This window comes from Gudongella ferriphila, from assembly GCF_046224405.1.
Classification (GTDB): domain Bacteria; phylum Bacillota; class Clostridia; order Tissierellales; family Tissierellaceae; genus Gudongella.
On sequence record NZ_JBJXRK010000012.1, the window covers coordinates 1 to 57671 of the forward strand.

Sequence of the window (57671 nt, forward strand, 5' to 3'; positions counted from 1 at the left end):
AACAAAATCACCTGAAATGCACTTATTTCTATATGACAGGTGATCATATAGTTATCCTTTCCCTCTCAATGACTTTTCATATAGGTCAACGTACTCTCCGACACTTATTTTCATAAACAGTTCTTCCAAAAGTTCATAGGGTATCTTCTTGGGATTTTTGAATCTGATGCAGCTTTTCCCGATATCAAGCTTGGTGCTGACCCGCTTTGAATACTCCTCCCTGAACCATTTCTCCAATTCAGGAATCATGTATATACCCGAGTGATAAATAGCAATGTGGTTTTTTTGGGAGGCAAGTGACATAAAAGGCAATGGCTCCTTAGGATTTACATGGTATCCTTTAGGATAGATTGAATGTGGAACCACATAGCTTATCATTCCATAGCTAATGGTTTCCACAAATCCTTCAGGCAGATTGGAGAGAATTAGCTCTCTAAGCATTTCCATTATTTCCCTCCTATCCTCGGGAAGTTTTTCAAGATATTCCTCAACTGTTTTAAATTCGTAATCCATGGCACCCTCCTTATAACCTTCAACAGTATCAGCATAGCATGTCTAGTTAACTCCAGCCAACTCCTTAAACAGTTCAACCCCTGTTTCGATTATTTCATCTGGAAAATCATACTCATGGGTATGAACTGCAGGATAGTCAATTCCATTACCGATGTAACAGATTGCCCCCTTGGTTTTCTTCAAGTAATGCCCGAAATCCTCGGAACCCCTGAATCCGCTTTTCATTTCCACCACCTGGAAGCCCTTTTTCTTGGCTGCCTTCCTAATCTTATTAGCGCTTTCAGGAAAATTGGAGGTCACGGGAAAAATATCTTCATAAATGAACTCCACCTTTATCCCATCCTTTGCTGCTTGATTCTTGGAAATCATTTCAAGATTTTCCTGCAGTCTGTCCAGCTCATCCTCAAGCTCAGCCCTTATTGTCAGAAGAAGCTCCCCCTTGCCTGCTGAAATGCCAAAGGCTCTGTCCCCCACATTGACCTGGATTACGGTAGCCAATACCAAACCCCTGTTTTCCTTGGAATTTACAAGCTCAGGTATGCTATCAATGACCCTGGCTATTGCATAGGCAGGGTTCCTACCCATCTCAGGTTCACTGGCATGAGATTGCTTCCCAACCATCCTTATTGTCATTCCTCTTGATGCAAAATTCGTTGTACCATCTATTATATTGATTGAATTCTTTTCCATTCCACTCATATTATGGTATGCGAATATCTCATCAATTTCATTCTCATCGATAATGGAGGAGGCCTCCGCCGCACCATCCCCTGTCTCTTCAGCATGCTGGAATATGAAAAAGATATTTTCACCTGCTCCTATCTGGTCCACTTCAAGTGCAAATCCGGCAAGGGTTGCTGAGTGACCATCGTGTCCACACTTATGTGATACACCAGGATTCTTTGATCCATGAGCCAGACTTATTCCCTCATCCATAGGTACAGCGTCAAAATCTGCCCTGAAGGCAATGTTTCTTCTACCTTCACCTGCATGGTAAATCCCATAGAAGAACTTCCCCCTGTCTACAATCTCCAGCCTTGTGTTTTCTTTTAGAAATTGCATCAACCTGTTCTTGGTCCATACCTCCTGATTTGATGGCTCAGGATTCTGATGAAGCTCCCTTCTCAATGCAATTGTTTTTTCTAGATTCTTACTATCCATGACATCATCTCCATCAATCGTATTTAAAAATTTCTACCCTATTATCCATTATCAAAACCCTTTCCATCAGAAGAACCTTTCTGATATATCTTCACTCAAGAGCAGTCGACGTCAATCATGAAATTGTTATGAAAAATTAACTATTTTATATTGACAACACTGTGTGTCATACACTATAATGGAATCAAAGGAGGTGTCCTATGGGTAATCATGAAGAATTATTTAACAACCTACACCAGGAAATGAAGCGCGGGACCCTTGTTCTTGCAGTTCTGGCGCAGCTTGACAAACCACAATACGGATACTCTCTGATGAGCATACTGGAGGAAAAGGGATTGCAGATTGATCAGAACACCCTGTATCCTCTACTCAGAAGACTTGAAAAGCAGGGTATGCTGGAATCAATCTGGGATGTTGAAGGAAGCCGTCCCAGAAGATACTACAAAATCAGCTCCCTGGGAATATCTGTAAGACATGACCTCATATCTGAATGGAAGAGCTTGAACAAGGTTATTGGTAATTTGATAGGAGGAAATCAAAATGATTAAAAACTACCTTTATACAGTCGGCAAATATCTTCCAACCTCACAGAGAGATGACATATTAAAGGACCTTGAAGCCAACATCTATGAGCTCCTTGAGGAGGCTCATGGAGACAGGGAGTATTCTCAGGAGGAGGTGGAGGATGTACTCTACAAAATGGGCAATCCAAAGAAGGTTGCTGAAAGTTACCTTGAAAGACCCAGATATCTTATTGGACCTCAATACATTGATATGTACCTGCTTGTCATCAAGGTTGCACTTTTGGGAATCTCCATTGGAATTTTAGTTGTATCCATAATAAAATTCATAGTTGATGGAGATATACTTCAATCACTATTGTCACTGGTAGGCGGAATCTGGAATGCGGGCCTTGTTATGGTTGGTATTGTAACAATTATTTTTTCCCTTGTGGAGCATTATGGCGAAAAGGATAATCTGCCATTTGACCAGGCGGATGAGAAATGGAGTCTTGAATCACTGGAGTCACCCCCTGAGGATGTTGACAAGATAAAGATATCTGATCTGGTATTTGAATCAATCTTTATACTGGCGTTTCTAGCATTTATAAACCATGGACTTCCCCTTCCAATAATATATGAGAACCAGTCCTTTGTTTTGCTAAACCATGAAGTATTGTCACCCTATCTACTATGGATAAATCTGGCGCTTGGTTCGAGTCTTCTTTTGAATGTTTATCTGCTGATGAGAAGAAGCTGGAGCATTCTTACAAGGCTCCTTTCAATCGCACTTGATATGGTAGGAATTGCAATATTTTCAGTCCTTGCATTGACTCCGGACCTATGGGATTTTTCAAGAATACCAGGAGTTACGCAAGAGGAATTAACCGGTATTGAAACCGGAGTTGGTTTAGGGCTTAAGATAGGTTTGGCGGCAATAATAGTTATTACCTTGATTGAGGTCTTCAACCACATAAGAGCTCTTTTCAGAAAAAGATAATATTTGTAATTTGGGATACCTTTATCTGGGTATCCCTTTAATATGCATATGTATGTTGCTGACCATAAGTGGTATAATAATCACAAATAAATCGAAGGAGTGATATCATGGGTTTTCTGGTAACTGGCGGTATAGTACTTTTAATTGGAGTTTATGTGTTTAGCACCTACAATGGGTTCATCGCAATTCGAAATGCCGTGGAAGAGGCGTTTTCCACAATGGATGTCTACCTTAAGAAGCGCTACGACCTTATCCCCAATCTTGTTGAAACTGTTAAGGGATATGCTAAGCACGAGCAGGAAACGTTCCAAAAGATTGTGGAAGCAAGAGCACAGGCAATGAATGCAACTACCATAGAAGAGAAACAGGCCTCAGAAAATATGTTAACCGGAACACTAAAGTCCCTGTTTGCATTGAGTGAGAATTATCCTGAGCTAAAGGCAGACAGTCAGTTTCTTGATCTTCAAAAGCAATTGCAGAAGGTTGAGGAGGATATCGCTCAATCAAGAAAATATTACAACGCTGTGGTCAAGACATTGAATACCAAGGTGGAGTCCTTCCCATCCAACATAGTAGCCATGATGTTCGGCTTCAAGAGAGGAACCTACTTCACAGCAGATGAAACGGAGAGAGAAAATGTTCAGGTACAATTTTAACAGACAACTACCTCTGCTGATATTCTTTATACTGGCTTTATTTCTCGTGTCCTCCCAAGCTGATGCTACTGGATACAACCTGGAAATATCGGAGCTTGATATAACTATGGATATCATGGAGGATAACTCCTACAAAATTGTTGAAAGACTTACTGTTCAGTTTAACCGTTCGGATATGCATGGAATCTTCAGGGATATTCCAGCAAGAACCTACTTTGGCAAGCCAGTAAAAATTGAAGATGTGGATGTTGAGGGACACAAATTCCAATCCTCCAGAGAAGGTGACTACCTTTCACTTAGGATAGGTGATCCAGATAAATATGCAAACCCCATAGAATACTATACAATCAACTATGTCTACAATATCGGGGATGACCTCAATGAGGAAATGGACGAGCTTTACTTCAATCTGGTAGGAGATCAGTGGGAGATTCCAATACACAGAACCATTTTCACTATCAACATGCCTAAGGAATTCAACAGTGCGAGCATCAATTTCACATCAGGCTATGCCGGCTCCACTGATAGAGCACAGGTCGATTACACCGTCAATGGTACAACAATCAGCGGAGAGTATAGGGAGACAATTTCGCCTGGACAGGCTCTAACCATAGCACTTCCCCTTGAAGAAGGTTATTTTAGTGAAGTTGAGCCCGATGGGGACGGCATAAGGACCTTTACAAAATCCTATATCGCATTGTTTCCAATTCTATTGATTGGAGCATTGGGTTTGCTGTTCAAGTATGGGAGAGATGATCCCATCTATCCTACCGTTGAGTTCTATCCACCGGAGGACCTTACTCCAGCAGAAATAGGTTATGTCTATGATAACCGAATAGACCCCTATGACCTGACGTCCATGCTGATATACTGGGCGGACAAAGGCTATCTGAGGATTATTGAAGAAGAGAACGAGGAAGGTCTCATATTCAAGAAAAATAAGACCACTCTGAAGCTGGAGAAGCTAAAACCTCTACCTGCTGGAACTAAAAGATTTGAAAGCGTCTACTTCAACGACCTTTTTGACACTTATTCAATTGACAATGTTGTTGATGTTGATCAGCTTAAGGAGAGCTTCTATATAACCCTTGGAGCAGTAAAAAGCGAGCTAATAAACTCCTTTGACAATCGAAGATTCCTTTCCAGATCTGGATTCTTCGCAGCTCTGGGAATGTCAGCCCTTGGAATCATTGCCTTTATACTGGTTTTTCTTGGGTTATTCAACGAAATAAACCCATATAGTCCAGGCCTTGTAGCAGTATTTGCAATAATTGGTGGCATTGTTCTTGGAGCCTTTCTTTCAGCTTCAGCAACCCTCTTTGCAAGTGTAAAGACAAAGCTTCCCTATGAAAGGTTCAAGACAATAATGACGGGAATATTCACCGCTCTTGTACCTCTTGCAATATCAGTGCTGATTCTTTATATTACAGAAGCCAGAGCTTTATACGTTATGGGCTTTGTATTTGGTATAGCAATAATATACCTCTCTCCACTGGCACATAAAAGGACCCCACAGGGTATCAAGTGGATGCAGCATCTGCTTGGTCTCAAGAACTTCATTGAGAAGGCTGAAAGGGATAGAATCAAGCAGCTTGTGGATGATGACCCCGAATACTTCTACCATATTCTACCCTATGCAATGGTTCTTGGAGTGACCGATCATTGGGCAAAGAATTTTGAAGGTATTGCCATGAGCAGTCCGGATTGGTACCAGACCAATTCCAGTAGAGCATTCCATGCTCCCTACTTTGTAAGCAGGATGGATGCCAATACCAAAGCCGTTGGTAAAACCATGGCATCAAGCCCCGCCAAATCAGGTGGAGGTAGCTTTGGTGGAGGTAGCTCTGGTGGTGGATCCGGCGGCGGCGGTGGTGGCGGCTGGTAAACTGATATATTAAAGCCTCTGGAATAATCCAGAGGCTTTTTCATACCTATTTGATCTCTTCAAAACCATCCATGTTAAATGCCCTAATATTATCATCCATCACATAATAGAGGATGTCGTCAATATATAGCGGCCTTTTTACGTTTTGTCCATATATACCTTCATTTGAAATTTCCTTGATCAGCTCCAGGTCTCCTGTTTCACTTGCCTTTATTACCACCAATCCGTTGAATGCCTCCCTGGTAAGTTTACCTGAATATATGTTGAGAGTGGCATCAAATGCTATAAGGTCGTCCTGTGGCTTAAGCATCAAGGCCTTGTGATTGTGTAGAACTTCTGCATAGCTTCCTGTTTCACCCAGGATGAGGTTCTTGATTTCCTTCGGCTTTCCTGAATCTGATACATCAAACAATGAAAGCTTTATCCCCTGCTGTACACCTGTATTTTCATCCACATCCTGACCTATTCCAAGTAGAACATCCTTGCTTATGGGGTGAAGATAGTTGGAAAAACCAGGAACCTTCAACTCCCCTGTCACCTGTGGATTCTCAGGGTCTGAAAGATCCAATACAAATAGAGGATCTATCTGCCTAAAGGTTACAATATAACCCATATCTCCCATAAACCTTGCAGAAAAGATTCGCTCACCAGGAGCTAGGTTCTCAATGGAACCGATCAGATTCATGTTCCTGTCAAGTATATATACTGAATTTAGGCTCTCGCCACTCCATTCTGTTGTTGCAACCCTAAGGTTGCCGTCAAACTCATCCATTGAAAACTGATTCAGCAATGATCCCTGGACCATTCCTCCTCCAGAGTAACCAATTGTAGTATCATCCACTGTGAATCTTGCTATGTTTGTAACCGAACCCCAAAATGAGTTGTAGTCATTTCCTGATACATAGAGAGCATTTTCACTCATGTATACCTCGCTGCCACTACCAAGATAAGCCTCAATGCTGGCCGGTTCCTTCCCATCCATAATATCAACCGCAGCTATCAGAAGATAATTGGGCATCCTTCTTCCTGGATGGTATAGGATACTGTCAACAGGGAGCTCTTTGTATTCTGAACCCAGGGTAGAATCCTTGAAAAGTGGTATGGGTCTTTCAGGATATGCCCAGTAATAGTTTAGATACTTGTTCACAACAAGGTAAACATGGTCATCCTTCTTCCTGCTGGAAAGTAGACCTCCCTCCACCTCAAGCTCCTTGACAAGATTCATTTTACCTTCCCCGTTGATATCATACACACCAAGGTAGACGTATTCCTCACCGCCGTATGGCATTATGGAATCCATCATTTCCTTTTCCATTGGCATAGGTTCAGGCATAGGTCTGATCCAGTTGCCCATAGCTCCTTTCCTTCCAAGTACAACAAGCTTTCCATCATCAACATAGAGCTGGGAATACTCAACATATTCACCGGTCTCCTTGTCCAACACAACCTCCATCTGGTCTGTCAGGACAGGACGTCCATCATTGGCCCGATATATTTTTATTGAGTCCCTAGTTGCCACATAAATATAGGTCCCATCTGTTTTTACGATATCTGCCTCATTTATTCCTTCAACCTGCTCGTTTGTGTTTGAAAAATCCTTGGCTCCATCCTGCCCCGCTGAACTATCCCCCATTGCTGGTGCCTGACTATCCAATACAGGCTCTCTTACGGCTTCCTCCATGGGAATCTCTTCCATGTCTTCAATTAGTGCAAGAAGCTCCCCTCTGCTGCTTACCTTCAGCGCTTGACCGATCTTGTTCTTTACACCCAAGACCATTTCGTCGTCAATATCTTCCTGCCCTTTTCCTATAAATATAACCCTCTTGTCATAAGCAACCTCCATGCCCAAAATGTTCTCTGCTATTATTCTCAGAGGCACCATTGTCCTGTCCTGGATTATTAAGGCTTCTGTATCAAATTCAATCCTTTCCACAGACTCTTCATTCTGCACCACATCATAATAATTCTTTCCAATCGGGAAAAGGTATTCTGCGCCATTTAACAAAATTGAAGCCTCTCTCTTAACTGCATCGTAATCAACTTCAGCTCCAAAATGCTCGCTGATTGCCCGCAGTGGAACAAGAGTCCTATCGTTGTGGATAACCGGAACAACTCCCGGATTTTCCGAGTCAAGGGGTATCATGTCCTTTCCAGACAAGATCAAAGGACTGCCCAGATGAAGTGCTATATCACCCTCAGCCTCTACACCATAGGAAAATACGCCTCCCATGGTCATGGCTATAATCAATAGAATGCTCACTATTTTCTTCATACAATATACCTCCCTTGGTTCTATTATTCTACCTATTGCATATTATACCCATGTATTGCTGTGAAGTGTTTACTAATTGGTTACGATTACCCCTCTACCACATATTCATAGTAATAACATCAAAAGCTTTCCCTTTGCATGTGTACAGTATCGGTTTTTTGGTATAAATATCATGAAGACACTTATTGGGAGGAAAACATGGATAATTCTAAAGCACTGGCTGTTCTGGAAAATTTAAGGAAGGCGATCAAGGGCAAGGACGATACACTCGAACTGGTTGTGATGGCACTTCTTGCTCAGGGTCACCTACTAATAGAGGATGTTCCTGGAGTGGGAAAAACCACATTGGTAAAGGCTTTGGCAAAGAGTATGAATCTTGAGTATAGAAGGGTTCAATTCACGCCAGATCTTATGCCCTCTGATATAATCGGTGTCAACGTTTTTCAAAAGGAGACCTCCTCCTTTGTTTTTAGGAAAGGTCCCATTTTCACACAGATACTTCTGGCAGACGAAATAAACAGAACCTCACCCAAGACACAATCCAGTTTATTGCAGGCAATGGAGGAAGGCGAGGTATCCACAGAAGACATGGATTATGTACTGGAAAAGCCATTTATGGTCCTTGCTACACAGAATCCCCTGGAATACCAGGGAACTTTCCCACTTCCAGAAGCTCAGCTTGACAGATTCCTTATGCGTATATCTCTTGGATATCCTTCAAAGGAAAATGAAATCCAGATCCTTCAGAACTATCAAGGAATCCGAAATCTTGTAGATGTGCATCCTGTGGTTTCTGGGGATGAAATTCTGGAAATGCAAAAAAGCGTAGCTTCTCTTAAGGTCCACGACGATATTCTTTCCTATATCGTTAAGATTTCTGAGGTAAGCAGATCTTATGAGGACCTAAGACTTGGTGCAAGTCCAAGAGCATCAATCGATCTTCTTAAGGCATCTAAGGCTTGCGCATTTGTAAAGGGAAGGGATTACGTTATACCTGATGATGTTAAGGAAATGGCTATACCGGTTCTTGGACATCGTTTGATACTGTCTTCCCAGGCAAGAATTGAAAGGAAGAGTATAGAATCAGTACTGAAGGGAGTCTTGAAGCGGGTGACAGTTCCGGTGTTAAGCAATGAATAGAAATCTCATAGTCGCACTTATACTCTTGCTATTTTCACTTGTTTTCGTTCTATTGGTAGGAGGAAAAATCCCCTACCTTATTTTTCATGCCCTCAGCCTTTATCTGCTTTTACCTCTTATACACAGCCTCTTGGGGCTTTATGTCCTATCAGGATCAGTAAGTATTCCATCAGGCGAGTTCTATGCTGGTGATACTGTGGAAATAAAGTATCTTGTAAAAAACAATTCCTACCTGCTATTCCCTTTCCTAATCTTCACACCTGACCTTTCATATGAAATCGGGAGAAGGAAGGCGGAAGATCTCCTCTTCTCATTGAAAAGCCATGAGAGTTACACAAAAACTGAAAAACCCACCCTGAAAAGAAGGGGATACTATGATATGGGTGGTTTTCACCTTACAATAAACGACGTTTTTGGTTTGTATAGTCTTAAAAAACACATTAAATCTGACATATCAATCCTAATTTTACCTGAAATCTCAAAAATTAACTCTTTTCAGATTCCTGCAGGCTTGCAGTCAGGGGAACTGCTGGTTTCCCAGAGCGCCTACAGGGATAAGAGCCGTATATCAGCCCTTCGGGAATACAGGGATGGAGATTCCATCAGGGCAATCCACTGGAAGGCAACTTCAAAAAAAGAGGTTCCTGTCATAAAAGAGTTTGAAGCCCGTAGTGACACATATGTCGAAGTCTTTCTGGATAGCTTTTCTCCCCACTACAGAAATGATATAAATCGAAGAATTGAGGATAAGGCTGTGGAAGTTGCTGTCAGTATTATCCATTATTGTCTTTCCAACAATATTTCAATTGCAGTCAATTATGAAAATGATAATAAGCACTATCGACTGGAGGGCAGAGACTACGAAGACCTCAAAACATACCTTGAAAGTCTTGCCAGATATTCAGCCGCTGGTAGTCTCAACCTTGAAGAGTTGATCCATAATCAATCCCCTAAAATACAAAAAGGCTCAAGTACAATACTCATTACTCCTTCACTTGATTCCACAAACGGTTCAACAGCTATGAACCTGGCCTACAGGGGAATGAACCCTATAGTTGTGGCCATTTCAGATAAACGTTGGAACACAGGAACCATTGATGGATACCTCACAGGCAAGCTTCAAGAGGATAACATCCCTGTTTTTAGGATTGATTGCAGTCAAGGCATCAGTGATATCCTGGAGGTGTCCCATGGCTGGCTATGATGTAAAACCAAACAAGTTCGCTGTTTTTTTTGCATATCTGATTATGATCTTCTCACTTGGGAGAATGTTTGCAGTGGGAATGAGTCTGGATATGAATATCTGGCTTGAAATTGGCCTTGTTGTCCTGATTGGTGGAATAATGAGCTTTCTTGTTCTTAAGCCTCTGTATCTGATAGCACTTATGATTGCATCAGTTGTTGGCGCCATTCTTCTGGATAGTGTCTGGTCTGGATTCTATCCATTGGCTAGAAATGCGATATTTGACTTGGTCAACAATGTCATCAACAACCTTTCCGGTGTTGAAAACATAAGCGTGGACAATCGGCTTCCCCTATGGATAATTATCATTACCATCATTGCACTCTATACTTCCCTGGTCATTTTTAAAGACAGAAGGAGACTATTTCTTCCAGCATTGTATATGCCAGTTTTCCTTATATACTGGTACAGCTTCTACGACAGCGCATTTGTCCTAATGGTCCTTTTCATTTTTTCATATCTTGTAATTATAGGCTATGACTCACTGTTGAGGTCTGATTCCGAAAGAGGCGATGTAAACAACGGGATTTTTTTCAACCTTTATCCCAGCTGGATGAATGTTGTCTTGATTTACAGCATCGTCATTGCACTTCTGGCATCAACTTTACCAGGAACTACTGACTATATAAGATGGAATTGGCTTAATGAAAGAGTAACCTCAGCCTTCCCTGCCATAGAGGAGCTTCGTTCAAGCGAAGGGGTCAGAAGGGTATCAGGTGATGCCCAATCCTTTGAGTTTTCAACCACCGGATTCCAGGGCGACTCTTCCCGCCTTGGCGGTCCTGTGGAAATCGACGATACTGTTGTAATAACTCTCCGAGGAGATAGGGTAAACTACCTGAGGGGAAATGTAAACCATAGCTATACTGGATCTGGTTGGTTGGATGTTCCCAAATTCTATGCCCAAGCACAGGAAGGAGCTGATTTTTCAAGACTTTCACCTGAGGAAAAATCACTTTATTACAGAGATATTGGCTTTTCAATAACCTATGAAAAAATCTCTTCCACTACTGTATTCAGCACGTTCCTGCCATATTCCTTCACGTTTGATGGCTCTTCAAGTGTGTTGGTTAACGAAGATTACTCAATTGTATACCCAGATGGGATTTACGCTGGTGAAACATATTTCTTAAGGGCCTATACTCCCCGATCCTACGGTATTCAGGTAGAAAGGGGCATTGACAGAAGTATTGATGATGTTATGCTTTCAGAGATATACTTGAATCTGCCGGATACTATTACAGACAGAACAATACAGCTAGCCGATGAAATCACTGCAGGTTTTGATTCACCTATGGAAAAGGCACTGGCAATTGAAAGCTATCTAAGATCAAACTATGAATATAGTCTTGAAGTTCCCCACGTTCCTGAAAACATGGACTTTGTGGATTATTTCCTCTTTGAGGAAGAGCAGGGCTATTGCACCTACTATGCATCTGCAATGGCAATTCTTCTACGAATCCAGGGTATTCCCACAAGGTATGTGGAAGGTTTCATAGTTCCATCAGCATCTGATAATGAACTTTATGAGGTCAAAAACAGCAATGCGCATGCTTGGGTTGAAGCCTTTATTGAACCCGTCGGTTGGACAGTATTCGAGGCAACTCCCGCATACTCTCCACCTGCAAGACTCTTGGACTATGACCCGCAGCTTGATGAAGACATTGAAGCTGATGAAAACATGGGCAGAAGCAGGGATCGGGAATCTGTTGATGGTAGAGAAGAAAATGTTAGCAACGACATTGGTGTCGATTCTGATTTGGACAATACAGGCAACCAGGATTCCTCTTTGAAAACTGACTCATTTGCATTGTTGGCTCTTGTTGTGATAACCTTAGTAATAGTATGGAGATTTTTTAGGGGAATATTCTTTGAAAGAAATAAAAAACTGTCATATGCAGGCCTTGATAATAAAGAAAAGGCAATTTACCAGTATTACCTTATGACACAGCTCATTGAAAAGCTGGGATATGCGCCTAATCCAGGAGAAACACATTTTGAGTATTCAAATAGGATAGCCCACAAGTTCCATGAATTCGGAAAGTTTGGATTTAAGCAGGCTACCCAGCTGTTTGTCAAGTCAAAGTATGGAGACTATTGTCCGAGCTCCGACGAGGTAGACACATTGGAAATCTACCGCAAAAGGCTGGACCTACAGCTAAAAAGGCATTTGGGTCCTATGCAGTACAACCTGGAAAAGTTGACCCTGTTATTGAAATCTCCAAAGTCAGCTAAGCGATCATCAAGGTAGCATTACTGGATATCCAAAAACGGAAAGTTCCCACTGAAATAAAGGAAAGCTTTCAAGTTTGTAAAAAATTGATGTACAGATGAAAGGAAGTGATAGGTTGACAGAAAGTAACTTCGACCCAAGAAAATATTTTACTGAGGCAGAGTTGATTGACCTAACTCAGGAGCTGATTAGAATACCCAGTCACAAGGATGCTCCAGGATTTGAAAAAAATGTTGCAGAGTATATACACGGCTATCTGCTTCAGCAAGGAATTCATTCTGAGCTTCACCCTGTTGTTGACGGAAGACCCAATGTAGTTGCAAAAATCGAAGGCAAGGGCAGTGGAAAATCACTCATGTTCAATGGGCACACAGATACCGTGCTACCATACAATATGACGATTGATCCCTTCGCGGCTACCATTTCAGACGGAAGAATATATGGAAGGGGATCTGTGGATATGAAGGGATCCCTTGCAGCATTTATGATTTCCATGGTTGCTATGAAAAGAAGTGGCTATATACCTGAAGGTGATGTAATATTTACAGCCGTAATAGGCGAAGAGGGTAAAAGTGAAGGAACAGAATATATCGTCAAATCAGAAATAACTGCTGATGGAGCCATAGTAGGGGAACCCTCAGATTATGAATATGCCATAGGGCATAGAGGTTTGGAATGGTTTGATGTAACCTTCTACGGAAAGGCTTCACACAGCGGAAGACCTGAAAATGGAGTCAACGCAATAGAACATGCCATGACCTTTATCAGCAGGGTAAAAGAAGAACTGTATCCCGTGCTAAGGGAAAAATACGATGAATATATGGGTGGCTCCGTAATGAACTTTGGAACAATTACCGGAGGAACCGAGCAAAGCACCGTAGCCGATAAATGTATCCTCAGGATAGACAGAAGGTACATCCCAGGAGAGGATAAGGATACAGTTATGGCAGAATACCAGGAAATCATTGACAAGCTAAAGGAGGAGGACCCTAAGTTCAATGCGAAAATTGAAATCACTCCGGAAAGTCTTCTTGAACTGTACCACCCTCCTTTGATAACTTCCTTCAACGAATCCATTGTAACCTCGGTAAGGGAAGGTATCAAGGATGTAATTGGCTATGAGCCCAATATAACAAGAGGTATAGGTTGGTCTGATGCAGCATTGCTGAAGACCTATGCAAATATCCCAACAGTGGTTTTTGGCCCTGGCGACCTGTCCCTTGCACACACTGAGGAGGAGCATGTTAAGGTTGAGGACCTTGTCAATGCAGTGGATATATATTCAAGAATCACTCAAAACTTCACATCCCTTCCTAAGGAAGATGAACTTCAGTAGAGATAGACAATCGACCAGCTTTTAAAAAGCTGGTCGATTCAATGTTTAAACGTTTTCAACAAACTGGACCTTAAAGCCGTCTGGATCCTTTACATACAGAAATCTTATGTGAGGATTAGGTTGAAAGGGTCCACTATGTACTGGGATTCCTTTCTGTTCCAAAACTCCTTCAATTTTCTCCAGTGATTCCACCTGGAAGCCCATGGACATACCCTCTCCCAAACAATCGGGTCTGATGTCTGTATCGCATATTAGTTCAAGCTTGGTTTCTCCATCCCCCAAAAAGCAAATTTCAGTATCCGGTCCTGCGTTGAACCTCCTGTCCACTTTAAGCCCCACAATTTCTGTGTAAAATTCTATTGACTTGTCCATATCGTTGACAGTCAGTGTAGTCCAGCAAAATTTCATTGCATATCCTCCCTGTTCATTCAAAGATAAATAGTCTTCCATATCTATCTTACCCAGCAGATTGTTTTTATCACATCATTGACAAAAAAACAGAGCCTGGTTTCCCAGACTCCATTATTTAATATCTAATTATCTAGCCATCTCGTAAGCTTCCTCAACAACAGCAATGTAACCTTCAACAGTTATTGTAACAGAAGATGTTAGCTCTGGAACATCAGGTACATTTTGATGTGAGTCGTCAACAACCTTTACTTGAAGTCCTTTTATCTCTTCGATATCTTTACCTGCCATCCACTCTTGGAAAGCTTCCATTTGCTCATACCATTCTTTGCCGATTCCGGATGCTCTAATCATACCGTAATCTTCTGCAAGTTCGTGCTTGGTCTTTCCTTCAACTGAAGTATCAGTTGCAAGAGCTCCGTCAATCTCATATGCCACTCTAACCTGAGCGTTGTCAATTATTGTAGCAACTACTTTTCCGTCTGCATCAAATGCTGTTGCAGTCATGTAAGTGTCCACCTGCGCCTGTGCGCCCTGCTCAGCTGACCCGTCTCTTGACTTGTTTATATGAGTCTCGATCCCTAAACCTACCGTTTCTGCTCCGGTTGCATCTACAGATTTGTTCCAAGCTTCCTCTACTGCAGCAATATATGATTCTACAGTTATGGTTACTGATGAAGTAAGCTCAGGTGCATCAGGTACATTTTGATGTGCATCATCAACAACTTTTACCGGTAATGCTTTTATCTCATCCACTGTCTTGCCAATCATCCACTCTTCGAATGCTTCCATCTGCTCAAACCACTCTTTGCCAATTCCGGAAGCTTTAATCATTCCGTAATCTTCTGCAAGATCTTTCTTGCTTGGAACCTCAGCATCTTTATCTGAAGTAACTGCCATGTTCTCGTCAAATGCCACTCTTGTTTGAGCAACATCAATTGTTACGCTTGCAACCTTGCCATCTGCATCAAATCCAACTGCAGCGATAGTTACATCTGCCTGCGCCTGTGCATTTGCATCATCAGCTTTTGCCTTTGACTTTGCAGTTGAAATAACTTGTCCAAGTCCAAGCTTAGCTATGCTACCCGCTTCTGCTGGCTCTTCCGCTGGCTCTTCTGCTGGCTCCTCTGCTGGTTCTTCTACTGCTGGTTCTTCTGCTGGCTCTTCCGCTGGTTCCTCAGCAGGTGTACATCCGGCCAACATGCTGAAACTTAGTGCAAATACAAGTAGTAACATTAATAGTTTCTTCATTTTCTAAACCCTCCATTTTATGTATTGTTTGATATATATTTAACATCTATGATTATAGCAGATACATTTATTTTCCACAAGTGTTTTTTCATTCAAACATTTGTATATATGTATATTTGTGCTTTTTTTCGACTAAAGTCCCTTTGTTGTGGCATTGATTCACAGAATCCAGATACACCTATTTATCAAATTGATGATTTTCTATGTTAAAGCGATTATATGATTTTGATATGATTGAATCAATTGATTTTATCGCAGTAATGCACATGAAGGCCCGGATATTTGTCCTACAAATATCCGGGCCTTTTGCCACTGATCAATAACCACTGGTTGAATCTGGAAATCTCCCGTATGCGTGCTGCATCAGCCTGCTCTTATTTACAATATGTCTCTCATACTTCCCTTTCAGAAATCTACCTTGGCTGTCATAGCCTTCGATTTCAATAAAGACCTTATTGTTTTCAACCTCAGCAACCTTAAGTCTAATATTGATTGGTTCCCCTACCAAGGTAGGATTTTCATGTGAAAGCTCTATGTGCGTTCCCACCGTCGTGTAATCTGAGGGGAGAAGATCTTCCAACATCTCCGTAGATGCTTCAATAACCATGTTTACAACAGCTGGAGTTGAAACAAGGTAAGAAAGTTCCAATGATCCTGGAAGGTCTGTACCGTCTGCGGGTCCTGTTATCTTTCTGTAATCCTTAACTAAGCCTGGTTCAATTCTATGTTCCATTGATACTCCCCCTTTAAAACCTTAAGTAGACTCAACATTTGGCTAACTTATCTGTTATCTATTATATACCTGTTTTTATTGGTCATAAACACGACCATTCATGTATCTCTCTACCACTACCAAGGCAAGGATTGTCCAGCCTGGAATATAGGTCAGCCAAACCAGGTTAACCGCCAGGGCAGACCTAATAGCCCCAATGCCCGGATAAAACAGATCAAGTGCCACTCCATAATCGCATATTATCATCAACAGGCCTGAAAAGGCCATCATAAGTGCTGTCCTACTCCCATAGTATCCATTCCATATTGCAGAAGCTCCAGCCCATGCCATCATGGTCAATGACAGGGCTACCATTGAGCCCAGTAATCTCTGTACTCCATTTAAGTATGGGATTATAATTATACCAATGACAACAAGTAGCCGCCCATAGACTATTGTCGGTAGAAGCAGCCATTTCTTCCACCTGAATCCCCTTATATATATTCTGGCAATCAGAAGATACGCAGCTGAAAATGGAATAAATCCAATATATCTAAGCTCTCCAGGAAAGCCATTGATGGAGTAGGACAACACTAGAAAAAAATCTCCCAGAATCATTAGTGGAAATGCCAGAAAAAGAATTTTTTGCTCATGTGATCTCCCTCTCTTGGAATAAGTGGCGATGCTCAGCATAATGACAACCAGATACCTGCTATGGGTCAATATATCCTTATCTATTCCCATCTCCTCCATCACCAGAAGAACCATGGTAAGGGATAGAAATACTATTAGAAGGTTTCGTTGATCTAGGCTCATCTGAACACCCCTTTAGAATCCTCTTCTCTGACCTTCCCAAGGCGGAGCTTTCCCTTCCCTGAATTCTTCAATTCCTGGACCTTTTAGATTCCTCAACCTCCAGGTTCCGTATAGATAGCTCAGTACAAGAACTGACATGGTGGCTGGAAATCCAAGCAATGTGTTTGCCCATGCAATTAGAAAAAGGTTTCCGCCCCTATAAAGGTTTACCTGCAGATACATCCTTAGCAAGAACAGCATTGCCCATACGATGGATACCTCCCTGTAAGCGGGCTTAACATCTTTTCTCATGAACCACTCCATCTCCCAGCCTCTGGACAGATGGCTTGCAAAGGCAGCTATTGGCCTCCCAATTATTATGGATAGGACAGATACAAGAAATAGTGAACCGCTTGATATGATACGAGGTAGAAAATAATCCGCAGCATTACCTGCAAAGTAGGCAAACGCAGAAGCTACCATGACACCTCCCAATCCTCCAAGAGCATACTTAACCGTTTCTCCTTTAAGATATCTTTGGACCCCTATGGCCAAAGCACACAATGTCGCAGCAAGTATCCCAGAGAAAACACCGAAAATATTATTCACTATTACAAAGACAATTGGAGGTACAATGGCCCCTATTGTCTTTCCCCCAATAACACTTTTTACTTCATCTATAATTTCATCCAGAATTTTTATCATTTCTACCTCTCTATTTCAATGTCTAATTTAAAGGTCATGGCTTCTCCATCCCATAAAAAATTTTCCCCAGTCACCTTCACTTTTTCCTAAATTTATGGCAACATAAAGACTGCCCGTCAAAAATCCGAATATCATCATTGCAGTTATCCAGGCTATTGAAATGACAATGCTCCTTTCTCTAAAATATATCCACATTGAAAACAAAATGAATCCAACATACAAATCCACCATGGATACAATTCCCCATGGATTGTCTAGTATCATCCCTCCGTCTGCAAAAAAATCTCCTGCTGTGAAGCCGTGGAACAGTGCCAAGGACATTGCTCCAACACCCATCCATGATATGATCTTCGCCAACTTCATATGCACTCCCCCTATCGGTATAGCATTAATTTACCCTAAGAGAGCATCTTTAACTCTGCTGTTGATATTATCTTTCATATTGGGTATATAGCATCTAGCATTCATTAATCAAAGGAGGATAATGATGAAAATTCACGATCTTGATACACCGTCCCTGCTTATTGAACAGGACGTCATGCTTCAGAACATTATTCAAATGCAAAGGTATGCCCATGAAAACAATGTTTCACTAAGACCGCACACAAAGACCCATAAGTCATCCTATATTGCACTCCTACAGTCGGATCAGGGTGCTGCCGGCATTACGGTTGCCAAGGTTGGCGAGGCAGAAGTAATGGCCAAGGCTGGACTGAAGGATATTTTCATAGCAAATGAGATAGTGGGAACAAAGAAGCTGGAGAGGATTAAAGCCCTTCAGAAGTCCATAGATATTTCCTTTGGATTGGATTCAATTGCTCAGGCCAAGATGATAGAAGAGGTGTTTGACAGGGATGAGAAGGCCAATGTACTGATAGAGATAGAGGTTGGCGAGAACAGGTCCGGTATAATTGAGGAGCAGGATTTCATTGATCTTTTAAATTACATCAAGTCTACTGAGAGTATACTCTTCAAAGGAATTTTTTCCCATGATGGACATTCCTATGGAGCCAACAATATTGATGAACTGAGGGAAATTCACCTTGAAAGTCAGAGGAGAACATTGAGATTTGCCACTATTGCCAGGGATGCTGGACTTCCTCCGGCAACTGTAAGCATCGGATCTACTCCATCACTTGTTCATAATTTCCCGATTCTGGATGGGGTAACTGAAATAAGACCAGGAACCTATATTTACATGGATGCATCACAGGCAAACGTTGTTGGAAGTCTCAGAATGAATGCAGCCTCTGTACTTGCGACTGTAATGAGCAGACCCACAGCTGAAAGGGTCGTGCTGGATGTTGGTGCCAAGGGTTTGACAATGCAAAAAAGGTCCAAGGGAATAACTGCAACAAATGGAATGGGAATAATTGTAGGCTTTGAAGGTGTAGAAATAGATTCAATGTATGATGAACATTCCCTAATCTACAATAGGAATTTCAGAGACCAAGTGCAGGTGGGCGATCAGGTCCGGATCATTCCAAACCATATCTGTCCGGTTGTGAATCTTTACGATTATTTTTACCTTGTTTCAGGAGAAGATGTCCTTCATGAGATTCCGATTGACTGCAGAGGAAAACTGCAATGAAAAACGGCTTGAAAAAGCCGTTTTACTCCTTTAAAATCCACACACTCACACCTGCTTTTGAAGTGTAGAAATTCCCGAATCCATCATTGTCAACTATTACAGCATCATCGCTTCCACCCATTTCATCCAAATATTCCCTTCCAATGAATTCATGCCCAATATGCATTCTGATTGTACCACCTTCCTTGTTGGAAACAACCACAGCAGTCCTCTGTGGATTCTCTACTGTACCTTTTCTCACCCACCCTATCAGGTTAGGATCCTGGAAGTAGTCATCCTCTTCACCAAAGCAATAATTCTTCCTTAAGTGGATGAGCTTATTGATATCCTCCCTTATCCCTCCATAGGGATGTTCTCCACCTACACCGTAGTAATCCCCATAGAATACACAGGGATAGCCCTTGCTTCTAAGCAATATCAGAGCATATGCAATTTCCTTGAACCAGGGTTCTACCCACGACTGAAGGGATTGGCCTTGCTGGGAATCGTGATTATCAACAAATGTAACTGCTTCTGTTGGATACCTTGACACGAGGGTATTCTCAAAAATATTCCTTAAATCGTACAGGTCTCCCTCTAATGATGCCCTGTGAAGATTAAAATGCAGTGGTACGTCAAAAACGTCAACTCCGAAGGATGTTCCCTCAAGGAACTCCTCAATCCAATCCATATTATCCACCCAGTACTCTCCCAGGATGTAGAAATCCTGACCTGCATACTCCCTAACATCCTGGATGAACTCCCTTAGGAAGGCTACATCAATATGCTTGACCGCATCAAGTCTAAAACCATCAACTCCAGTCTCATTTATAAACCATTTTGCCCAGCTCATAAATTCCGCTTTGACTTCAGGATGTGCATGATCAATATCAGTAAACATCAAATAGTCATAATTTCCCCTTTCAACTGAAACACCGAGATTCCAGCCCTTGTTCTCTCCAATTATCCTAAATATGCCCTTTTTCCCCGTAAGGTCATCGTAGTCGACACCATTGAAATGATTGTAATTCCACTTGAATTTTGAATATTCATCTCTTCTACCAGTGAAATCAAAGCCTGTCCACGCACTTATTTCAACAGGCTTACCTATCTCCTTGTTTCGATCCTCATTATCCACCTGTATGGCAAGAAACTTCTCCTTTCTGTCTCCTCCAGCCTTGTGGTTCATGACCAAATCTGCATAAATGTGGATGCCCTTATCATGAAAGCTTTGGATCATATCCAGCAATTCATCTTTTGTGCCATATTTAGTCCTTATTGTGCCCTTTTGGTCGAATTCACCCAGATCATAGAGGTCATATATTCCATAACCAACATCCTCTTTTCCCATCCCCTTGAAGGCAGGAGGTATCCACACCGCTAAAAACCCTGCCTCTGCCAGTTCTTCCACTCTCTCTGTCATCATTCTATAGAAGCTTCCATCTCCTGGAAGATACCATTCAAAGCCTTGAAGCATTACTCCGTTTTCCATCCCACTCCTCACTTTCTATTCTCTGATGTCATATCTGCCGATCAGTTCAGAACCTCTGATGACCTCTCTCTTGGCTTGAAGAAGACCTTCCTGATTCACCCTCATCTTCCATCTGACAATCTGGACTCTGCCACCTTCAATTTCGATGGCAGTTATGGTTGTTGGATAGATGCAGCAGCCTGTATTGAAATATGGCAGGTCATCTGTACGAGGGAACTTGAATCTGTGTGTATGGCCGCAGATTAGCATCTTTCTGTTCTTCAGGATCCACTTGTTGAAATTCTTTTCAATCTTGTGTCTCTTATATACATTTTTTGTGGGGCTGGCCGGATTCTTGATACCAAAGGAGTGCATAAATCTCCAAAAATACTTGAGGGAAAGCATGGTGGGAAACCATAGCTGATCATTTGCAAGGTCTCCTTGATGGCCATGTACAACAAAAATCTCCTGTCCAGTTTTCCTGTGCTTAAGGACCAGTGCTTCAATTGGTTCAAGCCCCTTCAGAAAATCGTATCTCTGTTCCCGATACTCGTTATAGTAGGAGGTATAATTCTTCTCAACATACTCGGGGTCCCTGAGATAAATATTATGGTTCCCGTATAGCATAATCATTCTGTCATGGTAGAAGAATTTTTTTATACTCTCGAACACGTCGTAATGGGCATTCTTGATGTACTTAAACTTTGGCTGTTCCCAAAGTTCATCCCCATCCCCCACTTCCACATAAACAAAATCATTCTTGTAGTAGTAATCCAGAGCATTGAGGAATACATTCTGATTCTTTGTAAACTCATCAGAAGTTCCTCCATCTCCTCTGTGATGATCACTCATGAATACATATTTTGAACTGTCATCAAAGTACTCCACACGGGCACCCTCATAGGCCTGATCAAGTCTTTTTTGTGTAAACATCGGTTTCACTCCCTGTTAACTTTCCATATCTATCTTTTCACATCCAGATTTATCTTTCCGTCCTTGATCTCCACAATTCTGTCTGTTTTTTCGGCAATTCTTTGATCATGTGTGATTATGATAAACGTTGTTCCGTACTCCTTGTTGATGTCCCTCAACAGATCATAAATGCTTTCAGACGTATCAGAATCAAGGTTTCCTGTAGGTTCATCCGCCAGTACTATGGATGGCTTGTTTATCAAGGCCCTGGCAATTGCCGTTCTTTGCTGTTGCCCCCCTGACATTGCGTTTGCCATGTTGTTCTTGACCTTGGTAAGGCCAGTCAGTTCCAAAAGTTCATCAGCCCATTGGTCGATCTCTGTTGTTACCTGATAGTTCATGATCCTGCTGGGCATCAAGATGTTTTCCTTTGCTGTAAACTCCGGTAGAAGGTAATGAGACTGAAAAATGAATCCTATCGTTTTATTTCTAAGCTCTGCAAGCTGCACTCCATTCATGGTGTCTGTTCTCTTTTCTCTTATATATACCCTACCATTGGTTGGTTTGTCCAATGTTCCAACAATATTCAGCAAAGTACTCTTTCCACTTCCTGATTGTCCAATAATGGAGTTAAAGCTGTTCTCCTCAAAGCTGAGGTTAACGTCAAAGAGCACCTGGGTCCTTATCTTTTCTCCATAAAATTTGTCTATGCCTTCCAATCTTACTATATCAGCCATTCTTAATCACCTCGATTGGGTTAAGTCTTGAAGATATCCTTGCAGGTATAAGTGATGCTATCATGGCTGAAGCCACTGCAAACATCCCTGATAATGCTATAAACCCGTAGTTGATGTATATTGGAACAACTGGTGTTCCATCTGGATTCACCGCAAATTTGGTGAATGAGAAAAGTAAGCCGAATCCAAAGGCTATACCCATGATCGCTCCGAGTATCCCCAGCATCAGACCCTGGAATACAAATATAAGACTTGCTTCACGGTCCTTTATTCCCATTGCCTTCAATATACCCAGCTGCTTTGACCTTTGGACAACAGAAATTGCAAGGACGCTTGAAATTCCAAGAAGAACAGCAACCAGAACAAATACCTGTATCATATAGCTTGATACACTCTGTCCGTTAAGCCCGCTCAGTAAACTTTGATTCTGGTCCTTCCAGTTATCAACCTTCAGGCTGTCACCAGACAATGCATAGCTTATTTTCCCTCCAACTACATCAGCTTCAAACACCTCTGTTACCTGCATCTCGACTGAGGATACCTTGTCTCCCATACCCAAGAAATCCTGTGCAGTCTGCAGGTTTGAAATTATCCATGATTCATTTATGGAGGATACTCCAAGATCATAAAGTCCAGTCACATCAAAGCGGGCTGAACCACCTCCTGGGTTAAGAACCAGAATTCTATCACCCACCTCAATCCCTGCCAACAAGGAAAGCTCCCTGCCTATTAACACCTCGTCCTTTCTCTGGGGTAGTCTTCCCTCGAACAACCCCTCTTCGATATTGTAGATTTCGTTAGAATCCTGAATGTTAAACCCCCTAATGAGTACAGGAGCGGTATCGGTTTCGTAGTCAAGCGTAGCAGGACCATCCGCTGCAACTGATACATTTATAACTTCTGGTCTGAACAGATTAGCCTCGTAAACCGTTCTGTCCCAGTTGTCAATGAGCTTGTCCTCAGATGTGGAGGTTATTGTGACCTGGGATGAGCTGCCGATTGTTGTGTTCACAAGATTTATCTGAAGACCCTGTATCAGGGATCCTATGAACAGCTGCACGGCAACACCGATGGAAATCCCCAACACAATGAGGATGGTCTGACCTCTACCGGATTTAAGAAACCTAAGTGCTATCTTTAGGGCAAGTCTCATCTGTCCTCCCCCTTTCCAAGGGATAGGACATCCTCATAGTTCTCAATATAAAAATCTCCACCAAAATCCTCGATTGTATGAGGATTTTTCCTGAAGGCCTGGCCTCCCAGAAGAATCTGTACATCCTTGGTGCACTCAAGCCTAATTCTCTCAATAATCTTTTTTGCCTCAGACAAGAGATAGTAGTCCGTTACGCTTATACCAACATAATCTGGCTTTTCAGACTTTATTACCTCCCAAATCTGAACTCTGGGTGTGTTGCTGCCTATATAGATGACATCATATCCATTGATTTGAAAGAAATCAGCCATTATCCTAAGACCAATCTCATGGTATTCATTTTCAGGACAGGCAAGGACAATTTTCCTGTCCTTGCTTTGGGCTTTCCCAGCAAGCTTAATTACAGTTGGATATAGTGTCTCAATTATTGTTCTGATTATTGATGTCTTGACATGTTCATCCCAAATACAGCCAGGATTATCTTCAGGACAATCATCAATACTGTAAAGTGCAGGCACCAGAACATCACTGTATAGCTCAGGTATTGTTAACCTTTCTTCCTCAACCTGTTCAATTGACCAGATTACACACCTATTCTTCCAATTGTTGGAGAAAAGCTCCATAAATTCATCGTAGTATCTATTCATGACCTTCCCCCTATTCTGTTACACTCACAGCTGAACCGTCCTCAAGCTCCTGTGGTGGATTGAGAATCACCCTGTCACCCAATAGGATGCCTTCTTTGATTTCAGTCAGGTATCTGTCGGTTATACCTCTCGTAACAGGTGTCTTTACTGCAAATCCGTTCTCTATTGTAAATACGTACGAACCTGCCTGATCATCCTCCCTTATGGCTTCATTCTTTACCAATACTACATTCTCAACCATACCAGTTGTAATTTCAGCATCGGCATCAAAGCCGGACACAAGTCTGTCATCAGCTTCATTTAATGCTATTGTAACCTTAACCTTGGGTGTGCTGCTACCACTTGAAGAATCAATCTCTGCCTTGCTACCGATTTCCACAACTTGCCCACTGTATTCATTTGAAATTCCTGATACCTTAATGGTAGCATCCTGACCTGGTCGAATATTCACTGCATCCTCCTGGGTCACGGAAGCCTCAAATTTAAATCTTTCAGTGTTCTGAACCACCACTTCAGCCTCCCTGCCCACTGTCCTGTTTTCCATAAGTTCCATTGCAACCACAGTACCATCAAGGTCTGCCGTTATTCTTGTATCCTCTATTTGCTTCTCAAGCTGCTGGATATCCAAAAGCAAAGACCTTTTCTGCCTATCCAGGCTGCCAGTTGTGCTAGATGTTGTAGCTCCAAAATCGGAATACCTAAGTCTTGCATCCTCCACATTCAGCTTTGCGGATTTCATGCTTGACTCCAGGCTCTTAAGCGCATTCTCCTGATACTCATATTCTGAAAGACTGATAGCACCATTTTCATATAGAACCTTAAGGTTCCCCAGATTATCCTTTGCTGTTTCATAATCCCTTTGCACCGATGAAAGTGCCTCCTGTGCCTTCTGAAGATTGTTCTGTAGAATCTGCCTATCTGCAGATCCACCTGCCATTCTCAGATCCGCCTCCACCTGTTCAAGGTTTATTCTAAGTTTCGCCAATCTTGTCTGGAGCTCTGAAGGGTCCAGAGCAGCCAACACATCTCCCTTACTTACTCTATCCCCTTCCTTGACCATCACCTGTAGCACTTCAGTTCCAGCTGGAATCAGTATCTCCTGGATATCTTCGGAAATAATCTTTCCAGCTATATCCATGCTTTGTTGGATTGAGCCTTCCACAACCTCCATTGAACTTACCTTTACCTCCGGGGACCTGTTGATTACAAAAAAATAAATCAATGCAGCAATACCTATAATTACTCCTATTATTAGCAATCCCTTTTTCCTAGTCATGCAGTCTCTCCTCCCAATTTCTGTATAGGATAATTATACTCAAAAAAAGCTTTCATCAACCATATGATGGAAATTTTTTTGTAATATGTCCAATTAATTTATTATATAAAAGCAATAGACCACCTGGTATAAAATCCATGGTGGTCTACTCATCTGTAAATCTATAGCCAACCCCAACCTCGGTTACTATGAACCTGTGGCTGGTATTGTCCTTTTCAATTTTCCTTCTCAGGTTTGCCATTATAACCCTCAAGCTTTTAGTGTCATTTTCCCCAGAATATCCCCACACGTGCCTTATTATATAGTTATGGGTCAAAACCTTCCCCCGGTTGTCTATAAGTAATCTGAGAAGCTTGTATTCAAGAGGCGTAAGGTGAATATCCTCACCATGAATCTGAACCTTTCGCTTTTCAAAGTCAACCATGAGATAATCACACTGGAAAATTACCGGATCATCAACTCCTAAGTTTGATATGAACCTTTCAATAACTCTGATCCTAGCCATCAATTCTCCCATAAAAAAGGGCTTGGTAACATAATCACTGGCTCCAAGATCAAGGGCTTCAATCTTATCCCTCTCAAGACCTCTTGCAGAAACAACAATTATGGGAATGTTGCTGAATTCTCTCAGATCCCTGATAATCTCAAGACCATCCCTGTCGGGCAAGCCTAGATCGAGTATTATGATCTCAGGTTTGTATGATGAGAACTTAAAGAGTCCGTCCGCTGCTGAATTGGCAGTAATTACCTCGTAATCATCCTTCTTAAGGGAAACCTCAATGAAGTTGGATATGTATTTGTCATCCTCAATAATTAAAATTCTGGAATTTTTCATCTCTCTTCCTCCTTGGCGGGAAGGGTGAATATAAATCTTGATCCTGTGGGCTTATTCTCTTCAGTGTATATTTTGCCTCCATGAGCCTCAACAATTGCCTTGCAAATGGATAGCCCCAGTCCAATACCTCTCTTGCCATCAGTTATTCCCTTGTCCAATGTGACAAATCTATCAAAAATACTGTTCTTGATGCTCCTGTCAACACCTTCACCTGTATCGCTGACTATGAATTCAACATATCCATCATCCAGCTCAACCTCCAATGCAATGGAGCTTTCCTTTGGGGTATGCCTTACAGCGTTCTCAAGGAGATTTACAATAACCTGAACGATTAGCTTCCCATCCATTGGTACGGAAATAACATCTGTGGGGAGGGCGACCTGAAAATCCCTATCCCTTAGAATAGTCTTTGTCCTGGATACGGCTTCACTGATCACATCATCAACAACTTCATCTTCCTTCTTGAGAATCAGCTGATCATTGTTGATTCTCGTCATGTTCAAAATGTTTTCAACCAGGTTGGTCAGCCACCCGATTTCCTCGCTTATGTCTGTTGCCAGCTGTTTCTTTTCCTTATCATCAAGCTGTTCAAAATTCTCAGCCAGTAGGTTTCCGGCACCTGAAAGTGCTGTAAGTGGAGTTCTAAGGTCGTGGGATACGGATCTCAGAAGATTTGCCCTAAGTCTTTCCTTCTCCATGGCAACCTTAATCTGTTCCCTTTCCAGGTAGAGTCTCTCACCCTCCAATGCAATTCCAAGCTGTGTCGCAATCGACTGGATTATTATCTCAGTTTGGCTGTCCTCTATGCTGTCATGCCCAGCTATTCTGATTTTACCCAGTATCCCTTCAGAACCCTTAATTGGAAAATCCTTGTTCACACCTATGGCATTCTCCTGATAATTCATTTCATCATATATTATTACTTCACTCTCAAGGCCTGTGTAGCTTTGGACAAAATACCTGGCCCTGTTTATTATGTCAGATTCACCGCTGATGGCAATAAATCCTGATGCAATCCTATAGAGAACCTGTGTAGTCCTTTCGTTCTTTTCAGCAAGCTCAATCTGCTGCTGCAGCCTTGAAGTGATGGTTCCAGATACAACGGCAGTGATCAGAAAGAACAACAGCAGAATAAGGTCTCCGCTGTCATATATTACAAAGGTAAATCTAGGCTCAGTGAACAAGAAGTTCATAACCATCATGCTGATTACGGAAGCTATTATCCCCCACATTGAGCTGCTTGTTACGATTGTCGAGAAAATTACTCCCAGTAAAAATAGCATTATTATGCTCTCCTTGGCAACTCCAAGGTAGCTTATTCCCAGGGAACCTATCACTGCTATCCCTATTATTATTGTAGTTTTCATCCAGCTGCTATAGTGCCTTGCTCTTCCAGGCAATACCATAATTACAACACCTCAATTACAGTATACCACCAATCTATTTCTTTTCCATCAATCTGATGATATCTTTTTTGCTGCCTGCAATCAGGATGTGTTCGTCTCCTGTAAATGTATAGCCTGCATCTATCATCGGTGTAACATGACTATTAATCTTAAAGCCTATTACATTGACATTGTAGACAGACCTGACACTAAGCTCTGTAATTGTCTTTTCCTTCCAGCTGTCAGGAACAAGGATCTCTGATATTGCATATTCCTCTGTCAGCTCTATATAGTCAAGTGCAAGGCTGGAGCTGTATTTTACAGCAGTTCTCTGGGCCATATCCCTTTCGGGGTAAACAACATCATCTGCACCTATTTTCAGCAAAAATTTTGCATGTATATCCCTGTCGGTCTTTGAAATAACATAGGGTGCCCCAAGATCCTTAAGGAGGGATGTAATTTCAAGGGATGACTGGAAGTTTTCGCTTATGCATACAAAACAGATATCAAAATTGCTGACTCCAAGAGACCTTAAAACGTCCTCATCCTTGCAATCTCCTATCTGTGCTTTGGTTACAAGATGGGCAATCTTGTCAACAGACTCCTCATCAGTATCCACCACCATTACCTCGTTTCCCAGCTCCGCAAGCTTTACTGCAAGATGGGTACCAAATCTGCCTAGTCCTATTACCATCATCGACTTCATAAAAACACTCCTATCCGATAATTATTTTTTCCATTGGGTTCTTTATCTTTCTGATATTTCTCTTTTCAGTCACAGCCATGAATACCGTCAAGCTTCCCAGCCTTCCGGTGTACATAAGAATTACTACAATAATCCTTGAAAAAGTTGAAAGCTCCCTGGTTATACCTGTTGAAAGTCCCACGGTACCTATGGCTGACAGTGTTTCAAAAAGAGCCTCCTTCATGGGTATTCCCTGGTTTGCTACAATCAGAAAACACCCAACAATAACCAGAATCGAATAATAGGTTACACTGAAGTATGCCCTCTTTACAACTCTTGCATCCAGTCTTCTGTTAAATACATTCACATCATCGCATTTTCTGAAATGGGTTATGACAGATAGTACTACAACAACAAAGGTGGTTATCTTAATTCCCCCGGCAGTTGATCCCGGACTTGCTCCGATGAACATGAGGAACATCGTAAGCATTGTACCTGCCTCGCTCAACGCTCCTGTATCGGTTGTGTTGAAACCTGCAGTTCTTGGAGTGACAGAATGGAAGAATGCCGCAAGTATTCGTTCTCCTGTCCTCATTCCGCTTAAGGTTGCATCCTTTTCAATCAATAGAAATAGCGTTGTGGAAATCATTATCATGACCAAGGTTGATACCAATACGGTTTTTGTATGAAGATTGTATTTCCTAAACTTGAACCTGTGTACAAACAGATCCTCCCAGATTACAAATCCGATTCCTCCTGTTACTATCAAGGTCATGACTGTTATGTTTACTGCTATGTCGGATGAAAAACCTGTAAGACTGGAGTAAGGTTCCATGCTTCCCATAAGATCAAAACCTGCGTTGCAGAATGCGGATACCGAGTGGAAGATTCCAAACCAAATTGCACGGGAGTCACCAAAGACCCCATAAAACCTTATAGCAAGAACAATGGCACCAATTAATTCAAAGATCAAAGTTCCTATGAGAATATGCTTTACAAGCCTTACCACTCCACTTATCTGCAGGGAATTTACAGCTTCCATGGCAAAGGATCTTTCCCTAAGGCCAATTCTCTTGCCCAGTACCATCGAAAACAGGATAGCTATGGTCATAAATCCCAACCCGCCTATCTGAATCAGTATAAGGATAACCACCTGCCCAAAAATAGTGAACTGTGACCAAGTGTCATATACAACTAGACCTGTAACGCATGTGGCTGATGTTGATGTAAATAGAGCATCAAGAAACGGTAAAAACTCACCACTCTTGTTGGCTATCGGCAGCATCAGAAGAAGTGCTCCTGTGAGAATAATAACTACAAAGCCCACAGCCAGTGTTTGTTTTGCTCCAAGTCTGGTGAATCTAGTCATTGAAATTCACCTCCTGGAGGGATTCCGCTATATTCCCCACAACCACCTTTCCTTTTATAACCCTGTCCACCCCAGCTTTTTTGTACAGCTCAGTAAAAATATTGTCATTTACCTTAGCTACAATCCAGGCTTCATTTTTCTTCCTTCTGATGAGCTTGCTGAAAAATATGTTTTCGGCATCGTCAGATGATAGTGCAAAAAACATATTGAACTCAAGGTTTTCGGGAATAATGGTATTATCAGTAATGTAATATGAGCATTTTAGCTCCTCGAACATTTCACAGAAGATATTTTCTGACTCAGGATCGGAAAATATCAATACAGACCTTCTATCTATGGGTATCTCATGGGTGATCTCCGTGTTCCTAACCAGAAGCATATCTATCCTATCCATAAGAAAGTATCCAATAATCATCAAGGTAACTATTCCAATCAATAACATGATTTCCACCTTCAATACCTCCCCTCATTTAAATAATATCCCAGAAGGTATTAAAATGGTGTTTACATTCCCCATGTGGTGTTATTTTTGTGCAAAGAAAAGAGATATCCCCCATTTGGAGAATATCCCAGATTAATCACTACCCTTATCTAACTTCAATTATCTCAAGGTTTTCATCCACTTCCACAGTCAATACCCTAACATCAATTGCTGATTCTTTTTCTTCCCAACTTCTGTAGTATAAGAAGGTTATTTCTTCAACGCCCTCACCCTCAGGCACAAATACCCAGGTGCGTTCTCCACCAGAGCCCACTACGTCAGCAGATACGGCATATGGCGTAAATTCATCTGTATCAATTTCAAGGATGTCTCCTTCCTTGAACTGGACAACCCAGCCATAGCCGGTTGTAGGATTTTCATGTAGTGTCACCGTAAGCATATCCGGCTCATAGGAATACTCCGTAGGTGCTGCCTTAAGCATCATCATTACCCTGTTCATCATGGCTGCCGCTTCAGCTCTTGTCAGTCTCTTCTGAGGCATGAAATTTCCTTCATTTCCCTGAATTACTCCCAGTGCTCTCAGTCTGTAGATATACCCAAGCTCTGCAGGAGGTATGGCTTCATCATCAAGGAAAACCACTGTTCCTTCAGGAGGTTCTTCGTACTCAATCCCCATTGCCTTTGCAAGCATGACTGCAAACTGAAGCCTGTTCAATTGGCTTTCTCCATATAGATGACTCTGAGTAGCAATTGCAAGGGCAATTTCTTCACGAAGCTGCTCTCTTGCCCACTGAGGGACCATGTCCCAATCAATGTCTTCAGGGTCTGGTTCTCCAGGCATTCCTGCGGAAATTTTACTCATCATTCTTGTAAGCATAAGGATTCCCTCTGTCCCTGAGATAATTCCCTCGGGTCTGAAGCTGCCGTCAGGATATCCATTTACAAAGCCCCAGCTGTAGGATTGTCCCACTTCTTCTCTAGACCAGTGATTCTCAAGATCCATAAACCTGTTTTCTGTCTGCTCCTGGGTACGTAACCTCATCTGCTCCAGGGCTGAACCGTCTATCCTTAGTCTGTTGTTTATCTCCAGTCTTATCTGCTCCTGTTCAGCTTCATTGATATTGGTCTGAACCCTGTCTCGATCCTGTATCTGATTCTGATTCATTGGCTGCTCCATTGCCCCCATGGCAGGGACTGCTACCATAAGAATGCTAAGGATTACAGCTACCATAGTCCTTGCTTTCATTCAAACTCTCCCCTTTCATACAAAAAACCGACCTGGCATGGTCGGTTACGCTACTGGCTCCTGCAGGGATTAGGCGTCCATTTTTACCCTGCATTCAAAGCCCCGATTTTATCTCTATCCATATATAATATACCCAAAACAGTCACCCATATTATTACATTTAGATTTCATAGATTCCATCTCAGCCCTTATATATCCAACCCTGGTCGTTATGATAGATCATTAGCCTTGTCATACCCCCATCTATTGTTATATTCTCACCCGTTATAAAGCTGGCTGCATCACTGCAAAGATACATTGCCATATTGGAAATATCCTCAGATTTCCCAACCCTGCCAGCTGGATGCTGAGAGTTGTTTGATCCTGAATACTCCACATCACCGGTTTCAATCCACCCGGGGCTTATGGAATTGACCCGTACTCTTCCAGACAGGCTCACGGCGAGTCCATGGGTTAAGGCTGCGATGCCACCCTTGGCTGCAGTGTAGCTTTCAGTATCTCTCTGACTCATCCTGTCCCTTGTTGATGATATATTTACAATTGCGCCCTTCTCAGTAAAATGGTCCTGAAATAGCTTTGCAAGCATAAATGGTGCAGTGACCCCAGTTCTAAGCACATAGTTGAAGTCTTCATAGTCACAGCTGAATATGCCTCCCCTTGAAAGGCAGGCGTTGTTTATAAGGAAATCGATTCTTCCATGATCTTTGATCACCCTAGCTGCGAAGTCCCTCAGAACAGACTCTTTGGAGATATCCCCAATAAAATAATCATTCTCTTCCTTGTCAACTATACAGACCTTGGCTCCCCTATCCCTGAAATCCTCTGCAATTTTCTTTCCAATGCCATTTGCTCCACCTGTAATAACAACAACTTTATCCTTGAACATAGATACCTCCAATTCTGATTGAATAATTGATGCATCCTTTCCCGTTTACTTTTACCCCTTATCTATCAAATGAAAAAATAATCTGCCCAATTGACGGCAGATTATCTACTATTGTGGTCGGAGTGAGAGGATTTGAACCTCCGGCCCCATGCTCCCGAAGCATGTGCGCTACCAAACTGCGCTACACCCCGAATACCATAATTATAGTACTGATTTTTCCCGTAATCAATAGTAACTTATCCAGCCTTTCATTCACCCATTTTCTCTGCATTTAGATATAAAGCCTCAACTTCAGCCTTTGGTACCAGTGCATTGAGAAGATATGCGATGATTATTATGCCAGGAATGTTTACAAGCAGCCTTGTAATGGCAAAGGGTGCTCCCAGAGCTGATAGTTCAAAAAGAAACATTGGAATCTTTGTTGTTGACCAAGCACCTATAAAAATCAGTATATTGCTGAATTTAACGCCCTTTCTCATGAAAACAGCCGCCACGGGGAATGCTCCATACAAAGGACCCGCTGCTGCTGAACCAATAAAGAAGGCCAATAGGATCCCCTTTAATCCAGAACCATCTCCCATGTACTTAACCATTGTATCCTTTGGAACCCAGGTATCAAGTAGTCCCAAAAGCACAAATATGGGGGGGATTATAAACAACATTTCCTTTATGGTCATCATGGTCGTATCAATAGCCCGGTTTCCAAGGTCCCCATCAACGGCTGTCACAGCTCCCATTACCACCAATGACAGCAAAAACCATCTGTACCTAATAATTACTTTAATCATACCAAGTTCACCACCAGACTGATTGCATATGCGACTATGTATGAAAACACAAATGCCATTGCATTTCGGTACAATGTAATCCTACCGCCAAAATACTTAACCTCCACAGGCATGGTAACAATACCCACCATCATAAGGGTGGAAACGAATGCACCTATCTGCATGTAGCCTGCTCCCCCCTGAAGCAAAAGATCTGCGGTGGGGAATGCGACGAAGCCTGGGATAAGTGTGACTGAACCTACAATGGAGGCAAGCACAACTCCAAGCCATCCTGAGTCTTCACCTATGACCTTGACTATCAAATCGGGATCAAGTATTGCCATCATAAGGCCTACCATAATAATCACTACCAGAAATTCAGGAAGGATGTTTTCAAATGCCTTCCAGGCCTTGGAAAGTGATTTCTTTGTCTTGTTCCTATCCTTGACATATGAATATATTAAAAATATCATTGTCAGCAAATAAAGCAACCAATTCATCTTGCACCTCTTTTCTCGTAATGTATCACTTAAATAGAATACCATATGTGGGTATACGTGTTAACAAAAAATCAGCAGACAGTTATGCCTGCTGAAATGTCTATACGTAAAACAGGTTCTCGCTTGGATACACAGGATCACAGGTTACATCCACACCCAATCTCCTTAATATCTGCTCATCGTTATCATTTAACATCACTGTGGAGTGCGCCTGAGCACCCTTCAGATCCTGCAGCTTGTCCATGGCAAGCTGTGCAGTTGGGTTTGTCACTGCTCCAATGCTAAGGGCTATAAGGGCTTCATTCGCATCAAGGGTACCAACCTTTCCCTTGAGGCTATCCATCTTAAGCTTCTGAATTGTATCTATTATCAATGGTGAAAGAAGAAGTATCTCATCCCCGATATTTGCCAGGGTCTTGATTGAATTAAGTATTGCGGCTGATGTTGCATCAAGAAGCTGCGAGCCTCTTCCAGTGATTATTCTACCATCATTAAGTTCAATTGCAATGACTGGAGGTACGTCATTGTTCTCCTCTTTTTCCTTCAGCCTCTGTGAGTATTCCCTGGCAGGACCTACTGCAGCCCTGTCCTCACGCTTAAGCTCAAGCTCCTCCATGATTATTCTCATTCTGTTGAGGGTCTCCTCATCAGCCTGACCCTTTTTGTAATCACACTCAGTGGCAAAGCTTCTTCTAATTATTTCCTGCTTTGATGCATCTCTCACCACCTGGTCATCTACGATGCCAAATCCAATCCTGTTAACTCCCATATCAGTTGGGGAGTGGTAGATTGATTCCTTGCCTGTGATCCTCTCAATTATTCTCTTTATTACAGGGAACATTTCAAGGTCCCTGTTGTAGTTCACGGCAACCTCGTTGTATCTTTCAAAATGAAAGTAATCCATCATGTTTACATCCTTAAGGTCCACTGTTGCAGCCTCATAGGCAATATTTAGAGGGTGCTTGAGGGGAACGTTCCATACAGGGAATGTCTCAAACTTGGAATAGCCTGCGACCTTGTTCATCTTGTGCTCATGATAAAGCTGGTTCAGACAGGTAGCCAGTTTTCCACTTCCAGGCCCTGGGGCAGTGACGACAACTATTGGCATGGTTGTTTCGATATACGGATTCAGCCCATACCCCTCTTCGCTTACTATTGCATCTACATCCGAAGGATAACCAGGTATGGCAGAGTGTGTATAAACCTTTATGCCCCTTCTCTCCAGCTTAGTAATAAACTGCTTTGCCGTAGGTTGACCGTTGTATCTTGTTATCACAACACTATTGACATGAAGCTGGTATTCTCTCAATTCATCAATCTGCTTCAATACATCCATGTCATAGGAAATCCCATAATCTCCCCTGATTTTGTTTCTTTCTATATCTCCAGCATAAACGCAGATAATGATTTCAGCCTTGTCCTTCAGCTTGTGAAGGAGTTTAATCTTGGCATCGGCATCAAATCCTGGCAGGACCCTTTGCGCGTGAAGATCCCCAATAAGCTTCCCACCAAATTCAAGATACAGCTTGTCAAAGTTGTTGACTCTCTCGAGTATGAACTTCGACTGCTCTTCTATATACTTCTGAGGGTCAAATCCAATTTTTCTCATATATCTGCTCCTTTTTCTCTAGTTTTCCATTAAACATACATCAGTAATTATAACACAATGAAGGGAGAATTTACAGGTCCCAAAAACGGTTCCAAAATTCTCCCCATATGTCTCAAACCCAGTTATTATAAGACTTTTAAAAATTTGTTCAAAAAACACCAACAAATTTCTACAGTTTATTTATATCCTTAACCAACCTTCTCACATTGGCCTCGTCTGTTGTCCAGCTTGTACAGAACCTTACCGCGCTTCTTTCTTCATCAACCCCAGCCCAGTGCTGGAAGGAATAGTCCTCCGACAGCTTTTCAATCTGCTGGTGGGTCAGTATGGGGAACTGCTGGTTTGTTGGTGAATCATACAGAAAGTCTATCCCTTTCTCCCTAAAGGCATCTCGAATCATCATGGCTGTCTTGATTGCATTCTTAGATATTTCAAAGTACAGTCCATCCCTGAACAACGCTTCAAACTGAATTCCCAACAGCCTTCCCTTGGCAAGCATGCCTCCACGCTGCTTAATGTTGTATCTGAAATCTTTCTTAAGATTCTCATTCCTTATTACAATAGCCTCCCCAAAGAGAGCGCCCACCTTTGTACCTCCTATGTAAAATACATCACACAGTCTGCTTATTTCAGGCAGTGTAAGGTCATTTCCATCTGCCATAAGTCCATAGCCCATTCTGGCGCCATCCATAAAAAGCGGAAGCTTAAGGTTCTGACAGACCTTGCTTATTTCCTCCAGTTCCTTCTTTGAATATATTGTCCCGTTTTCCGTTGGGTGAGAAATGTAGACCATACCAGGCTGGACCATATGCTCATGTGTGGCATCGTTCCAGTGGCTGTCATATGCCTCCCTAACCTGGTTGGCAGTAAGCTTTCCATCATCACTGTGGAGGGAAATGACCCTATGGCCTGTGGCTTCAATTGCTCCAGTCTCGTGAACGTTTATATGTCCAGTGTTGGCTGAAATGACTCCCTGATATGGCTTAAGTATGGACGCAATAACTGTTGTATTTGCTTGTGTGCCACCAACAAGGAAATGAACGTCCAGACTATCATCCTGACAGTACCCTTTTATGTATTCTCTTGCATTTTCACAGTGGTAATCAACACCATAGCCTGAGGTCTGCTCCATATTGGTTTCAAGAAGCAGGTCCAAAATACTCTGATGCGCACCTTCTGAATAATCGCTTTCAAATCTGATCATATTTTTTCCCCCAATCCTATTATCTCTATATATACTATATCACACAGATATCCTCCAGGTGCCCAAAATTAGTAATCCCGGACAAATTTTTATCCGGGATCATTAATCTAGTCTGTTATTATGGGAGTCCAGTAGCTGTTTCCATAAATATCAGTAATCTTATAGGTCATCATGTAGTCCAGGTTTGTAATTGCAATATTCTCTATATACCAGTCTCCTGTCGCTGTATATGGATCCCCCAGGTAATAGGTGTCGTCAAACTCCCCACCATAGGTGTAGTAATCTGTAAGATAGTCGATCCTGTCTCCTGGTTCAATAGGGATCAGACCCTTTGGAAGATTAGGTGTTTCCTCCTCCCGATCATAGACAATCCTTGCACCAAGAACCTCTCCGTAGGGGTTGTCCTGGTCAAATGATACAACAATATCCACCAGCTGATCGTTGAGCATGGCGGGAACCCTGCCCAAGATTTTGTACTCATCCCCCTTGTAGTCATAGCTCGTCATAAAGTAGCTTACAATCCTATCGTTAATAGCCATCCAGGTGCCATCAAACTCCAGTATCAGATCTCCATCTCCATTGTATTCAAGGACATTGTCCCTGCCCAGGTCGATGAATCCTTCTCCGTCGTCGATGAATACACTCAGTTCCATGTTTTGGACAAGCTCCCATTCCTCCTCAGCAAGGTCCAGAACCCTCTGTCCGTTCTTAACCGTTATCTTGATTGATGCAGGGTCAAGCATGTTTTCACTGTAGTATTCAGTGGACTGGGTGATCTGGTTTTCGTCAATCCATGAAGGTGCCTGCTGGACTCCTCCAGTTATGGATGAAAAGTCTCCCTGTGATAGGAAGTTACCAATAAGGGAACCAATCAAATCAGTAGCAATTCCCTGGGTTCCACCTGACTGTCCTCCTCCCAGAAGGGTTTCCAGAAGTCCTCCCCCTGGTGATGCCATCTGTCCACCTGCATTTACATTTGCAAAGCTTTTTATGGCCCTTGAGTAATTCTCATCCATACCTATCTCCTCGTAAGTCTGAAGCATTGAGGAGACATCACTTAGCTTGCCGTATGGGAAGAATATGGATAATCCGTTTGCATTTGTTATATTATCCGACATCCTGTTGTATTTTACAGCATCAGAAAGTGCCTGTGAAAAGTTTTCAGCCTCCGGAGTCCCAAGCCTATTTGCAAAATGGATAAGGTCAATTTGATTGATCCTGGATGATGATGCAAACTCCTTTGTGCCTGCTCTTGAATCAGATACCCTCTTGTATTGCTCTGTATCTATAAGCTCGACAGTGGACTGGGAAAACTTGCTGAATGCAGGAGGCACCGTGGCACTAAGCTCAGCCAGATCAATCAGTGAAAGGGTCGCCTGAGATTTTGGAGTCCTTCTCTTAACCTCACTTACATAGTCATCAATTAGCCTCTTCCCAAGATCGATCGTCTCTATGGAAGGATTTTTTGAAAGCTCGTTTAGCCATCCAGTGTAGTACCAGCCTATTCCGGGCTCAAGCTCCTCTGAGGCTATAAGATAGTCTGAATATGGCTCCACTACAAATGCCGTTTCCAGAGTAGCCATAAGACATGCATCAAAGCCCACCATGTCAAACTCCACGCCTGAGTTGAACAGAGCCCTTTCTATTTCATCCAGGGTCATTGTATCCCCCTTGACGTACTCATCATAGCCATACCCTGTCACGGACCCTCCACCGTGGTCCCAGAATATCAGGAAGTATCTTTCCGCTGGAAAATTCTGCTGGGAATATCGTATAAAGTCAGTGAGTGTGTCCGGATCAACCATTGATCTTCTCCCCAGATTATCCTCCAGCCTGCTTAGACCCTGTGAGCTGATGAGATACCTCTCATTTGTCCTGTTTGACATTACGTTATTCTTCCATTGGGCTGTTCCGCCTGTTTCTATTACTATATTCACATTTTCAGATATATCTGCCTCAAGCATTTCCTGCAGGTCCATGGTCGCCATTCCACTTCTGGACTCAAGGTCTGTTCCCAATAGGTAAACCATCACAGTCGCCCTGTCCCTGCCTCCACCTAGAAGGGTGGTCCTTTTAAGTCTTGCCCTATCAGAAACCGTCCTGTCCACGGAATAGGCCCCACTGTCATAGGTTGGTCCCCCTGTCTCCTGAACGTATCCACCATCTGTGATTCCCGGTCCTGGATCAGAGATAGGCGCATCCGAGCCCCCTCCCATAAATCTTGAGATTAGGGATGAAATTAACATAAGTGCAACAAAGATTATGATGTATTTAATTATTCCTCCGGATGACCTTCTCCCCCCTGTTGAAGAATAATTCTGTCCCGATTGCTGACTGCCTGAAGAAGGAAAGAAGCTTTGCCCAGATGACTGCCCGCTTGATGATGAGGATGACTGTCTCCCAAAAAATCCACCAGTACCACCCGTTGGTCCTGATGTCTTCCTTCCAATCCCGCTTCCCCTTTTCTCAACTTTGGAACTGCCTGTGCCAACCCTCTTCTTCCTGCCTGATGGTCTGTTCTTTCTATCCATATTATTCATCTCCTGTGATTTTTTCAACACTCCGTATTTATATATACCCTCAGAAAGCGAGATTGGACACTAAAAAACCGCCTCTACCATTTTATTGGTATTGGCGATTTTCCCTAATCAAGCTCAAATGCTCCAGTATATAGCTGATAGTATTTGCCCTGTTCCTGGACAAGGTCGTCGTGGCTTCCCCTTTCAATTATCCTTCCCTTCTCAAGGACCATGATCACATTGGAGTTTTGAACGGTCGAAAGCCTGTGGGCGATTACAAATACCGTCCTTCCCTTCATCAATGCATCCATTCCCCTTTGGACGATTGATTCTGTTCTTGTGTCAATTGATGATGTTGCCTCATCAAGAATCATCACAGGTGGATCTGCAACTGCAGCCCTTGCAATTGAGAGAAGCTGTCTCTGCCCCTGTGATAGACCTCCCCCATCCCCAGTCAATACGGTCTGGTAGCCGTCCGGCAGCATCCGTATGAAGCCGTCAGCATTGGCAAGTCTTGCAGCTTCAATGCACTCCTCATCAGTTGCATCCAGTCGACCATAGCGGATGTTATCCATCACGGTACCTGTAAACAGGTTTACATCCTGCAGCACTATCCCAAGAGACCTTCTAAGGTCAGCCTTTCTGATCTTCTTGATATTTATTCCGTCGTACCTGATCTTTCCATCAGCTATGTCGTAGAAACGGTTGATGAGATTTGTAATTGTCGTCTTTCCTGCCCCGGTTGCACCTACAAAGGCAACCTTCTGTCCCGGCTCTGCATAAAGTGTTATATCATGGAGAACCATCTCATCCTCATTGTAGCCAAAGTCGACATCATAGAACCTTACCTCACCCTTTAGGGGTGTATAGGTCACACTACCATCACCGTGAGGATGCTTCCATGCCCATAGATGTGTCCTTCCCTTTGCCTCCACTATCTCTCCATTTTCATATTGTGCATTTACAAGTGTAACATACCCATCATCGGTTTCCGGCTTCTGATCCATTAGCTTGAAGATCCTCTCCGCTCCAGCTATGGCCATTACAACAGCATTAAGCTGCTGCGAAACCTGGGCGATGGGCTGGATGAAGTTCCTTGACAGCTGTAAAAACGATGCAATCATACCAAGGGTAACTATGTCAGCCCCTGTTATGCTGTAGTTCTGTACTCCACCTACAGCCAACACCCCTCCAACTATAGCAAGAAGTACATAAAGCACATAGCCAAGGTTCATCATAATTGGCATAAGGATGTTTGCATACTGGTTTGCCTTTGTGGAATTCTCCCTGAGGAGTTCATTTTTTCTGTCAAAGTCATTTTTTACAACCTCTTCGTGGTTAAACACCTTTATAACCTTTAGACCGTTTATCATCTCCTCGATGTAACCGTTTAGGTCTCCCAGTGATTTCTGCTGGTCTACAAAGTACTTTCCACTTCTTCCTGCAATTGTCTTCACAACCTTAAGGACAATGAACACAAACAGAATTACAAATCCGCTCATCCAAAGGCTAAGGTAGAGCATGGCAGACATTACAGCAACAATTGTAACAACTGAAGAGAACATCTGTGGAAGACTTTGGGAAAGCATCTGCCTCAATGTATCGATGTCATTGGTATAGTGGCTCATAAGGTCACCATGGCTTTGTGAATCGAAGTATCTTATTGACAGACTCTGCATTTTTGAGAATAACTCATCCCTTATTCTCTTAAGCACTCCTTGGGATATGGTTACCATTGACCTGGTGTAAAAAAGGGATGCCAGCACTCCCAGAATGTAGATTCCTCCCATCATGAGGATTACCCTGAATAGTCCTGAAAAGTCAGGGTTTGCCTGTATGAGTATTGGTGTAATGTAATCGTCAATCAAGGTTCTCAGAAACAGGGAGGCTATTGCTCCTGTAAATGCACTGATTATTATGGCCACAACCACAAATACGAGCCTGACCCTATATTTCCCAAGGTAGGACAGCAGTCTCTTGACGGTGCCCTTGTTAATGTCCTTAATCTTAGCCGGTCCCATTCCTCGGGGACCTCTTCCCATTGGTTTAGGCACTTGCCATCCCTCCCTTCACCTGTGACTCATAAACCTCCCTGTAGATATCACTATCTACAAGAAGCTCATCATGTGTTCCTATTGCCTTTATCTCTCCGTCATCCATCACCACAATCCTGTCGGCATCCTGAACAGATGCTACCCTTTGGGCTATTATGATCTTTGTGGTGTCTGGAATTTCAGCCATGAAGGCTCTCTTTATAAGGGCATCTGTCCTTGTATCCACAGCACTTGTGGAATCATCCAGTATAATTATTTTCGGTTTCTTGAGCAGGGCCCTTGCTATGGTAAGCCTTTGCTTCTGGCCTCCGGAAACGTTGCTTCCCCCCTGCTCGATATGGGTGTCGTAATTGTTTGGAAATTCCTGAATGAATTCATCCGCCTGGGCAAGTGTTGCCATCCTTTTGATTTCCTCATCACTTGCGTTTTTATCTCCCCATCTGAGGTTTTCCTTAATTGTCCCTGAAAATAGTACATTTTTCTGAAGAACCACAGCAACCTGGTCTCTTAGGGTCTTAAGGTCGTAATCCCTTACATCCCTGCCTCCAACCTTCACGACTCCCTTGGAAGCATCGTATAACCTTGGTATCAGCTGTATGAGACTAGTCTTCGAGGAGCCTGTTCCTCCGATTATTCCAATGGTCTCACCTGATCTAACCCTAAGGTTTACATCCCTAAGTGCCATCTTGTCAGCCTTGTCCGAATAACAGAAGCTGACATTCTGGAATTCTATGCTTCCATCCTTCACTTCATAAACTGGACTGGCATTGTTACTAAGGTCTGTCTCCTCATCCAGAACCTCCACAATCCTTTCAGCGGATGCCCTTGATATGGTTATCATTACAAAAACAAAGGACAGCATCATAAGACTCATAAGTATCTGCATGGTATAGGTCATAAGACTCATAAGCTGACCGGTGCTAAGCCCAACTGCAGCATTGTTACCAGAGGCCACTATGGCCCTTGCTCCAAACCACGAAAGCATCAGCATCGACCCGAACATACAGAACTGAATCAAGGGCATGTTAAATGCCAGCAGCTTTTCAGCCTTTGTGAATTTCTCATAAATCTCCTGTGAGATTTCTTCAAATTTACCTCTTTCGTGGTCTTCCCTTACATATGCCTTGACCACCCTTATTCCTCTAAGGTTTTCCTGTACAACATTGTTCAGCTTGTCATAGGTCTTGAAAACCTGTCTGAATATGGGGTGTGCATTCCTGATAATAAAGAATAGTCCAATGCCAAGTATTGGCATTGCTCCAAGGAAAATAAGTGAAAGCTGTCTGTTGATACTAAATGCTGCAACAAGGGAAAACGTAAGCATTATGGGGCTTCTTGCCGCCATCCTTAACAGCATCTGGTATGAATTCTGGACATTTGTAACATCAGTTGTCAATCTTGTTATAATGCTTGATGTTGAGAACTTGTCAATATTTGAGAAGGAAAAATTCTGAACGTTGTAGAACATGTCCTGCCTCAGATTCTTTGCAAATCCAGCTGATGCAATGGCTGCAGTTCTACCGGAAAGTGCTCCGAAGGTCAGTGCTATCAAAGCAGCTGCAAGTAGAAGCATGCCCAGTCTTAATATTACACCCATGTCTCCTGCATCAATTCCCTGGTCGATGAGCCTTGCCATAATAAATGGTATCATTACCTCAAACAATACCTCCAGCATAACAAAAAGAGGTGTAAGTATGGAATTCTTTTTGTATTCCCTTATGCTTTTTGCCAATGTCTTTATCATAACTTTCCTCCGATGATTATTATTGATCTGAGGATTTCTCATCCTCAAGGCCCTCAAAGGAGCCCTCCATATTGCCCTTCATCCTATCAATAAATGTGAATAGCTGATTCTTCTCCTCTGGTGTAAAGTCCTTCATAAGGCACATTTCAATGCTCATCAGGTCTTCCTTGACCGCCTGGTGGATTTCCCTTGCCTTGTCCGTCAGGACTATTTTCTTGAGTCGGGCATCCTCCTCAACGCTAAGTCTTTGGATCAGTCCCTTTTGCTCCATCAGCTTCAGTACCTTTGAAATTGTGGACCTGGTTATTGTAAACCTCTCCTCCAAATCCCTCTGAAAAACATCTTTTCCTTCGTTTTCAAAAAGATATGCGATTATCCACCCGTTGGTTCCTGTAATTTTCTTTGCATACTGGAAATGCTTTGAATTTTCAATGTATCTTTTTATGAGGTTATTAAGGGAGCGAAGCTCCATTCCTACTGTTTTCTTTTTCATGTTTTCCTCCGTTAAAAAAATAATGTTGGATGTCTAACAGTTTGACCTCCAACATTATATATCCTAACCTATTTATTTGTCAATAGTAAAACCCTATGATCCTTTACATCCACACAAGCATTATCATGGGAACCGCAACAGCCACCACAATTATTTCCAAGGGAAGGCCCATTCTCCAGTAGTCTCCAAACTTATATCCCCCAGGTCCCATGACCAATGTGTTCGACTGATGACCAATGGGAGTAAGGAACGAGCAGGATGCACCCACTGCAACGCTCATAAGGAAGGCATCCGGGGAGGCCGAAAGTCCTCCTGCAATCTCCAGGGCTATCGGTGCCATAATGAGTACTGCGGCTGCGTTGTTGACTATATCGGACAGGGTCATTGATATTACAAGCACCGCCAGTACCATGGCCCACACGGGTAGCCTGTCTGCAAGCCCCAATACACTCTCGGCAATTAACTGAGCTCCACCTGTTGTTTCAAGGGCTCTGCTGACAGGTATAATTGAACCCAATAGAACAATGATAGACCAGTCTATGCTTTCATACATCTCCTTAAGGGAGATGAAGTTCCCAAGAACCATCACCACAGCAGCTGCCATAAACGAAACCTGCACCGGAATTAACCCAAGTGCTGTAAGAGTCAATGCAACTGCGAAAATTAGGACGCCTGAAAATAGCCTCCTTGGTTTTCCAAGACTGATTCCACGTCCTGCAAGGGGAAGGCAACCCCATTGAGTGATTATTTCTGTCAAGGTTTCAGGTGGCCCCTGCAATAGAAGTATATCACCAACTATAAATTTTACTGAATCAGGAGATTTGCTTAATCTTACACCCTCTCTTGCAACTCCCAGGATGTTTATCCCATACCTGCTCCTAATCCTCATGGATTTTGCAGTTCTTCCAATAATAAATGAATTGGTCATTACCACAGCCTCCATAATTTCCACTTCATCAGTCTTGATATCCTCCTGTGAAAGCTTGTCGGAGTCCGCCAGCTTAAGATCAGTTGCATCAAGGATTTCCTGAATTTCTCCCGCTGTGGCCTCAACTATTATGGAGTCTTCCTTCTCCAAAGAAAGCTTAAGTGAAGGTGCTGCCATATTTCTTCCCTTCCTTATTACAGAAACAACCTTAAGCTCACCCTTTACGGTCTCTTCCAGCTCATCAATAGTCTTTCCGACGTATTCCGATTCCTCAGGAACTACCAGCTCAGTTATGTAGTCTTTGATCTCAAAGAGGTCCTCATCGGACTTACCCCCTGCCCTCTTTGGAATAAGCCTCCAGCCTATCAAAAGGATAAATGCGATCCCTGCAGCAGCAACTGCACCTCCTACTGGTGAAAAATCGAACATGCCAAAAGCATCTCCAGTATAATCCGCTCTGAAGGTAGAGATGATTATATTAGGTGGTGTTCCCACAAGTGTTGTCATTCCTCCAAGCAGTGAGCCGAAGGCGAGCGGCATAAGAAATATTGAAGGTGACTTATTGTTTTTTCTGGCCATCTTTATGGCAACAGGCATCATAAGAGCCAAGGCACCGATATTGTTCATAAACGCTGAGCTTATTGTAACGGCCAGAACAAGAAAGGTCATCTGGACCATTATATTATCTCCAAGCCTCAGGAGATATCTAGCCATAAAATCAACCACACCGGCATTCATAAGCCCTTTGCTGACAGCCAGGACCGCTGCCACAGTAATTACTGCTGGATGTCCAAAGCCCTGGAAGGCCTCCTCCATTGGAACAAGGCCAACCAGGCTTGCAATCAGAAGAGTTACAAGGGAAACTATGTCATACCGCCACTTCCCCCAAATAAAGAAGAGCAGCATAAGTATTATCAGTCCAAATATCATATATACCTCGTTTGACATGTCGGTCATCTCCATTCAGTGAATTTCAATTACTTGCTCTCTATTTCAAATATATACCAAAAACCGGCATTGATGAAACTTCCTTCATCAATGCCGGCAATAATACTAACCTATTAAATTACATCCTAGTTGAAGCATCATGTGCCAGACTTGACCTCAGACACTCGTCAGAGCGCATTGTAATCTGGAAGCAAAGGTGACTTCCCTTCATCTTTTCAGATGCATAGCTCAGTCCATTTGTCCTTTCATCAAGAAGAGGATGGTCAATTTGCTGGGGATCTCCAAGAAGTACCACCTTTGTCCCCTTTCCAACCCTAGTTACAATTCCCTTGACCTGCTTTGGCGTAAGATTCTGGGCCTCATCAATTATCAGGTAGGTGTTTGTGATGGACCGGCCCCTGATAAAATTCATGGCCTCTGCCACAATAACCTGTCGGTAGAAGAGCTCATCTATCTTGTCCCTCAGCTGCTTTTCATTCTTGTAACGCTCATTGTCATTCCTGTCCACCAGTATCTCCAGGTTATCTATGATTGGTCTTAGGTAAGGTGCTATCTTTTCCTCCTCAGTTCCGGGAAGAAAGCCTATGTCCTCGTCAAACTGGACATTTGGCCTTGTGATGAGGATCTTTCTGTACCTTCTTGAGGCAGGCTCATATGTATGCTGAAGTCCAACCGCCAGAGAATAGAATGTCTTTGCAGTTCCAGCTGTTCCCTTTACTATTACAAGGGGAGCTGTTTCAGGATCCTGCATAAGTGCCTCCTGGAGGAATCTCTGTCCCACATTCCTTGGCTTTACACCAAATGGTTCCTCATTAAGACTCCATAGGGGGATTATCATGTTTCCGTCAAACCTTCCCAGGAGTGTCCTCTTTTCATTTGTCTCCGAATGAAGAATAAAGAATTGGTTTGGAACTGGATCAACACTTACCCTTTCCAAGCCCTTCATGATAAATGCATTTTCAGGACTGATTCCCTTCCTCTTGAACTCACCCATGGCCTTATCGCTAATATACGCATCCATCCTCCCTGTGTATTGTGCCTCAAAGTTAGGAGATTGTTCAGTAGTGAAATCCTCAGCAGGTACACCCATCATCTGGGCCTTAAGTCTTACTATTATATCCTTGGTTACAAGTATGACCTTTTCTCCGCTTTCCATAAGACCCTTGCATACCTTAAGAATTCTGTTGTCACAGGTATCACCATGGAATCCGTCTGGTATCTGTACAGAGGTATAGTTGGTCTCTATCTTCAGCATTCCACCTGTATCCAGCATCACTCCATCATACAGACTTCCCTTTGTCCTTAAGCTTTCAAGAAACCTAATTGCCTGTCGGCAGTTGGCACCCCGTTCAGCATCGTCGTTCTTATGCTTGTCAAGCTCCTCCAGGACCGCAACCGGCAGAATTACCCTGTTGTCTTCGAATGAATACAGAGCGGCAGGGGATTGAATGATAACATTAGTGTCAAGCACATAGGTTTTTTTCATGGGCCGACCTCCGTTTTATTTAGTTACCGTATTAAACTTCCTATTTACATTATACTATATTCAGCATAAGTTTTAAATCAATAAATTGTATATTATTGTTAATTTGGTGTAAAAAACAACTATATATTGTATGTCACAAAAATATTAAAGAACCGGCTCCCTCCGTCGCAACACTTTGCAACACATTGGGACCGGTTCTTTTTGTGTTATTTTTCTTCTAATAATCAAAGAAGCTCTTTATGCTCTCATAGCTCTCCTCTTTTATATTTGATCTTCTTCCGTCAAGACCACCCTGGTAGAATATTTCCCCTTGGTCAATGTAGATATAGCTTTCCTTTGTTTCCCCTTCTTCAGCAAGGGTTTGACTCAGGATATAGTATTCATCAAGCTCCCTAACATCAATCCCTTCCCAGGCCGCTGACCTTAGCATATGGTCCATGACCACCCCGGTTACGATATCCGCGGAGCAACTGTCTGCAATCTGGACGGTTCTTTCCACCTGACCCTTTACAACCTTCTGCAGGGTGTACTGAATTGTCTGCTGAAATTCTCCTTCCTCTTCAACTACCACAATATCAGTGGGACCATCGGCGCCACCTATTACTGCACTGTCATATGACTCGGATAGAACCACATTCTCCATTTCTGAATCCCACATTATATAAAGCTGAAAATTTCTTCCTGAGGAGAAGTTGGTTTCAAATCCATACTCAACCAGAACCTTATCCCCCAAGTCAAACAGTTTTACATTAAAGAGAAGATTTTCCTCACTGGGCATTCTAAAGGAAAAGGTTTCTCCAAGGCCCATTGCCGTTCCATCGGCATTTACAGCTCCGCCTGTGCCACCTTCCCAGGATACCTCCACGTAACCGACCATGTCCTCAACATCCCAGTTGGTGATTCTGAGATTGGACACTCCGAAGGTCATAAGGTCCTGCAAGCCCTCTGCCTTCGGCCTGAACACATCAACCTTCCATTCCTCCTGGACTTCCTCCATTACAAGCTCGCCTGTGACTGGTATGACTTCCAAATCCCCATCCTCAAGCTGGATTTGGACATCCACTTCATAGGCGTAATACATCCGCCCATCCTGATACTCCTCTTCATCCATAAGGGCAACAGATTGTGCGGTAATAATCTTGTAGGCTCTCTCTACAGACATTTCAACCCCAGGAATAAACCTGTTTGCCAAGGCCTCTTGGTAGCCTCTTTCAGTCATCCAGGGCCCGTACTTGTCCTCCACCATTTTCCCAAACTCCTCAAAGGCCTCCATAGCTTCCATTTTAGGATCGTAGGGTAGTGCAACCTCCTCATAGAAGAAGTCTGCCAGTTCCGATTCCTGAACTGTATAGTATTCATTAAGAAAAGCCTCAGCCTTTTCCTCTGGACCTTCTGGACCCGTGCTGCAGCCTGTCAATGTCATTATTCCAAATAATGAAAAAATTAATACCAGATATTTACTTTTTGATCTTAGTATCATTTGGACCTCTCCTTTCTCTACCTAAGGACTAAGCTATAATCAATCCAACAAGTTCACTATTCCCTTATACGATTCACCTGATATCTCCGTAGCAGTTCCATCCTCTCTTTGCAGGATGTATCTATCATTCTCCATGAAAATACTGAAATATCTAACATCTCCACTAAGTGTACTGTACTCATCTATGCGATAATATTCTTCCAGCTCATTCAAATCGACTTCTTCCACAGTGGTATATCTTAAAGAATGATCAGCCAGCGCTCTGATTATTGCGCTTCTGCTATCATTGTCATCCGCTTCAGTCTTTAGGATTGGTCGCCCTTCCAAAAGCTTGCTGACTTCATATTCCACAAGCTGCCTGTCAGGTAAGTAATCCATCTCCCTAAGCTCATCTGTAATACCTGTAAGAACAGAGGCATGAGTTATTTCCAGCTGGCCTTTTTCATTCTCTTGAACTACAAGGTCAACATTCTTCCCATCAGAAAAATCCCCATCAAACTGGTTCATGACCGTAAGTCCATCTTCAAAGACCACTTCAACCGAAAAAATTTGCTCTCTGTTTGATGGCATTTGTATTTGAATGACCCTTTCATCTCCCATCAGGTGCAAGGTCTGATCAATCCCATCAAATGTAACCTTAGCCTCTTTAATGGATTCATGGCTTCTATTAGCAATTCTTATATAGGACCTTCCGTAGGTGGTCATTACCTCTATATTTTCAAAGTCAGGATTAAAGCCTGTTACAAACCAGCTTCCACTCTGGTCTCCAACATTAATCTCACCATTGAATCTTACTGTATGAATGGAATCCTCACCAAGTTTTAAACTTGTACTGGTCTGGTACTTGAAGGTCTTCTCCTGGCCCTTATCGTATGCATTAGACAAGGTGACTTGGTTTGTGTCTATTTCCTCCAGGAATCCATTTCCTGCGATTCCTTCCTTTGATATTAGACCTCTATCAACTGCATCTTTAAAAGCATCTTTATCCATTTGGCTACTAAGCTTATCCAGCTTTGCAGAACCATCAACCCTTCCTCTTATGCTACCTGTGTAGTAGTCAAATATGAAATGTGATGCCATGTTTGAGTCGGTTGGTTCCTCTTTTAGTCTAAATCCCATTAGGTAAACTCCCAATATGATTAGAGTTATTGCTAGGATAAAACTAAGTACTCTTTTTGTTATCTTGTTGGTCATATCTTCACCCCTTGTGACACAATTGTAACATGCACCCACCAAAAAAGGAACCTGATTCCCATCAGATTCCCCTTTATCAGTGACTCTCCGTATTCGCATCAAATCTCTTAAGCTTTGACAGTTCCGAGTGTTGCCACTCATTTGGACAGGTTATTCCGTAGATTACCTGTGAATGGCCAATTGCATAACCAATTATGCTTCCTATTGTTGCAGGTACTCCCAGTCTTAGTCCGACCATCTCAACAAGCATAATCGCAGCTGCCACTGGCACATTGGCAATACTGGCAAGACTGGCTGCCATCCCTGCAATCACAAGGGAGGACCCAAGTGCCACATCTCCACCATTTGAAATCAAGCATGTCACACCATTACCTGCAATTGCCCCGATAAACAGAGCAGGAATTACAAGACCTGCACTTCCTCCAGATCCAATTGTAAAGGATGCGGCAAGCATCTTTGCAACCAGAAGCATTACAAGGTAGGTAATGGGAAAGTTAACATCAACCAAGCTTTGAATCATTTCATTTCCAAGTCCAGATACCTCAGGGAAGAATATTATCACAACACCTGTAAGAGCACCCCCTATTACAGGATGAAATGTCTTGTAGGGCATGCTGTCAAAAGTTCCCTTAATGTATGTGAACACCTTCATAAATATTATTGATACGATGCCTGCAACAATGGCCGTGAGTATAAACCAAGGTATGTTGTATACATCTGGAACATAGTCGGGTATCTCAAACAGAGGTGTTGAGCTTGATATCATGCTGTATACGATAAAACCCATGGTCGATGACAACATGGCGGGAAAGAGATCTCCATAATGAAGAGATGAGTGGTATAGAATCTCCACTACAAATATTCCACCACCCAGAGGCGACCTGAATATTGCACCGATTGCACCTGCTGCCCCGCATATTGTAAGGACCCTCTTATCATGGGCATCAAAGAACTTTGATAGGAAGGGAATCTTTGAAATAATTTCAGCAATTCCACCACCCATAACAAGCATTGGTCCCTCTACCCCACCGCTTCCCTTGAAGCCAAGGGTAACCGAGGTTGCAAGCAGCTTGCTGAACAGGTTCTTGCATTTCATGTAGTCTTCTTTTTGGTTTACCTCGCATATGTAATGGTCCGTTCCAAAGCCTGCTGCCATCTTGTCCCATTTGTATATGAAAATAAGTATTATTCCACCTATGGCAGGTGCCAGATATACTGGAAACATATCTCCAAATCCTGACACAAAGCTAATTGATTTCTTTAGTATGGATGCGAACACCCCACCACCTATTCCAACCAATGTGGCTACAAAAAGCCATTTTATCATGTACTTTCCCACGTAATCCTGTATCTTGCCCATAATCATCTCCTTGTGTTAATCCATTTATCATTAAAATTTGATATTTGTCTATTTTATAGCCAACAAAGGTGTTTTGCAACGATTATTAAGGAAAATACATAATTAATTTTTTTGCAAAAAATACCACTCCGAAATTCAATCGAAGTGGCTATTGCTCTACTTAACCGGTGCCGGTGCCTTGACTACAATAAGCTCCAGTGTCTCTTCATCCCTGTTTTTTACATTCATCTTTATGTCCACTGGGATCTTCAGGATGCTTCCATTTGGATACCTGTGTACCTCCTGATCCCCCAAACCGATTGACAGCGTTCCCCTAACAACAGTCATATATACGTTTGAGTTTGAGAAGTGCTCTGGTAGTCCTTCATCCTTGTTGAACACCATGTGGATGTAGTTGATATTGTCATCGAATATCAGCTTTTCCACTGCAAAGTCATCAGACGTTGAATAATTAAATACCTGTTCTATCATTCTATTCCCTCCAAATTTATTAATGGCTTCATTATAGCATGAATAAAGACATTATTCCGTAACACATGTTACAGAATAATGTCTTCTATCCTATGCTAGAATATATTCTTCAGTTCAGAGATATCATCTATCAACAAATCAGCACCTGTGAGTTCCTCTTCTGATCCAAATCCGTATTTGCAACCGATGGTAAATATACCGCTGGCCCTACCTGCATCCAGGTCTTTTTTCCTGTCACCGACCATTACCCTTTCCTTTGGGTAATTTTCAATTACGGTTTTCAATATGTCCTGCTTTTGTATAAATCCATATTCCTCCGAACAGATCATACTGTCAAAATATTTCTCCAGACTGAATAGCTTCCTGTGGTTCTCCATGTATTCCTTCCTGCAGTTGCTTAAGAACACGAGGGTATATCCCTTATCCTTTAGATACTCCAGGGTATCAATGGTATTTTCGTATAATTTAGGGTAGCCTTTCTTAATCAGCTCATTCATTTCTCTGCCTATCAGTTCACTGCTGGCATCCCTTGTTTCCCTGCTGAGATCAGGCATAAACTCTTCCCACATCTCTTTGGGATTGAAACCTATCCACTTTGATATTTCTTCCTCTGACCAGGATTTTGGTTCAGCATGGCCTTTGTCTACAAGATTCTCGTAAGCCTTCCTGAAGGCAGGCGCATATATGGTCATGCTGTTATGCAAAGTCCCGTCATAGTCGAGAAATATTGTTCTGACATTTTCCATTCTCAAGGGCATGATATCCTCCCCTAGATCTGCTTCAAGAGGTTAGCCATTTCAATTGCCGTCATTGCGGCATCATAACCTTTGTTTCCAGCCTTTGTTCCCGCTCTTTCAATTGCCTGTTCGATTGTATCGGTAGTTAGAACCCCAAAAATAACCGGTACATTTGAATCTAACGAAACGTGAGCAACCCCTTTTGTAACCTCACTGGATACATAGTCAAAGTGTGGAGTGGAGCCTCTAATGACGGCTCCAAGGGTAATCACCCCGTCATACTTTTCTGAAGTGCTCATTTTCTTGGCAGCCAATGGAATCTCAAATGCCCCAGGCACCCATGCAACTTCAATGTTGTCTTCCTCAACACCGTGTCTTTTCAATGCATCTATGGCTCCTCCAAGGAGCTTCGAGCCTATAAATTCATTGAACCTTCCTACAACTATTCCAAATTTCAAGCCTTTACCAATCAGATTTCCCTCATAGATTTTCATTTACTTGTCCTCCTTGAATTTTAATATATGACCCATTTTGTCCTTCTTGGTTCGCAGATAATATTTATTTCTTTCATTGTGGTTCATCTGAATTTCAACCCTGTCCACAATCTCTATTCCATATCCTGACAGTCCTTTTATTTTCTTTGGATTGTTTGTCATCAGCTTGACCTTCTTTATTCCAAGGTCAGCAAGTATCTGTGCTCCGATTCCATATTCCCTAAGGTCTTCACTGAATCCCAAAGCAAGATTTGCCTCCACTGTATCCATTCCCTGATCCTGAAGCGAGTAGGCTCTGATTTTGTTTATCAGACCTATACCTCTTCCTTCCTGTCTCATGTAGAGAAGAACTCCCCTACCCTCTTCCTCAATCTTTTGCATTGCGTGTGCATACTGTTCTCCACAGTCACATCTCAATGAGCCAAAAGCATCCCCGGTGAGACACTCTGAATGGACCCTTACAAGAACTGGCTCACCATCTGAAACATCTCCCTTTACAAGTGCCACATGGTGCTCTCCATTGAGTACATTCTCATAGCCCACCAACCTGAAGTCACCGTATTTTGTAGGCAGCTCTGCTTCTGCCGCCCTCTTGATGAGAACTTCCTTGTGTCTTCTGTAGGAGATCAAATCCGCTATTGTAACAATCTTCAAGTCGTGTTCCTTGGCATACTCCATAAGTTCAGGGACCCTGGCCATTGTTCCGTCATCACTCATTATTTCGCAAATGACCCCTGCAGGATACAGTCCTGCCAGCTTAGCAAAGTCCACAGCTGCTTCAGTATGCCCTGCTCTCCTCAAAACCCCGCCTTCCTGGTACCTCAGGGGGAATATGTGACCTGGTCTCTTGAAGTCATATGCTGTGGAATTTTCCTCAAGAACCTTCTTTATTGTCAATGCTCTTTCATAGGCAGATATTCCAGTTGTGGTCTCCAAGGCATCTATGGAAACGGTGAATGCTGTCTGGTGTGAATCCGTATTTCTGTCCACCATGTAGGATATGCTAAGCTCTTCAAGTCTGTCTCCAGTTACGGGCATGCAGATCAGTCCGCGACCGTACTTGGTCATAAAGTTAATTGCCTCTGGAGTGACCTTTTCTGCTGCCATCAACAGGTCTCCCTCATTTTCTCTGTCTTCATCATCTACAACAACAATCATTTTCCCTACCCTTATGTCTTCAATCGCTTCTTCTATTGTATTGAAATTTGCCATCTTATCTTCTCCTTTACACAAATCCATTTTTTTTCAGAAAATCCATGTCTATTTTACTGCCCCTGTCTTCTTTCTTTCCATAGGACATAAGCTTCTCAATGTACTTACCTACAAGATCACACTCCAGATTGACAACATCCCCAACCTTTTTGTAAAGAAGGGTTGTGTACTCCTTTGTATGTGGAATGATGGATACCTTGAATACACTTTCATCCACATAGGCCACTGTAAGACTAATACCGTCAATCGCTATGGATCCCTTGGAGATTATATACTTAAGCAGCTCTCTCTCAGCAGCAACGGTTACCCAAATGGCATTGTCCTCCTTCTTCAGGTCAACAATTGTTCCTGTGCCGTCAATATGACCGCTTACAATATGACCTCCCAGCCGGTCGCTTGCCTTTAGAGCCCTTTCCAGGTTGACTTCCATTCCAGGTGACAAATGCCCCAGATTGCTTCTTCTTATGGTTTCCGCCATCACATCCACAGTAAAGTTACTCTTTGAAAAATCTGTAACCGTTAGACACACGCCATTTGTTGAGATGCTGTCTCCAAGCTTTACATCCTCCAGTACCTTTGTAGCATCAATGCTGATCCTTGCGGCCTTTTCACTTTTTGTTATGGCTTTTATAGTCCCTATTTCCTCAATTATTCCTGTGAACAATTTCAATCACCTCCCTACGGGATAACCTGTTACCAGTATGTCTTTACCAAACATTTGCATCTCCACCCTCTCAAGGTCTATTGCATCCCTCATAAGGTCTATACCCTTGCCACCGAGAGGGGTTTTTGATTCATCTCCCCCTATTAGCTTTGGAGCGATGAAGAAAAGGACCTTATCTATCAATCCATCCTCCAGGAATGAATATCCAATGGTGCTTCCACCTTCCACCAATATGCTGTCAATTCCCATCTCACCCAGTCTTGACAAGGTGTGAGCTATATCCACCCTGCCTTCCTTGACTGGAGACTTTACTATTTCCAGTCCCCTGTCCGCAAGTGCTTCAAGCTTTTCCTCAGGTGCCTGGTCCGTTGTGACAAGTATTGTCCTTACCTGTCCAGAGGTTTCCACAATTTTTGATTTGGTGGGTAATTTCCCCTTAGAGTCAACTATGATCCGAATGGGATTTTTAGTCCTCTGCCCATCAAGTCTAGTGGTCAGCATGGGGTCATCGGCAATCGCAGTGCCTACTCCAACCAAAATTCCAGCAACCCTCTGCCTTAACCTGTGTACATGCTCCCTTGACTCTTCGCCGCTCACCCATCTGGAATCTCCCGTCCGGGTTGAAATTTTGCCATCCAAGGTCATAGCGGACTTGAATATGCAAAATGGCTTTTTAGTGGTTATATATTTTATGAAGATTTCATTCTGTATTTTACATCTGTCCTCAAGAATCCCAGTTACAACCTCAATGCCCTCCTCCTGAAGGATCTTGACTCCCCTACCAGATACCAGAGGATTTGGATCCTCCATTCCTATTACAACCCTCTTGATTCCTTTTTCTACAATGGCATCAACACATGGAGGAGTCTTGCCATAATGTGAGCAGGGCTCCAAGGTGACATACATTGTAGCTCCCTCAACATCTTCCTTCGCATTTTTGAAGGCATTAACCTCTGCATGAGGGCCGCCGTAGTATTGATGATACCCTTGCCCAACTATCCTTCCATCCTTTACAATTACCGCTCCCACAAGAGGGTTGGGATTTGTAAAACCGGATCCCTTTTCGGCCAGTTCCAATGCGTATTCCATATATCTTTCGTCCATAAGACCTCCTTGAACACAAAAATGCCCTGATTAAAAATCAGGGCTTGAACTATCCAAAATCATATTTTGAATTAAAAACAATCTTCTTTCATCCAGACTTTACTGTCGGCTTCGGAATTTAACCGAATCAACCTTACGGTTCGCGGGCTTTACCGCCGGTAGGGAATTTCACCCTGCCCTGAAGATCAATATTAAGTTTGAAAAAACTATACCATTAATATGGATGCTTGTCAATTTAGAATTATGTCAAACCTAAGTCCGCAAAAGCTATTGCAATTGAACGTTTTCAATTTTTTATTACAATTGAGTCTCATTCCCGGCACCAGTCTCTTAATCCAGAAGTCGACTTATGGCAATGCTTTCAATCTTCCTATCCTTTATGTGGAAGTTCATCACATTGACATAATCAAAGGGCTCGTATCTGTAAATATCATCCTGATCAGTTAGCTCACCTCCAAGAAGAACTCCCTCTGGATATGATTCCCTCAAAACCTCATAACTGTCACCAACCTTGACTTTTCTCAAGGTCTGGTATTTTGAATCAGCTATTTCCACACTGAATATAAAGGGCTCCATATTGTCCTTTTCCTCGATGGTCTTAATGACAAGGCCATCATATGAATATTCCTTTTCAGTCAAACCAATAAGCTGATCCATGTTTCTTCCGTCATCCTTGGAGTAGGTATGCTGTTTAATATCAGATGCTTTTCCAAACAGACTCTCCATTTTCACCTCATCTGCGTAGTCTCCGATTGTTATGGTCTTACCCTCATGAATAAAGGCCAGCTGCTTTAAAAGGGCGCTTTCGTTGTTATCAATGGAGCAAAGCTCCACCACTTCCTCTGATGACTCACTATCAGGTTCAGATTGTGATTCCGCAATATCCTCAAGGGTTTCGGCAGGCTCCTCAATTGGGGCAGATAATTCCTCCTCTGGGACACATGCTGTTATCATTGCCCCAATTACCACCACTGATAATATTATTAATCCATTTTTCCATGGTCTTCTCATTGCATACACCCCGTCTTTAAATTATAACTATAATTGTTCAGTTGTTTTTTACCCCTCATAGGAAAGATTATGCCAGCAGGTTGATTTTAGATTTACATAGCATTCCACTGAAATGATGAATGCATGATCTATTACTGGAGTATACTCATGTATGATTTATTTGCTAAATTTTTATCAAAATTTGACCGAAAACCTTGATTTATATTCAAGGTGCTCTATAATAGAATTTGTAGGTAGCAAATTTGGTGGCGATATTTTTTTGAAGATTAATGTTAATTATTTAACTTACAGGAAGGGAGTGGATTTATTTGAACAATGGAATGAACTTTGACCTTAGCCCGAAGCAGGCAATGATGCAGAAGCTTTTCAGGGAATTTGCAATCAATGAGGTTGAACCAATAGCCGCAGATGTGGATGAAGAAGAAAGATTTCCAGAGGAAACAGTCAGGAAAATGGGCGAAATCGGTATGATGGGTATCCCCTTTGACAGCAGGTATGGTGGTGGTGACGGTGACAATCTGTCCTACATACTGGCTGTTGAGGAGCTTTCGAAGGTTTGCGGAACAACAGGTGTTATAGTATCAGCTCACACTTCACTTGCATGCAACCCCATCTATACATATGGAACTGAGGAACAAAGACAAAAGTACCTTATTCCTCTTGCAAAAGGTGAAAAGCTTGGAGCATTCGGTCTTACAGAGCCAAATGCGGGAACAGATGCAGCCATGCAGCAGACGGTGGCAGTTGATGAAGGGGACTTTTACAGAATAAACGGAACAAAGATATTTATAACAAACGGTGGTTATGCTGACACCTACGTGGTTTTTGCCATGACGGACAAGACAAAGGGTAACAGGGGAATATCAACCTTTATAATGGATAAGGACATGGAGGGCTTCTCCATAGGAAAAACCGAGCACAAACTTGGAATCAAGGGCAGTTCTACAACAGAGCTGATCTTCAAGGATGTTATGGTGCCAAAGGAAAATCTTCTTGGACCTGAGGGAAAGGGCTTTATGATAGCCATGTCAACCCTTGATGGCGGGAGAATCGGCATCGCCGCCCAAGCCCTTGGTATTGCACAGGGTTCCCTTGATCAGGCCGTGAAATACACAAAGGAGAGAAAGCAGTTTGGAAGGCCCATATCAGCTTTCCAAAACACACAGTTCACTATTGCCGATCTGCAGACAAAGATAGATGCGGCAAGACTACTGGTATACAGAGCCGCCTATACCAAGGACATGAACAGGAACTACAGCTCCGAGGCT

The 57671-nt window shown here is 42.6% G+C and carries 52 protein-coding genes, 1 tRNA gene and 1 riboswitch (1 of these 54 running past the window's edge); of the genes, 10 read left to right on the plus strand and 43 right to left on the minus strand.

Annotated elements, in window-relative coordinates:
- Positions 1–51: 51 nt before the first annotated feature.
- Both ACKVDP_RS08050 and ACKVDP_RS08055 read right to left on the minus strand, forming a co-directional pair.
- On the minus strand, positions 52–513 hold the full coding sequence (locus tag ACKVDP_RS08050; RefSeq protein ID WP_409228298.1) for an iron chaperone: 462 nt from the start codon (positions 511–513) through the stop codon (positions 52–54).
- A 42-nt stretch (positions 514–555) separates the two neighbouring features.
- Positions 556–1674 (minus strand): M20 metallopeptidase family protein, encoded by a 1119-nt coding sequence (locus ACKVDP_RS08055; protein ID WP_409228299.1) that lies wholly within the window; start codon positions 1672–1674, stop codon positions 556–558.
- A 200-nt stretch (positions 1675–1874) separates the two neighbouring features.
- Here ACKVDP_RS08055 and ACKVDP_RS08060 point away from each other — a divergent pair, with 200 nt between their 5' ends.
- The 4 genes from ACKVDP_RS08060 to ACKVDP_RS08075 all read left to right on the plus strand — a co-directional run bounded on the left by ACKVDP_RS08060 (position 1875) and on the right by ACKVDP_RS08075 (position 5715).
- Positions 1875–2222, plus strand: coding sequence for a PadR family transcriptional regulator (locus tag ACKVDP_RS08060; RefSeq protein WP_409228300.1), 348 nt, complete (start codon positions 1875–1877; stop codon positions 2220–2222).
- Positions 2215–3174: an HAAS signaling domain-containing protein gene (locus tag ACKVDP_RS08065; protein ID WP_409228301.1), complete on the plus strand. Its 960-nt coding sequence runs from the start codon at positions 2215–2217 to the stop codon at positions 3172–3174. Before ACKVDP_RS08060 ends, ACKVDP_RS08065 begins: the two co-directional genes overlap by 8 nt.
- A 107-nt stretch (positions 3175–3281) precedes the next feature.
- Positions 3282–3830 carry a LemA family protein gene (locus tag ACKVDP_RS08070; protein ID WP_409228302.1) on the plus strand — a complete coding sequence of 183 codons (549 nt, stop codon included), beginning with the start codon at positions 3282–3284 and terminating at the stop codon, positions 3828–3830.
- Positions 3811–5715, plus strand: coding sequence for a DUF2207 domain-containing protein (locus ACKVDP_RS08075; protein WP_409228303.1), 1905 nt, complete (start codon positions 3811–3813; stop codon positions 5713–5715). The genes ACKVDP_RS08070 and ACKVDP_RS08075 overlap by 20 nt, the downstream gene beginning before the upstream one ends.
- A 46-nt stretch (positions 5716–5761) precedes the next feature.
- On the opposite strand, the gene ACKVDP_RS08080 is transcribed toward ACKVDP_RS08075, so the two are convergent.
- Positions 5762–7987 carry a beta-propeller domain-containing protein gene (locus tag ACKVDP_RS08080; protein ID WP_409228304.1) on the minus strand — a complete coding sequence of 742 codons (2226 nt, stop codon included), beginning with the start codon at positions 7985–7987 and terminating at the stop codon, positions 5762–5764.
- A gap of 198 nt (positions 7988–8185) precedes the next feature.
- Here ACKVDP_RS08080 and ACKVDP_RS08085 point away from each other — a divergent pair, with 198 nt between their 5' ends.
- The 4 genes from ACKVDP_RS08085 to ACKVDP_RS08100 all read left to right on the plus strand — a co-directional run bounded on the left by ACKVDP_RS08085 (position 8186) and on the right by ACKVDP_RS08100 (position 13939).
- Positions 8186–9127 (plus strand): AAA family ATPase, encoded by a 942-nt coding sequence (locus ACKVDP_RS08085; RefSeq protein ID WP_409228305.1) that lies wholly within the window; start codon positions 8186–8188, stop codon positions 9125–9127.
- Positions 9120–10331: a DUF58 domain-containing protein gene (locus tag ACKVDP_RS08090; RefSeq protein WP_409228306.1), complete on the plus strand. Its 1212-nt coding sequence runs from the start codon at positions 9120–9122 to the stop codon at positions 10329–10331. Before ACKVDP_RS08085 ends, ACKVDP_RS08090 begins: the two co-directional genes overlap by 8 nt.
- Positions 10318–12621 carry a transglutaminase TgpA family protein gene (locus ACKVDP_RS08095; protein WP_409228307.1) on the plus strand — a complete coding sequence of 768 codons (2304 nt, stop codon included), beginning with the start codon at positions 10318–10320 and terminating at the stop codon, positions 12619–12621. The genes ACKVDP_RS08090 and ACKVDP_RS08095 overlap by 14 nt, the downstream gene beginning before the upstream one ends.
- Positions 12622–12718: 97 nt before the next feature.
- Positions 12719–13939, plus strand: a complete 1221-nt coding sequence (locus ACKVDP_RS08100; RefSeq protein ID WP_409228308.1) for a M20 family metallopeptidase — start codon at positions 12719–12721, stop codon at positions 13937–13939.
- Positions 13940–13984: 45 nt separating this feature from the next.
- Here the strand turns inward: ACKVDP_RS08100 and ACKVDP_RS08105 are convergent, their stop codons facing one another.
- The 6 genes from ACKVDP_RS08105 to ACKVDP_RS08130 all read right to left on the minus strand — a co-directional run bounded on the left by ACKVDP_RS08105 (position 13985) and on the right by ACKVDP_RS08130 (position 18173).
- Positions 13985–14347, minus strand: coding sequence for a VOC family protein (locus ACKVDP_RS08105; protein ID WP_409228309.1), 363 nt, complete (start codon positions 14345–14347; stop codon positions 13985–13987).
- 129 nt (positions 14348–14476) lie between these two features.
- Positions 14477–15598 carry a hypothetical protein gene (locus ACKVDP_RS08110; RefSeq protein ID WP_409228310.1) on the minus strand — a complete coding sequence of 374 codons (1122 nt, stop codon included), beginning with the start codon at positions 15596–15598 and terminating at the stop codon, positions 14477–14479.
- 316 nt (positions 15599–15914) lie between these two features.
- On the minus strand, positions 15915–16331 hold the full coding sequence (locus ACKVDP_RS08115; protein WP_409228311.1) for a thioesterase family protein: 417 nt from the start codon (positions 16329–16331) through the stop codon (positions 15915–15917).
- Between the two features lie 75 nt (positions 16332–16406).
- On the minus strand, positions 16407–17126 hold the full coding sequence (locus tag ACKVDP_RS08120) for a lysoplasmalogenase family protein (RefSeq protein ID WP_409228312.1): 720 nt from the start codon (positions 17124–17126) through the stop codon (positions 16407–16409).
- Positions 17127–17138: 12 nt separating this feature from the next.
- Positions 17139–17810: a DUF3159 domain-containing protein gene (locus ACKVDP_RS08125; protein ID WP_409228313.1), complete on the minus strand. Its 672-nt coding sequence runs from the start codon at positions 17808–17810 to the stop codon at positions 17139–17141.
- Positions 17811–17837: 27 nt separating this feature from the next.
- A complete protein-coding gene (locus ACKVDP_RS08130) occupies positions 17838–18173 on the minus strand; it encodes a DUF1475 family protein (protein ID WP_409228314.1) in 336 nt (111 codons plus the stop codon).
- Between the two features lie 124 nt (positions 18174–18297).
- On the opposite strand from ACKVDP_RS08130, the gene ACKVDP_RS08135 reads away from it, so the two are divergent.
- Positions 18298–19401 carry a D-TA family PLP-dependent enzyme gene (locus ACKVDP_RS08135; RefSeq protein ID WP_409228315.1) on the plus strand — a complete coding sequence of 368 codons (1104 nt, stop codon included), beginning with the start codon at positions 18298–18300 and terminating at the stop codon, positions 19399–19401.
- A 22-nt stretch (positions 19402–19423) separates the two neighbouring features.
- Here the strand turns inward: ACKVDP_RS08135 and ACKVDP_RS08140 are convergent, their stop codons facing one another.
- From ACKVDP_RS08140 to ACKVDP_RS08305, 34 genes are all read right to left on the minus strand, one after another.
- On the minus strand, positions 19424–20872 hold the full coding sequence (locus ACKVDP_RS08140; RefSeq protein WP_409228316.1) for an alpha-amylase: 1449 nt from the start codon (positions 20870–20872) through the stop codon (positions 19424–19426).
- Between the two features lie 15 nt (positions 20873–20887).
- Positions 20888–21784, minus strand: a complete 897-nt coding sequence (locus ACKVDP_RS08145) for a metallophosphoesterase (protein ID WP_409228317.1) — start codon at positions 21782–21784, stop codon at positions 20888–20890.
- Positions 21785–21813: 29 nt separating this feature from the next.
- Positions 21814–22500, minus strand: a complete 687-nt coding sequence (locus ACKVDP_RS08150; RefSeq protein WP_409228318.1) for an ABC transporter ATP-binding protein — start codon at positions 22498–22500, stop codon at positions 21814–21816.
- Positions 22493–23653 (minus strand): ABC transporter permease, encoded by a 1161-nt coding sequence (locus tag ACKVDP_RS08155; RefSeq protein WP_409228320.1) that lies wholly within the window; start codon positions 23651–23653, stop codon positions 22493–22495. Before ACKVDP_RS08155 ends, ACKVDP_RS08150 begins: the two co-directional genes overlap by 8 nt.
- Positions 23650–24300: a cobalamin B12-binding domain-containing protein gene (locus ACKVDP_RS08160; RefSeq protein WP_409228321.1), complete on the minus strand. Its 651-nt coding sequence runs from the start codon at positions 24298–24300 to the stop codon at positions 23650–23652. Before ACKVDP_RS08160 ends, ACKVDP_RS08155 begins: the two co-directional genes overlap by 4 nt.
- Before the next feature lie 10 nt (positions 24301–24310).
- A complete protein-coding gene (locus tag ACKVDP_RS08165; RefSeq protein ID WP_409228322.1) occupies positions 24311–25576 on the minus strand; it encodes an efflux RND transporter periplasmic adaptor subunit in 1266 nt (421 codons plus the stop codon).
- A gap of 145 nt (positions 25577–25721) precedes the next feature.
- Complete coding sequence (locus ACKVDP_RS08170) at positions 25722–26411, minus strand: response regulator (protein ID WP_409228323.1); 690 nt, start codon at positions 26409–26411, stop codon at positions 25722–25724.
- On the minus strand, positions 26408–27817 hold the full coding sequence (locus tag ACKVDP_RS08175; RefSeq protein ID WP_409228324.1) for a sensor histidine kinase: 1410 nt from the start codon (positions 27815–27817) through the stop codon (positions 26408–26410). Before ACKVDP_RS08175 ends, ACKVDP_RS08170 begins: the two co-directional genes overlap by 4 nt.
- A gap of 34 nt (positions 27818–27851) precedes the next feature.
- Positions 27852–28502, minus strand: coding sequence for a potassium channel family protein (locus ACKVDP_RS08180; RefSeq protein WP_409228325.1), 651 nt, complete (start codon positions 28500–28502; stop codon positions 27852–27854).
- Between the two features lie 10 nt (positions 28503–28512).
- Complete coding sequence (locus ACKVDP_RS08185; RefSeq protein WP_409228326.1) at positions 28513–29850, minus strand: TrkH family potassium uptake protein; 1338 nt, start codon at positions 29848–29850, stop codon at positions 28513–28515.
- A complete protein-coding gene (locus ACKVDP_RS08190; protein ID WP_409228351.1) occupies positions 29843–30292 on the minus strand; it encodes an NAD-binding protein in 450 nt (149 codons plus the stop codon). Before ACKVDP_RS08190 ends, ACKVDP_RS08185 begins: the two co-directional genes overlap by 8 nt.
- A gap of 145 nt (positions 30293–30437) precedes the next feature.
- On the minus strand, positions 30438–31538 hold the full coding sequence (locus ACKVDP_RS08195) for a protease inhibitor I42 family protein (protein ID WP_409228327.1): 1101 nt from the start codon (positions 31536–31538) through the stop codon (positions 30438–30440).
- A 181-nt stretch (positions 31539–31719) separates the two neighbouring features.
- The gene (locus ACKVDP_RS08200) at positions 31720–32424 is read right to left on the minus strand and encodes an SDR family oxidoreductase (RefSeq protein ID WP_409228328.1); all 705 of its coding nucleotides are present in this window, start codon (positions 32422–32424) and stop codon (positions 31720–31722) included.
- Positions 32425–32538: 114 nt separating this feature from the next.
- A tRNA-Pro gene (locus ACKVDP_RS08205) sits at positions 32539–32615 on the minus strand.
- A gap of 57 nt (positions 32616–32672) precedes the next feature.
- Positions 32673–33212, minus strand: coding sequence for a permease (locus tag ACKVDP_RS08210; RefSeq protein WP_409228329.1), 540 nt, complete (start codon positions 33210–33212; stop codon positions 32673–32675).
- Positions 33209–33691: a hypothetical protein gene (locus tag ACKVDP_RS08215; RefSeq protein ID WP_409228330.1), complete on the minus strand. Its 483-nt coding sequence runs from the start codon at positions 33689–33691 to the stop codon at positions 33209–33211. Before ACKVDP_RS08215 ends, ACKVDP_RS08210 begins: the two co-directional genes overlap by 4 nt.
- Before the next feature lie 100 nt (positions 33692–33791).
- Entirely contained in the window at positions 33792–35300 is a 1509-nt protein-coding gene (locus ACKVDP_RS08220; RefSeq protein WP_409228331.1) for a DUF1846 domain-containing protein, read from the minus strand.
- Between the two features lie 169 nt (positions 35301–35469).
- Entirely contained in the window at positions 35470–36504 is a 1035-nt protein-coding gene (locus ACKVDP_RS08225) for a threonine aldolase family protein (protein ID WP_409228332.1), read from the minus strand.
- A gap of 107 nt (positions 36505–36611) precedes the next feature.
- A complete protein-coding gene (locus ACKVDP_RS08230) occupies positions 36612–39035 on the minus strand; it encodes a clostripain-related cysteine peptidase (RefSeq protein ID WP_409228333.1) in 2424 nt (807 codons plus the stop codon).
- A 113-nt stretch (positions 39036–39148) separates the two neighbouring features.
- Positions 39149–41044 (minus strand): ABC transporter ATP-binding protein, encoded by a 1896-nt coding sequence (locus ACKVDP_RS08235; protein ID WP_409228352.1) that lies wholly within the window; start codon positions 41042–41044, stop codon positions 39149–39151.
- A gap of 25 nt (positions 41045–41069) precedes the next feature.
- Positions 41070–42821, minus strand: a complete 1752-nt coding sequence (locus ACKVDP_RS08240) for an ABC transporter ATP-binding protein (RefSeq protein WP_409228334.1) — start codon at positions 42819–42821, stop codon at positions 41070–41072.
- Positions 42822–42840: 19 nt separating this feature from the next.
- Entirely contained in the window at positions 42841–43314 is a 474-nt protein-coding gene (locus ACKVDP_RS08245) for a MarR family winged helix-turn-helix transcriptional regulator (RefSeq protein WP_409228335.1), read from the minus strand.
- Positions 43315–43417: 103 nt separating this feature from the next.
- The gene (locus tag ACKVDP_RS08250; RefSeq protein WP_409228336.1) at positions 43418–45190 is read right to left on the minus strand and encodes an SLC13 family permease; all 1773 of its coding nucleotides are present in this window, start codon (positions 45188–45190) and stop codon (positions 43418–43420) included.
- Between the two features lie 118 nt (positions 45191–45308).
- Positions 45309–46676 (minus strand): PhoH family protein, encoded by a 1368-nt coding sequence (locus tag ACKVDP_RS08255; protein WP_409228337.1) that lies wholly within the window; start codon positions 46674–46676, stop codon positions 45309–45311.
- Between the two features lie 217 nt (positions 46677–46893).
- A complete protein-coding gene (locus ACKVDP_RS08260; protein WP_409228338.1) occupies positions 46894–48156 on the minus strand; it encodes a hypothetical protein in 1263 nt (420 codons plus the stop codon).
- Between the two features lie 39 nt (positions 48157–48195).
- Positions 48196–49275, minus strand: a complete 1080-nt coding sequence (locus ACKVDP_RS08265; protein WP_409228339.1) for a hypothetical protein — start codon at positions 49273–49275, stop codon at positions 48196–48198.
- 151 nt (positions 49276–49426) lie between these two features.
- On the minus strand, positions 49427–50710 hold the full coding sequence (locus ACKVDP_RS08270; RefSeq protein WP_409228340.1) for a chloride channel protein: 1284 nt from the start codon (positions 50708–50710) through the stop codon (positions 49427–49429).
- Positions 50711–50866: 156 nt separating this feature from the next.
- The gene (locus ACKVDP_RS08275; protein WP_409228341.1) at positions 50867–51181 is read right to left on the minus strand and encodes a cupin domain-containing protein; all 315 of its coding nucleotides are present in this window, start codon (positions 51179–51181) and stop codon (positions 50867–50869) included.
- Positions 51182–51276: 95 nt separating this feature from the next.
- Positions 51277–51939 carry an HAD family hydrolase gene (locus tag ACKVDP_RS08280; protein ID WP_409228342.1) on the minus strand — a complete coding sequence of 221 codons (663 nt, stop codon included), beginning with the start codon at positions 51937–51939 and terminating at the stop codon, positions 51277–51279.
- An 11-nt stretch (positions 51940–51950) separates the two neighbouring features.
- A complete protein-coding gene (gene ribH / locus ACKVDP_RS08285) occupies positions 51951–52412 on the minus strand; it encodes a 6,7-dimethyl-8-ribityllumazine synthase (RefSeq protein ID WP_409228343.1) in 462 nt (153 codons plus the stop codon).
- Positions 52413–53624 carry a bifunctional 3,4-dihydroxy-2-butanone-4-phosphate synthase/GTP cyclohydrolase II gene (locus tag ACKVDP_RS08290; RefSeq protein WP_409228344.1) on the minus strand — a complete coding sequence of 404 codons (1212 nt, stop codon included), beginning with the start codon at positions 53622–53624 and terminating at the stop codon, positions 52413–52415. It lies immediately after the preceding gene.
- 13 nt (positions 53625–53637) lie between these two features.
- Complete coding sequence (locus tag ACKVDP_RS08295; protein ID WP_409228345.1) at positions 53638–54288, minus strand: riboflavin synthase; 651 nt, start codon at positions 54286–54288, stop codon at positions 53638–53640.
- Between the two features lie 6 nt (positions 54289–54294).
- The gene (gene ribD, locus ACKVDP_RS08300) at positions 54295–55392 is read right to left on the minus strand and encodes a bifunctional diaminohydroxyphosphoribosylaminopyrimidine deaminase/5-amino-6-(5-phosphoribosylamino)uracil reductase RibD (RefSeq protein ID WP_409228346.1); all 1098 of its coding nucleotides are present in this window, start codon (positions 55390–55392) and stop codon (positions 54295–54297) included.
- A 76-nt stretch (positions 55393–55468) separates the two neighbouring features.
- Positions 55469–55582, minus strand: a riboswitch (FMN riboswitch).
- Between the two features lie 140 nt (positions 55583–55722).
- Positions 55723–56403: a hypothetical protein gene (locus ACKVDP_RS08305; RefSeq protein ID WP_409228347.1), complete on the minus strand. Its 681-nt coding sequence runs from the start codon at positions 56401–56403 to the stop codon at positions 55723–55725.
- Positions 56404–56723: 320 nt separating this feature from the next.
- Between ACKVDP_RS08305 and ACKVDP_RS08310 the strand changes: the two genes are divergently transcribed.
- On the plus strand, positions 56724–57671 hold the 5' portion of the coding sequence (locus ACKVDP_RS08310) for an acyl-CoA dehydrogenase (RefSeq protein WP_409228353.1). The gene runs 192 nt beyond the window's last position; the window shows 948 of its 1140 coding nt (coding positions 1–948); its start codon is at positions 56724–56726; its stop codon lies beyond the right edge, outside the window.

Excerpts from the sequence above, each read along its gene's own strand:
- ACKVDP_RS08050 (WP_409228298.1), bottom strand. The coding sequence starts at position 513 with ATGGATTACGAATTTAAAACAGTTGAGGAATATCTTGAAAAACTTCCC.
- ACKVDP_RS08055 (WP_409228299.1), bottom strand. The coding sequence starts at position 1,674 with ATGGATAGTAAGAATCTAGAAAAAACAATTGCATTGAGAAGGGAGCTT.
- ACKVDP_RS08060 (WP_409228300.1), top strand. The coding sequence starts at position 1,875 with ATGGGTAATCATGAAGAATTATTTAACAACCTACACCAGGAAATGAAG.
- ACKVDP_RS08065 (WP_409228301.1), top strand. The coding sequence starts at position 2,215 with ATGATTAAAAACTACCTTTATACAGTCGGCAAATATCTTCCAACCTCA.
- ACKVDP_RS08070 (WP_409228302.1), top strand. The coding sequence starts at position 3,282 with ATGGGTTTTCTGGTAACTGGCGGTATAGTACTTTTAATTGGAGTTTAT.
- ACKVDP_RS08075 (WP_409228303.1), top strand. The coding sequence starts at position 3,811 with ATGTTCAGGTACAATTTTAACAGACAACTACCTCTGCTGATATTCTTT.
- ACKVDP_RS08080 (WP_409228304.1), bottom strand. The coding sequence starts at position 7,987 with ATGAAGAAAATAGTGAGCATTCTATTGATTATAGCCATGACCATGGGA.
- ACKVDP_RS08085 (WP_409228305.1), top strand. The coding sequence starts at position 8,186 with ATGGATAATTCTAAAGCACTGGCTGTTCTGGAAAATTTAAGGAAGGCG.
- ACKVDP_RS08090 (WP_409228306.1), top strand. The coding sequence starts at position 9,120 with ATGAATAGAAATCTCATAGTCGCACTTATACTCTTGCTATTTTCACTT.
- ACKVDP_RS08095 (WP_409228307.1), top strand. The coding sequence starts at position 10,318 with ATGGCTGGCTATGATGTAAAACCAAACAAGTTCGCTGTTTTTTTTGCA.
- ACKVDP_RS08105 (WP_409228309.1), bottom strand. The coding sequence starts at position 14,347 with ATGAAATTTTGCTGGACTACACTGACTGTCAACGATATGGACAAGTCA.
- ACKVDP_RS08110 (WP_409228310.1), bottom strand. The coding sequence starts at position 15,598 with ATGAAGAAACTATTAATGTTACTACTTGTATTTGCACTAAGTTTCAGC.
- ACKVDP_RS08115 (WP_409228311.1), bottom strand. The coding sequence starts at position 16,331 with ATGGAACATAGAATTGAACCAGGCTTAGTTAAGGATTACAGAAAGATA.
- ACKVDP_RS08120 (WP_409228312.1), bottom strand. The coding sequence starts at position 17,126 with ATGAGCCTAGATCAACGAAACCTTCTAATAGTATTTCTATCCCTTACC.
- ACKVDP_RS08125 (WP_409228313.1), bottom strand. The coding sequence starts at position 17,810 with ATGATAAAAATTCTGGATGAAATTATAGATGAAGTAAAAAGTGTTATT.
- ACKVDP_RS08130 (WP_409228314.1), bottom strand. The coding sequence starts at position 18,173 with ATGAAGTTGGCGAAGATCATATCATGGATGGGTGTTGGAGCAATGTCC.
- ACKVDP_RS08135 (WP_409228315.1), top strand. The coding sequence starts at position 18,298 with ATGAAAATTCACGATCTTGATACACCGTCCCTGCTTATTGAACAGGAC.
- ACKVDP_RS08140 (WP_409228316.1), bottom strand. The coding sequence starts at position 20,872 with ATGGAAAACGGAGTAATGCTTCAAGGCTTTGAATGGTATCTTCCAGGA.
- ACKVDP_RS08145 (WP_409228317.1), bottom strand. The coding sequence starts at position 21,784 with ATGTTTACACAAAAAAGACTTGATCAGGCCTATGAGGGTGCCCGTGTG.
- ACKVDP_RS08150 (WP_409228318.1), bottom strand. The coding sequence starts at position 22,500 with ATGGCTGATATAGTAAGATTGGAAGGCATAGACAAATTTTATGGAGAA.
- ACKVDP_RS08155 (WP_409228320.1), bottom strand. The coding sequence starts at position 23,653 with ATGAGACTTGCCCTAAAGATAGCACTTAGGTTTCTTAAATCCGGTAGA.
- ACKVDP_RS08160 (WP_409228321.1), bottom strand. The coding sequence starts at position 24,300 with ATGAATAGATACTACGATGAATTTATGGAGCTTTTCTCCAACAATTGG.
- ACKVDP_RS08165 (WP_409228322.1), bottom strand. The coding sequence starts at position 25,576 with ATGACTAGGAAAAAGGGATTGCTAATAATAGGAGTAATTATAGGTATT.
- ACKVDP_RS08170 (WP_409228323.1), bottom strand. The coding sequence starts at position 26,411 with ATGAAAAATTCCAGAATTTTAATTATTGAGGATGACAAATACATATCC.
- ACKVDP_RS08175 (WP_409228324.1), bottom strand. The coding sequence starts at position 27,817 with ATGGTATTGCCTGGAAGAGCAAGGCACTATAGCAGCTGGATGAAAACT.
- ACKVDP_RS08180 (WP_409228325.1), bottom strand. The coding sequence starts at position 28,502 with ATGAAGTCGATGATGGTAATAGGACTAGGCAGATTTGGTACCCATCTT.
- ACKVDP_RS08185 (WP_409228326.1), bottom strand. The coding sequence starts at position 29,850 with ATGACTAGATTCACCAGACTTGGAGCAAAACAAACACTGGCTGTGGGC.
- ACKVDP_RS08190 (WP_409228351.1), bottom strand. The coding sequence starts at position 30,292 with ATGTTATTGATTGGAATAGTTACCTTGATGATTATTGGATACTTTCTT.
- ACKVDP_RS08195 (WP_409228327.1), bottom strand. The coding sequence starts at position 31,538 with ATGAAAGCAAGGACTATGGTAGCTGTAATCCTTAGCATTCTTATGGTA.
- ACKVDP_RS08200 (WP_409228328.1), bottom strand. The coding sequence starts at position 32,424 with ATGTTCAAGGATAAAGTTGTTGTTATTACAGGTGGAGCAAATGGCATT.
- ACKVDP_RS08210 (WP_409228329.1), bottom strand. The coding sequence starts at position 33,212 with ATGATTAAAGTAATTATTAGGTACAGATGGTTTTTGCTGTCATTGGTG.
- ACKVDP_RS08215 (WP_409228330.1), bottom strand. The coding sequence starts at position 33,691 with ATGAATTGGTTGCTTTATTTGCTGACAATGATATTTTTAATATATTCA.
- ACKVDP_RS08220 (WP_409228331.1), bottom strand. The coding sequence starts at position 35,300 with ATGAGAAAAATTGGATTTGACCCTCAGAAGTATATAGAAGAGCAGTCG.
- ACKVDP_RS08225 (WP_409228332.1), bottom strand. The coding sequence starts at position 36,504 with ATGATCAGATTTGAAAGCGATTATTCAGAAGGTGCGCATCAGAGTATT.
- ACKVDP_RS08230 (WP_409228333.1), bottom strand. The coding sequence starts at position 39,035 with ATGGATAGAAAGAACAGACCATCAGGCAGGAAGAAGAGGGTTGGCACA.
- ACKVDP_RS08235 (WP_409228352.1), bottom strand. The coding sequence starts at position 41,044 with ATGGGACCGGCTAAGATTAAGGACATTAACAAGGGCACCGTCAAGAGA.
- ACKVDP_RS08240 (WP_409228334.1), bottom strand. The coding sequence starts at position 42,821 with ATGATAAAGACATTGGCAAAAAGCATAAGGGAATACAAAAAGAATTCC.
- ACKVDP_RS08245 (WP_409228335.1), bottom strand. The coding sequence starts at position 43,314 with ATGAAAAAGAAAACAGTAGGAATGGAGCTTCGCTCCCTTAATAACCTC.
- ACKVDP_RS08250 (WP_409228336.1), bottom strand. The coding sequence starts at position 45,190 with ATGTCAAACGAGGTATATATGATATTTGGACTGATAATACTTATGCTG.
- ACKVDP_RS08255 (WP_409228337.1), bottom strand. The coding sequence starts at position 46,676 with ATGAAAAAAACCTATGTGCTTGACACTAATGTTATCATTCAATCCCCT.
- ACKVDP_RS08260 (WP_409228338.1), bottom strand. The coding sequence starts at position 48,156 with ATGATACTAAGATCAAAAAGTAAATATCTGGTATTAATTTTTTCATTA.
- ACKVDP_RS08265 (WP_409228339.1), bottom strand. The coding sequence starts at position 49,275 with ATGGGATTTAGACTAAAAGAGGAACCAACCGACTCAAACATGGCATCA.
- ACKVDP_RS08270 (WP_409228340.1), bottom strand. The coding sequence starts at position 50,710 with ATGGGCAAGATACAGGATTACGTGGGAAAGTACATGATAAAATGGCTT.
- ACKVDP_RS08275 (WP_409228341.1), bottom strand. The coding sequence starts at position 51,181 with ATGATAGAACAGGTATTTAATTATTCAACGTCTGATGACTTTGCAGTG.
- ACKVDP_RS08280 (WP_409228342.1), bottom strand. The coding sequence starts at position 51,939 with ATGCCCTTGAGAATGGAAAATGTCAGAACAATATTTCTCGACTATGAC.
- ribH (WP_409228343.1), bottom strand. The coding sequence starts at position 52,412 with ATGAAAATCTATGAGGGAAATCTGATTGGTAAAGGCTTGAAATTTGGA.
- ACKVDP_RS08290 (WP_409228344.1), bottom strand. The coding sequence starts at position 53,624 with ATGGCAAATTTCAATACAATAGAAGAAGCGATTGAAGACATAAGGGTA.
- ribD (WP_409228346.1), bottom strand. The coding sequence starts at position 55,392 with ATGGACGAAAGATATATGGAATACGCATTGGAACTGGCCGAAAAGGGA.
- ACKVDP_RS08305 (WP_409228347.1), bottom strand. The coding sequence starts at position 56,403 with ATGAGAAGACCATGGAAAAATGGATTAATAATATTATCAGTGGTGGTA.